52 protein-coding genes (2 of these 52 running past the window's edge) are annotated in these 57,671 nt (G+C 48.8%); 27 read left to right on the forward strand and 25 right to left on the reverse strand.

Features of this window, described 5'->3' with window-relative positions; translation table 11 throughout:
• The 4 genes from gshB to AT705_RS15460 all read right to left on the reverse strand — a co-directional run.
• Positions 1-490: the 5' portion of a glutathione synthase gene (gshB, locus tag AT705_RS15445; RefSeq protein ID WP_049863824.1), read on the reverse strand. Its footprint begins 470 nt before the window's first position; only the first 490 of its 960 coding nucleotides appear in the window; its start codon is at positions 488-490; its stop codon lies off the left edge, out of view.
• Between the two features lie 75 nt (positions 491-565).
• Positions 566-1,300: a 16S rRNA (uracil(1498)-N(3))-methyltransferase gene (gene rsmE, locus AT705_RS15450; RefSeq protein ID WP_058797257.1), complete on the reverse strand. Its 735-nt coding sequence runs from the start codon at positions 1,298-1,300 to the stop codon at positions 566-568.
• A gap of 63 nt (positions 1,301-1,363) precedes the next feature.
• A complete protein-coding gene (locus AT705_RS15455) occupies positions 1,364-1,846 on the reverse strand; it encodes a hypothetical protein (RefSeq protein ID WP_058797258.1) in 483 nt (160 codons plus the stop codon).
• Between the two features lie 12 nt (positions 1,847-1,858).
• The gene (locus AT705_RS15460) at positions 1,859-2,752 is read right to left on the reverse strand and encodes a DUF350 domain-containing protein (protein WP_058797259.1); all 894 of its coding nucleotides are present in this window, start codon (positions 2,750-2,752) and stop codon (positions 1,859-1,861) included.
• Positions 2,753-2,823: 71 nt separating this feature from the next.
• On the opposite strand from AT705_RS15460, the gene glnE reads away from it, so the two are divergent.
• A complete protein-coding gene (gene glnE / locus AT705_RS15465; RefSeq protein WP_058797260.1) occupies positions 2,824-5,619 on the forward strand; it encodes a bifunctional [glutamate--ammonia ligase]-adenylyl-L-tyrosine phosphorylase/[glutamate--ammonia-ligase] adenylyltransferase in 2,796 nt (931 codons plus the stop codon).
• A gap of 39 nt (positions 5,620-5,658) precedes the next feature.
• On the opposite strand, the gene AT705_RS15470 is transcribed toward glnE, so the two are convergent.
• The 3 genes from AT705_RS15470 to tolC all read right to left on the reverse strand — a co-directional run bounded on the left by AT705_RS15470 (position 5,659) and on the right by tolC (position 8,742).
• Entirely contained in the window at positions 5,659-6,267 is a 609-nt protein-coding gene (locus AT705_RS15470; RefSeq protein ID WP_058797261.1) for a TcpQ domain-containing protein, read from the reverse strand.
• Positions 6,268-6,295: 28 nt separating this feature from the next.
• Complete coding sequence (gene lpxL, locus AT705_RS15475) at positions 6,296-7,222, reverse strand: LpxL/LpxP family Kdo(2)-lipid IV(A) lauroyl/palmitoleoyl acyltransferase (RefSeq protein WP_058797262.1); 927 nt, start codon at positions 7,220-7,222, stop codon at positions 6,296-6,298.
• Positions 7,223-7,395: 173 nt separating this feature from the next.
• Entirely contained in the window at positions 7,396-8,742 is a 1,347-nt protein-coding gene (gene tolC, locus AT705_RS15480; protein ID WP_058797263.1) for an outer membrane channel protein TolC, read from the reverse strand.
• Positions 8,743-8,977: 235 nt separating this feature from the next.
• Here tolC and AT705_RS15485 point away from each other — a divergent pair, with 235 nt between their 5' ends.
• The 7 genes from AT705_RS15485 to AT705_RS15515 all read left to right on the forward strand — a co-directional run bounded on the left by AT705_RS15485 (position 8,978) and on the right by AT705_RS15515 (position 16,462).
• On the forward strand, positions 8,978-9,607 hold the full coding sequence (locus tag AT705_RS15485) for an NUDIX domain-containing protein (RefSeq protein ID WP_058797264.1): 630 nt from the start codon (positions 8,978-8,980) through the stop codon (positions 9,605-9,607).
• Between the two features lie 24 nt (positions 9,608-9,631).
• Positions 9,632-10,072 (forward strand): DUF1249 domain-containing protein, encoded by a 441-nt coding sequence (locus tag AT705_RS15490; protein ID WP_010383068.1) that lies wholly within the window; start codon positions 9,632-9,634, stop codon positions 10,070-10,072.
• Positions 10,059-10,832, forward strand: coding sequence for a metallophosphoesterase (locus AT705_RS15495; protein WP_058797265.1), 774 nt, complete (start codon positions 10,059-10,061; stop codon positions 10,830-10,832). Before AT705_RS15490 ends, AT705_RS15495 begins: the two co-directional genes overlap by 14 nt.
• Positions 10,817-11,413, forward strand: a complete 597-nt coding sequence (locus AT705_RS15500; RefSeq protein ID WP_058797266.1) for a YqiA/YcfP family alpha/beta fold hydrolase — start codon at positions 10,817-10,819, stop codon at positions 11,411-11,413. The genes AT705_RS15495 and AT705_RS15500 overlap by 16 nt, the downstream gene beginning before the upstream one ends.
• On the forward strand, positions 11,410-13,299 hold the full coding sequence (gene parE, locus AT705_RS15505) for a DNA topoisomerase IV subunit B (RefSeq protein ID WP_010383065.1): 1,890 nt from the start codon (positions 11,410-11,412) through the stop codon (positions 13,297-13,299). Before AT705_RS15500 ends, parE begins: the two co-directional genes overlap by 4 nt.
• Positions 13,300-13,379: 80 nt before the next feature.
• Complete coding sequence (gene parC / locus AT705_RS15510) at positions 13,380-15,686, forward strand: DNA topoisomerase IV subunit A (RefSeq protein WP_058797267.1); 2,307 nt, start codon at positions 13,380-13,382, stop codon at positions 15,684-15,686.
• 230 nt (positions 15,687-15,916) lie between these two features.
• The gene (locus AT705_RS15515) at positions 15,917-16,462 is read left to right on the forward strand and encodes a hypothetical protein (protein WP_058797268.1); all 546 of its coding nucleotides are present in this window, start codon (positions 15,917-15,919) and stop codon (positions 16,460-16,462) included.
• 84 nt (positions 16,463-16,546) lie between these two features.
• Here the strand turns inward: AT705_RS15515 and AT705_RS15520 are convergent, their stop codons facing one another.
• The 8 genes from AT705_RS15520 to AT705_RS15555 all read right to left on the reverse strand — a co-directional run bounded on the left by AT705_RS15520 (position 16,547) and on the right by AT705_RS15555 (position 25,619).
• On the reverse strand, positions 16,547-17,482 hold the full coding sequence (locus AT705_RS15520) for a hypothetical protein (RefSeq protein ID WP_058797269.1): 936 nt from the start codon (positions 17,480-17,482) through the stop codon (positions 16,547-16,549).
• A 9-nt stretch (positions 17,483-17,491) separates the two neighbouring features.
• Positions 17,492-18,874, reverse strand: a complete 1,383-nt coding sequence (locus tag AT705_RS15525; protein ID WP_058797270.1) for a hypothetical protein — start codon at positions 18,872-18,874, stop codon at positions 17,492-17,494.
• A gap of 198 nt (positions 18,875-19,072) precedes the next feature.
• Entirely contained in the window at positions 19,073-20,311 is a 1,239-nt protein-coding gene (locus tag AT705_RS15530; RefSeq protein WP_058797271.1) for a sensor histidine kinase, read from the reverse strand.
• Positions 20,301-21,008 carry a response regulator transcription factor gene (locus AT705_RS15535; RefSeq protein ID WP_058797272.1) on the reverse strand — a complete coding sequence of 236 codons (708 nt, stop codon included), beginning with the start codon at positions 21,006-21,008 and terminating at the stop codon, positions 20,301-20,303. Before AT705_RS15535 ends, AT705_RS15530 begins: the two co-directional genes overlap by 11 nt.
• 12 nt (positions 21,009-21,020) lie before the next feature.
• Entirely contained in the window at positions 21,021-22,334 is a 1,314-nt protein-coding gene (locus AT705_RS15540) for a serine hydrolase domain-containing protein (RefSeq protein ID WP_058797273.1), read from the reverse strand.
• A 388-nt stretch (positions 22,335-22,722) separates the two neighbouring features.
• Positions 22,723-24,060, reverse strand: coding sequence for a radical SAM/SPASM domain-containing protein (locus AT705_RS15545; protein WP_058797274.1), 1,338 nt, complete (start codon positions 24,058-24,060; stop codon positions 22,723-22,725).
• Between the two features lie 46 nt (positions 24,061-24,106).
• Positions 24,107-24,286: a hypothetical protein gene (locus AT705_RS15550; RefSeq protein ID WP_040645059.1), complete on the reverse strand. Its 180-nt coding sequence runs from the start codon at positions 24,284-24,286 to the stop codon at positions 24,107-24,109.
• A gap of 436 nt (positions 24,287-24,722) precedes the next feature.
• Positions 24,723-25,619 (reverse strand): LysR family transcriptional regulator, encoded by an 897-nt coding sequence (locus tag AT705_RS15555; RefSeq protein ID WP_058797275.1) that lies wholly within the window; start codon positions 25,617-25,619, stop codon positions 24,723-24,725.
• Between the two features lie 100 nt (positions 25,620-25,719).
• Here AT705_RS15555 and AT705_RS15560 point away from each other — a divergent pair, with 100 nt between their 5' ends.
• Complete coding sequence (locus tag AT705_RS15560) at positions 25,720-26,829, forward strand: FAD-dependent monooxygenase (protein WP_058797276.1); 1,110 nt, start codon at positions 25,720-25,722, stop codon at positions 26,827-26,829.
• Positions 26,830-26,884: 55 nt separating this feature from the next.
• Here the strand turns inward: AT705_RS15560 and AT705_RS15565 are convergent, their stop codons facing one another.
• On the reverse strand, positions 26,885-27,142 hold the full coding sequence (locus tag AT705_RS15565) for a hypothetical protein (protein WP_208856785.1): 258 nt from the start codon (positions 27,140-27,142) through the stop codon (positions 26,885-26,887).
• A 314-nt stretch (positions 27,143-27,456) separates the two neighbouring features.
• Here AT705_RS15565 and AT705_RS15570 point away from each other — a divergent pair, with 314 nt between their 5' ends.
• Positions 27,457-28,953 (forward strand): Calx-beta domain-containing protein, encoded by a 1,497-nt coding sequence (locus tag AT705_RS15570; RefSeq protein ID WP_058798023.1) that lies wholly within the window; start codon positions 27,457-27,459, stop codon positions 28,951-28,953.
• A 48-nt stretch (positions 28,954-29,001) separates the two neighbouring features.
• On the opposite strand, the gene AT705_RS15575 is transcribed toward AT705_RS15570, so the two are convergent.
• From AT705_RS15575 to AT705_RS15585, 3 genes are all read right to left on the reverse strand, one after another.
• On the reverse strand, positions 29,002-30,594 hold the full coding sequence (locus tag AT705_RS15575; RefSeq protein WP_058797277.1) for a hypothetical protein: 1,593 nt from the start codon (positions 30,592-30,594) through the stop codon (positions 29,002-29,004).
• A 47-nt stretch (positions 30,595-30,641) separates the two neighbouring features.
• Entirely contained in the window at positions 30,642-31,787 is a 1,146-nt protein-coding gene (locus AT705_RS15580) for a hypothetical protein (RefSeq protein WP_058797278.1), read from the reverse strand.
• Between the two features lie 238 nt (positions 31,788-32,025).
• Positions 32,026-32,586 carry a DinB family protein gene (locus tag AT705_RS15585; protein WP_058797279.1) on the reverse strand — a complete coding sequence of 187 codons (561 nt, stop codon included), beginning with the start codon at positions 32,584-32,586 and terminating at the stop codon, positions 32,026-32,028.
• 226 nt (positions 32,587-32,812) lie between these two features.
• Between AT705_RS15585 and AT705_RS15590 the strand changes: the two genes are divergently transcribed.
• Complete coding sequence (locus AT705_RS15590) at positions 32,813-33,376, forward strand: phosphoribosyltransferase (RefSeq protein ID WP_010383043.1); 564 nt, start codon at positions 32,813-32,815, stop codon at positions 33,374-33,376.
• A 117-nt stretch (positions 33,377-33,493) separates the two neighbouring features.
• Positions 33,494-34,423: a glutaminase B gene (gene glsB, locus AT705_RS15595; RefSeq protein ID WP_049864619.1), complete on the forward strand. Its 930-nt coding sequence runs from the start codon at positions 33,494-33,496 to the stop codon at positions 34,421-34,423.
• Positions 34,424-34,472: 49 nt separating this feature from the next.
• Here the strand turns inward: glsB and AT705_RS15600 are convergent, their stop codons facing one another.
• Entirely contained in the window at positions 34,473-35,777 is a 1,305-nt protein-coding gene (locus tag AT705_RS15600) for an inosine/guanosine kinase (protein WP_010383041.1), read from the reverse strand.
• Between the two features lie 170 nt (positions 35,778-35,947).
• Between AT705_RS15600 and tadA the strand changes: the two genes are divergently transcribed.
• Positions 35,948-36,469, forward strand: coding sequence for a tRNA adenosine(34) deaminase TadA (gene tadA, locus AT705_RS15605; RefSeq protein WP_058797280.1), 522 nt, complete (start codon positions 35,948-35,950; stop codon positions 36,467-36,469).
• Here tadA and AT705_RS25500 read toward each other — a convergent pair.
• Positions 36,460-36,624, reverse strand: coding sequence for a hypothetical protein (locus AT705_RS25500; RefSeq protein WP_010383038.1), 165 nt, complete (start codon positions 36,622-36,624; stop codon positions 36,460-36,462). The genes tadA and AT705_RS25500 overlap by 10 nt on opposite strands.
• Positions 36,625-36,742: 118 nt before the next feature.
• Positions 36,743-38,131 carry a membrane-bound lytic murein transglycosylase MltF gene (gene mltF, locus AT705_RS15610; protein ID WP_058797281.1) on the reverse strand — a complete coding sequence of 463 codons (1,389 nt, stop codon included), beginning with the start codon at positions 38,129-38,131 and terminating at the stop codon, positions 36,743-36,745.
• A gap of 183 nt (positions 38,132-38,314) precedes the next feature.
• Here mltF and purL point away from each other — a divergent pair, with 183 nt between their 5' ends.
• The 5 genes from purL (at position 38,315) to AT705_RS15635 (ending at position 46,290) form a co-directional block, all read left to right on the forward strand.
• Positions 38,315-42,199, forward strand: coding sequence for a phosphoribosylformylglycinamidine synthase (gene purL / locus AT705_RS15615; protein ID WP_058797282.1), 3,885 nt, complete (start codon positions 38,315-38,317; stop codon positions 42,197-42,199).
• Between the two features lie 297 nt (positions 42,200-42,496).
• On the forward strand, positions 42,497-43,039 hold the full coding sequence (locus AT705_RS15620; protein ID WP_058797283.1) for a hypothetical protein: 543 nt from the start codon (positions 42,497-42,499) through the stop codon (positions 43,037-43,039).
• A gap of 135 nt (positions 43,040-43,174) precedes the next feature.
• Entirely contained in the window at positions 43,175-45,766 is a 2,592-nt protein-coding gene (locus AT705_RS15625; RefSeq protein WP_058797284.1) for an intermembrane phospholipid transport protein YdbH family protein, read from the forward strand.
• Positions 45,767-45,778: 12 nt separating this feature from the next.
• Entirely contained in the window at positions 45,779-45,958 is a 180-nt protein-coding gene (locus AT705_RS15630) for a YnbE family lipoprotein (RefSeq protein ID WP_010383032.1), read from the forward strand.
• A gap of 11 nt (positions 45,959-45,969) precedes the next feature.
• The gene (locus tag AT705_RS15635) at positions 45,970-46,290 is read left to right on the forward strand and encodes a YdbL family protein (RefSeq protein WP_010383031.1); all 321 of its coding nucleotides are present in this window, start codon (positions 45,970-45,972) and stop codon (positions 46,288-46,290) included.
• A gap of 30 nt (positions 46,291-46,320) precedes the next feature.
• Here the strand turns inward: AT705_RS15635 and AT705_RS15640 are convergent, their stop codons facing one another.
• A complete protein-coding gene (locus AT705_RS15640) occupies positions 46,321-46,866 on the reverse strand; it encodes a DUF1415 domain-containing protein (RefSeq protein ID WP_058797285.1) in 546 nt (181 codons plus the stop codon).
• Positions 46,867-48,138 (reverse strand): lipid IV(A) 3-deoxy-D-manno-octulosonic acid transferase, encoded by a 1,272-nt coding sequence (waaA, locus tag AT705_RS15645; RefSeq protein WP_058798024.1) that lies wholly within the window; start codon positions 48,136-48,138, stop codon positions 46,867-46,869. It lies immediately after the preceding gene.
• A 147-nt stretch (positions 48,139-48,285) separates the two neighbouring features.
• Here waaA and AT705_RS15650 point away from each other — a divergent pair, with 147 nt between their 5' ends.
• From AT705_RS15650 to hldE, 3 genes are all read left to right on the forward strand, one after another.
• Entirely contained in the window at positions 48,286-49,734 is a 1,449-nt protein-coding gene (locus tag AT705_RS15650) for a capsule assembly Wzi family protein (RefSeq protein WP_058798025.1), read from the forward strand.
• A 91-nt stretch (positions 49,735-49,825) separates the two neighbouring features.
• On the forward strand, positions 49,826-50,419 hold the full coding sequence (locus tag AT705_RS15655; protein WP_058797286.1) for a D-sedoheptulose-7-phosphate isomerase: 594 nt from the start codon (positions 49,826-49,828) through the stop codon (positions 50,417-50,419).
• Positions 50,416-51,858 carry a bifunctional D-glycero-beta-D-manno-heptose-7-phosphate kinase/D-glycero-beta-D-manno-heptose 1-phosphate adenylyltransferase HldE gene (hldE, locus tag AT705_RS15660; protein ID WP_058797287.1) on the forward strand — a complete coding sequence of 481 codons (1,443 nt, stop codon included), beginning with the start codon at positions 50,416-50,418 and terminating at the stop codon, positions 51,856-51,858. Before AT705_RS15655 ends, hldE begins: the two co-directional genes overlap by 4 nt.
• Before the next feature lie 30 nt (positions 51,859-51,888).
• On the opposite strand, the gene AT705_RS15665 is transcribed toward hldE, so the two are convergent.
• On the reverse strand, positions 51,889-52,623 hold the full coding sequence (locus AT705_RS15665) for a 3-deoxy-D-manno-octulosonic acid kinase (protein WP_058797288.1): 735 nt from the start codon (positions 52,621-52,623) through the stop codon (positions 51,889-51,891).
• Positions 52,624-52,758: 135 nt separating this feature from the next.
• On the opposite strand from AT705_RS15665, the gene AT705_RS15670 reads away from it, so the two are divergent.
• The 6 genes from AT705_RS15670 to glpG form a co-directional block, all read left to right on the forward strand.
• Positions 52,759-53,802, forward strand: a complete 1,044-nt coding sequence (locus tag AT705_RS15670; RefSeq protein ID WP_058797289.1) for a glycosyltransferase family 9 protein — start codon at positions 52,759-52,761, stop codon at positions 53,800-53,802.
• On the forward strand, positions 53,799-54,356 hold the full coding sequence (gene gmhB / locus AT705_RS15675; RefSeq protein ID WP_058797290.1) for a D-glycero-beta-D-manno-heptose 1,7-bisphosphate 7-phosphatase: 558 nt from the start codon (positions 53,799-53,801) through the stop codon (positions 54,354-54,356). The genes AT705_RS15670 and gmhB overlap by 4 nt, the downstream gene beginning before the upstream one ends.
• A 172-nt stretch (positions 54,357-54,528) precedes the next feature.
• Positions 54,529-55,725: a glycine C-acetyltransferase gene (locus AT705_RS15680; protein WP_010383020.1), complete on the forward strand. Its 1,197-nt coding sequence runs from the start codon at positions 54,529-54,531 to the stop codon at positions 55,723-55,725.
• A gap of 73 nt (positions 55,726-55,798) precedes the next feature.
• Complete coding sequence (tdh, locus tag AT705_RS15685) at positions 55,799-56,824, forward strand: L-threonine 3-dehydrogenase (protein WP_058797291.1); 1,026 nt, start codon at positions 55,799-55,801, stop codon at positions 56,822-56,824.
• A gap of 87 nt (positions 56,825-56,911) precedes the next feature.
• The gene (gene glpE, locus AT705_RS15690; protein ID WP_058797292.1) at positions 56,912-57,229 is read left to right on the forward strand and encodes a thiosulfate sulfurtransferase GlpE; all 318 of its coding nucleotides are present in this window, start codon (positions 56,912-56,914) and stop codon (positions 57,227-57,229) included.
• Positions 57,226-57,671, forward strand: partial view of a rhomboid family intramembrane serine protease GlpG gene (gene glpG / locus AT705_RS15695; RefSeq protein WP_058797293.1) — the 5' portion only. The gene runs 376 nt beyond the window's last position; the window shows 446 of its 822 coding nt (coding positions 1-446); it begins with the start codon at positions 57,226-57,228; the stop codon falls past the right edge of the window. Before glpE ends, glpG begins: the two co-directional genes overlap by 4 nt.

Genomic DNA, 57,671 nt, shown 5'->3' on the forward strand with positions numbered 1-57,671 from the left:
CCAGCGGCTTAAGAATGATATCTCCGTGTTTAGTCAAAAATTCACGGATCTGAGACGCAGAGCGCGTTACTAAGGTATCTGGAGTATGCTCGCTGAACCAGGCGGTAAATAGCTTTTCATTGGCGTCGCGCAGGCTTTGCGGTTTGTTGATCACCAATGTACCGGCTTGCTCAGCACGCTCCAGTATGTATGTCGCGTAAATATATTCGGTATCGAACGGAGGATCTTTGCGCATTAAAATCACGTCCAGATCGCTCAGTGCGATATCATCTTTGTCTGCCAATTCATACCAGTGTTGTTCATCGTCAAACACGGTGGCCTTAGCTGCGGTTGCCCGGGCTTCACCCTGATACAAATACAGATCCTGCATTTCCATGTAGTAAAGCTCATAACCACGTGCCTGCGCTGCCAGCATCATGGCGAAGCCAGTATCTTTTTTGATATTAAAGCCACTGATTGGATCTGAGATGATCCCGAGTTTCGCTGCCATTGGGGTTACCTTATGTAAAGTTAATCAATTCAACTGCTAAGTGTCTGATTAGGATATAAGGGCGAAACTAATTTTTTAAAGGGCCAGATCGCCGAACTCAAGCTGTAATGCGCTGAGTACGGTCAGCGCTGCGGTTTCTGTCCGCAGAACGCGTGGGCCGAGGCGGATATCGATGAAACCTTGCTGGGCCGTGGCGGTCATTTCTTCGTCGGTAAAGCCGCCTTCGGGGCCAACCAGGAAACGAATGCCATGCTCAGGGGCTGGCAGGGTTTTTATCGAGTGTTCAGCTCTGGGGTGCAGTGTCAGCTTTAAAGCGTCACTTGTCTGTGCCAGCCAGTCATCAATTGAAACTGGCGGGTGTATGGTGGTAATGGTGTTTCGGCCAGACTGTTCTGCGGCAGCAATGGCGATTTTCTGCCATTGCTGGTGTTTTTTGGCCAGTCGCTCACCACTGAGTTTAACACCACAGCGGGTGGTGAATAAGGGGGTGATCTCAGTGATCCCCAGTTCCACTGACTTCTGAATGGTAAAGTCCATTTTGTCACCACGAGAAATGCCCTGACCGAGGTGAATAGACAAGGGTGACTCAACTTGCTTATCAAGGAATTGCTCAGGCATGACCCGAACTTTCTTTTTACTGACTTCGCTGATGGTCGCCAGATACTCACCGCCCTGACCATTGAACAGGCTGAGTTTGTCACCTTCACCCATACGCAGTACACGGGCGACATGCCCGGCGGCATCATCGCCAAGGTCAATCGCTTCGCCAATAACAAGGTCGGAAGGCTGGTAAATATGAGGTATGCGCATGGTAGACTATTCCGCTGTTAAATAGCCGTAATGGTAAGGGGTTATGTACAGTGAGTCCAGCACCTATTCGGCTTTGTCCGTGTGATGTTGGGCGAAGTCGAGGACGGAATCCTGAGTCGTTGCAGAGACTGTTGAGTGGCAGGTCAGGTGGTTGTTGTTAAAGGGGTCGCGAAGTGGGTGATAGACGTATCCCCGGACGCTTTGCTCGACCGTGATGCGCTGGCGGTGGAGTGAGTTAAAGATAAAGCGCTGAGTCTCGTCCGCCAGATGATAGTCGAGTGCGTAAATTAACACGCCTTTCACTTTGTGATGCTCATGCAGATAAGACGCCAGTTCAGACACGCTGATTTCATTCGCAAAGTCACAGTAGCAATAGTCTTTGACTTGCTCCTGAAACATCATTTTCAGCATTTGCTTGGTGTTGTCACCGGCAATCAGCAGCTCACTAGGCGCATCAGGGTGCCGCGCCTTGAGGTGTGCTGCAAACTCTCTGCTGAATTCCCAGTTGCTGTCGACCAGCAAGAAGTTTTCTAGGTTTAAATGCACTAACAAGCCTGGTTACATTGAGAACATGTTAATAAGTAAATAGCCTATTGCGCAGAAAACAGCAAACTCCAGACAAGCAATACCGATATTATCCTGATGGTCGACTTCCAGCCCAATGTCCACTCCGGGCAACGCCAGCTGCAATAATAAATGGCTGATACCGTATAGCAATAGCCACATTACGCCACAGTGCATGACAATCACAAAGAGGTTTTCTACCACTTTGGCACCATGATAAGGGGCACTGTGCAGACCGGCATAAATGGCCAATGCCAGGCCAATGCTCTTACCTGCGTAGCGGATCCCAATCGAGGTGTTAGCCAGGTTGAAATTTTGCTGTAAGGATGCACCCTGATTGTAACGTGCAAAACGCCATTCACGGATTTTACTGTCCAGAGCGCACATTAACTGCACCACCAAGAAGCTGAGGGTGACCACCAGCAAGTTGCCAAAGCCCTGAGGGTGGATCCAATGATATAGCCCGAGCACCAAAATGGTGTTGCCGACCAGCATGCCGGAGTCGACCACCGCAGCACAGACATTCTGTTTTAAGATTGCCTGTTCCTCGTTGAAGCGATGGAGGATCCACTTGCGATGAATATGTTGGCCAAAATAAATAAACACCAGGATCAGCAGCAGAATAATGCCGCTGCGCAGTGATTCGGCTTGTAACACTATCATGCCGGTGTCATTGAAAACATAAGCACAGCAGATCACCAGCACGGCCAGGTGTGTGGCATAGCTGATCCCCAATGCAAAGTTGTCTCGCTTGGCCAGTTCATCTTCCAGCATTTGTCTGGCGCTGAACTGCACGTACAAACGCAGCGCAATGGTGAACAGGCAAATAACGATAAAACTGACTAAGATGGCGAAAAAGTTGATATTGGCTAAAGACAAATAACTCATGCTAAGTGTATGGTGATGGCAATTAAGTTTACTATAACACCGCTTTTTGCAATTGCACTGGAGATTTTTCTATGGATTTCGGTGGCTTACCCCGGGCTCTTGGGGAGCTGGCAGAGGAACGCTGTCAGGCACTGTTTGCTCAACATACAAGCAACCCGGCCGTGCTCAGGCTACTTGGATTGAGTGATTTTGCGTATCGCATATTGCAGCGTCATCCAGATTGGATTGACTGGTTGCTGGATCACGAACAAATGCAACAAAGAGCGTGTCCCGTCCCGCTCACGGAACCTCTCGCGGAACTGGATGAAGCCAGCTGCTTCAGACAACTGCGTGAATACCGTCAGCGCTACTGGCTCAAGTTGATGTGGCTTGATCTGGTGGAGGGGAATTCAATCGCCGACAGTATTGCTTATCAGTCAAGACTCAGTGAAACGCTGATCGACTGGGCAAACCGATGGGCACATGCTTGTGTCGCCAAAAGCAATGGTCAGGTGTGCGATGAGCATCAAACGCCTGTACCAATGCTGGTGCTGGGGATGGGCAAATTGGGCGGTGGTGAACTGAACTTTTCCTCGGATATCGACTTGATATTTACCTATCCGTTTGCCAAACCGACTGAAGGTGGACGCCGTAGTATCGAAGCGCAAGTGTTCTACACCAAAGTGGCGCAAAAGCTCATTGCCGCGCTTGATCACTGTACCGCCGATGGTCAGGTGTTTCGCGTTGATATGCGCTTGCGGCCTTTTGGAGACAGTGGCCCTTTGGTCATGAGTTTTGCAGCTATGGAAGATTATTATCAGGATCAGGGTAGGGAGTGGGAGCGCTATGCGATGCTAAAGGCGCGCCTGCTTGGTGAAGAAAACCGTTACTGGGATGAATTTAAAACCCTGATCCGTCCCTTTGTGTTTCGTCGCTATATTGACTTTTCGGTGATTGAATCTTTGCGCAAAATGAAGCACATGATTGCCCAGGAGGTACGGCGCAAAGGGCTGACGAATAACATTAAGCTCGGCGCTGGCGGGATCCGTGAAGTGGAGTTTATTGTTCAGGCATTGCAAATGATCCGCGGCGGTCGCGAACCGGAATTACAAACCCCGTCATTGCTGTCGGCGTTAGCACAGCTTCAGCACTTGTCCTTGATCCCAGCGGAAGTCGGGAAAGTCTTGTCTCAGCAATATCTGTTACTGCGTCGTACAGAACAATATTTACAGGCGTTCGATGATTGCCAGACACAGACGTTGCCGGACGATGAACTGGGTCAGCAGCGTCTGGCGGTACTGTTAGAGTGCACGTCATATAGCGAAGTACTCTCTATGCTGGAGCAGGCGCAGGTTGCGGTTCGGGCTGAGTTTACTCAGGTTATAGGAGAAGAACCAGAACTTGGCGAGGCGCTGGCGCCGGAATACATCTCTGCCTGGGAGCAGCGCGATATCAGCTATCTGGAATCTCCGTTACCAGAGGCTGTCAGTGCAGCCTGGCAACAGTCCCTGGAGCAATTTCACCTCGGATTGAGTAAAACGCAAATGGGCACGCGCGGTAGGGATGTGCTGGATAAGCTGATGCCGGCTTTGCTCAGTGAAATAAACCGAGCACCGGTGGCTGAAATTCTCGACAGGGTGTTACAGGTGATCCTGAAAATCGCCTCGCGCACAGCTTACCTGGAGTTACTATTTGAAAACCGAGGGGCATTGCAGCAGCTGATTAAGCTGTGTGCGCACAGTGTCTGGATAGCTGAGCAGGTAGCACGCTATCCTATCTTGCTCGATGAGTTGATCGATCCGGCGGTACTTTACCGGCCGCTGCCGCTGAGTGCCTATTACAGCGAAGTTCAGCAGTACTTTTTACGCATCGACAGTGAAGATCTCGAATTACAGATGGAAGCGCTGCGTCAGTTTAAGCAGACTCAGGCATTACGGATTGCCGCAGCAGATGCCACTGGAGTGCTGGATATCATGAAAGTCAGCGATCATCTGACGGCACTGTCCGAAGCCATCATCGCCAAAGCGGTGGACATCGCCTGGCAACAAATGGTGAGCCGTTATGGCACACCTGAAGGAGCAGATGCGGAGCACAAAGGCTTTGCTGTGGTGGCCTATGGCAAAGCGGGTGGGCTGGAGCTGGGATACAACTCAGATCTTGATCTGGTGTTCGTGCATAATCGCGATGGCAACAGTGTTACCACTGGGGACAAATCTATTTCATCACGTCAGTTTTATTTGAAACTGGCGCAGCGCTTAATGCACCTGTTCAATACCCGTACTAATTCCGGCATTTTGTATGAACTGGACACCCGCTTGAGACCGGAGGGGAACTCGGGCCTGCTGGCGATAAACGTCGAGAGTTTTTATCAATATCAGCAGGAGCAGGCCTGGACTTGGGAGCATCAGGCGCTGGTGCGCACGCGTATGGTGCTGGGTGAACCTGAACTGGTCGCGCGCTTTAACGAGATCCGCCATGAGATACTGTGTCAGCACCGCGATAACGGCTCGCTGAGCAAAGACATTGTTGAGATGCGTGAGAAGATGCGCGGTCATCTGGACAAGAGCACTGAGGTGGAGTTTGATTTAAAGCAGGGGGTTGGCGGGATGACGGATATCGAGTTTATTGCACAATACCTAGTGCTCAACTACGCGCATACCCATCCGGAGCTGGCACGATTCCCCGATAATATTCGGATCTTTGAAATGGCCCATCACGCCGGAGTAATTGATAATGCCACTCAGTCGGCCCTGACTGAGGCATATTGTGAGTTTCGGGATCGTTATCACCTGCATAGTCTTAACGCAGGTGGGCGCGGTGTGGCCATGCATGAGGTGGCTGAGTGGGTGGATGCAGTGAAGGTCGCCTGGCAGCGTCTGTTGGGTTAATGGTAGCCGGAGAAGGAGGCCTTTCTCCGGCCTGAAAGCTTATTTAGTTAACCGGCGGCAGTTTTCACGCACAAAGCGAGAGGGCTTTTGGGTGATGATGGCGGCGCGCTGGCGGTGACAAAAGAAAGTGAATACTTCAAACTCAAAGTCATCATTGATGGCGGTGCCGACCTGATACAGGGTCGAAACAAAGTTGGTATCGACGCGAAAGTTATGTTTTACCACATAATCTTTGTCCAGATACCAGAACAGCTCGATGTCTTCTTGTTTGGCATAGTTGGTCAGCACGCCACGCAGGGTGTCGCCACTGTCAAAGCGACGCGGCTGGATCTCTCCGGTCCAACGCTGTGGAGCAGGTTTGACTACCAGGCCACGCTGCGCAATGGCATCATCCAGTGGGTAGGTCGGTTTACCCAAGTCCAGGACGTATTTTTCACGCTCCGTATTGCGCTCATTAAAATTGCGTTTAAACCCTTCGTAAAACTGGGTAAATCCGCGTGCGGCGGCGTTGGTGGTGTCACGAAATTCCATTGACGGGACATTGCCATACAAAAAGTAATAGGCGGCCCACACCAACAACACACCCAACGACAGGTGTTTGGTCCAGAACCACAGGTTTGATAAGCGTTTTGAACGTTTCTTAGCCATACTGTCACGACACACTTTATGCTAATGGTTACTCATAATACGACGGCGCGTTTTCATCCGGACGCGTTTTAAAGCGTCTGTGCAGCCACATGTATTGTTCCGGGGCCTCATTAATGGCCTGCTCCATACGCTGATTAACCCGTGTGACGTCGCTCAGCGGGTCGTCACTTGGGAAGTCAGCCAGCGCAGGTTGGATCTTTATGTGGTATTTACCCTGCTCATCGCGAACGCCATGTAGACTTAATGTCTCACAATTTTTGCTTCCTGCAAAGAGCAGTGTTCCTGTTGTAGAGGCAGCGTCGGACACGGCAAAGAAAGGCGCAAATTCGCAGCGATTGCGTCCATAGTCTTGATCCGGCAGGTAATAGCACATTTTTTTGTTTTTCAGTGCCTGCAATAAACCTTTGACATCGCGCTTGCCAATCAGGAACTCATTAGAACGCAAGCGGCCCTTAGTCATAAAGTACTCCATCAATGGGTTATTGTGTGGGCGGTAAAAACCGATCCCCGGCTGAGCAATACCCAGCACTCTGCCCAGCATTTCCAGATGCAGCATATGTGGGACTAGCAACAGGACACCTTTGCCATTGGCCTGCGCCTGTTCAACGTACTTTATGCCTTTTATGGAGCCGACGACCCGATTGAGCCGCCATTGGGGCCACCACCAGGCCATTGAGGTTTCGAAGGTCGCGATACCTGTGTTTTCCATATTTTTCAGGACCATATCGGCACGTTGTTGCGCGTCCATAGTGGGAAAGCACAAACGCAAATTGACATCCGCAATACGACGACGCTTTTTTAACAGGCGGTGCACCAGGCGACCGAGCATTTTCCCCAGCCACAGTTGAATACCTTGCGGCAGCCAGGTCAGAGCATACATAAAAAACACACTCAGCCAGGTTGGCCAGAATTTTGGGGCTAAAAATGCCAGCTTAAAGGTGGGGTTGTTAACCAAAAGTGCACTCTCTTTCAAACTTCAAAGGGTTAGTTTAGCGATATCGGCTGAGCAGCTCAAGAGAGTGATGATGAGCACCGACCTAGTGCCACTTATCTGACAGAGCAGAGACTGGGTAAATCGCAGGCAGAAAAAACCGGTTTACACCGGTTTTTTGCTCGAGCGAATAAGGATTAACCTGCGACAAGGCCTTTGTTGATGGCCTCTAAGTCGCTGCGGCTCAGTGTACCTGCTGCTTGTTTCAGCTTCAGTGTTGATAACACATACTGATAACGCAGGTTAGCCAGGTTACGCTTAGCGCTGTAAAGGTTTTGGGTGCTTATCAGTACGTCAACAATGGTACGAGTACCCACTTCAAAGCCTGCCTCGGTCGCCTGCAATGCACTTTCTGCTGAGACAACCGCTTGCTCCAGTGCGCGATAGGTTGCAACGTCAGACATCACCTGGTTATACGAGGTGATCACCGAGCGGGTAACGTTGCGCATAGAGGCTTCCAGATCTTCACTGGCTGCAACGTACAGGGCGCGTGCCTGATCGGTTGCGGCGACTGTTTTGCCACCTGAATAGATAGGCACATTGAAAGTCAGGCCGATGCTGGTGCCATCTGTACGAGGTGACAGCTCCGCGCCTTCAGTGTTACCCAAAGAATCAGAATACGACGCTTGTAAACTCAGCGTTGGATAGTGGCCTGCCTGCGCAAGATCGATTTGATCCTGTGCAATGTCCAGTGCCGATTTAGCGACCTGTAGTGACAGGTTTTGTTCTTTCGCTAAGGTAATGAAGTCGTTGGACTGTCTGTTTGGCTTCACGGTAGAGAAGCTGTCCGTATTGAGCTTATCCAGCTTTGCATGGTACTTACCTGTGATGGTACGCAGGGTTTCGCGAGCCGTTTCAACGTTGTTCTGAGCAACGATTTCGTTAGCCACAGACTGGTCGAACTGAGCTTGTGCTTCGTGTACGTCCGTGATGGCAGTCAGACCCACCTCATAGCGTTGCTTGGTTTGCTCCAGCTGACGCTCGATGGCACGTTTTTCAGCCTGTACAAATTCCAGATTGTCCAGTGCGCTCAATACATCAAAGTAGCCTTGTGCAACACGCACAATCAGGTCTTGTTGTTGCTGCTCGTAGCTGGTCAGTGCCTGCATCGCCTGTTTCTCGGCAATGGTCAAATTCTGCCAGGTGGCCATGCTAAAAATAGTCTGGTTCAGTGTGACACTACGCGTGATCGAATCACTCCAAGTATCCACTACGGTGTAGGTTGAAGCATCGTTTTGACCGGGTAATGTAGACTCACCATCATTATCGGTGTAGCTCATTGAAAAACCCAATGAAGGCAGCAGATCGCCTAATGCCGAATCCTGGGCATATTTTTGTGCATCAGCCTGGGCTTTGGCCTTTAATACCGTTGGATCGTTAGCGGTGGCAATTTCGTACACTTGCAACAGGTCTTCTGCCTGTGAAGCTGTGCTGGACAGGGCGCAGGCAACACCGATAAACAGAGATAGAATGCTTTTTTTCATTGTTTGCTCAGTCCTTAGACAATTTTTAGTTGTCGGCATGTTACCTTGTTTTAGTCAATTCCCATATAAGGAAAATAGTAAATCGGTCAGAACAAGTGTAACAGAATATAATACTGTGCCACCTGAGACTTCTGACAGGTAACGAGCAGTAAAATAAGATAAAATTCGAGAACATCTATGATGGGGGTTCAGGGTTAAAAATTAAACCCCGATCAAGAAAAAAATGAGATGAAACATGAAACCAATTGCACAATTTAATCATCAGGACGTCGAATTAGATGAGCCTAAGCGGTGTTATGACAAATTCTTTAAAATTGACTTGTATGCATTTAAGCATGCGTTATTTGCCGGCGGCCAGTCGCAGACCATTTATCGCGAAATTTTAGAACGTGGTCACGCTGTGGCTGTGTTGCCTTACGACCCCGTGACCGATCAGGTCTTACTGATTGAGCAGATCCGCATCGGGGCACTTTCAACCAAAGATTCTCCATGGTTATTGGAGTGTATTGCGGGCATGGCTGAGGGCAGTCTGGATTATGAAGGGGTGGTGCGCAAAGAAGCCATGGAAGAAGCGGGGCTTAAGCTAGATGAGCTGCATTACATGACGTCTTACTTGTCCAGTCCGGGCGGCACGACGGAGCGTTTGTATTTGTATCTGGCTAAGGCTGATCTGAGTCAGGCGGGGGGCATTTATGGTTTACCGGAAGAAGGGGAAGACATCAAAGTGCATGTGATACCCTTTAGCGATGCCATGGCGCGACTGGAAAGTGAGGAAATTGATAACGCTGCCACTGTGATTAGTCTACAATGGTTGGCGTTACATAAACCCAAGATGTTGGCGCAGTGGCAATCTCAGCCGGTATAAAGTGAGGTCGTTTGATCAACGGTTATGCAAAAAGAATACATCCAGTCTTTACCTAAATACATTACCTTGTGTGAACGCAATTATTTGCGGGCACTGAAACTGCTGCCTGAAGAAACCGTCGGAAATAGTCGGGAGTTACATCTTGGGGCAGCAAGTTATCACATCCGCATTGATGGTATTGCCCGTTATACCACGGATATTGCGGTGGTTCAGAAACAACAGATCAGTGCCCACCTGGATGATTTTGTGTTGTCTGTGCGCCTTTACCACGATGCAAAAGTGGCTGAGGTGATCCACCATGATTTTCATCAGCGCATTAAGCCATCGTATCGCTATCCTAATCCGGATATGCATCACAAAGATGAAAAATACCAGCTCAATGCATTTTTGGCAGACTGGCTGATGGCGTGTCTCGAAAGTGGCCGGATACCGCTCAACTGGGATGTTAACAATGGCCTGGTTTGAACAACGTCACCAGTTTTATGGGGCAGAGTTACGTCTGGCACACATCACAGACAGCCACCTGTTTGGCAGCCGAGAGGGATGCTATTTTGAGGTCAATACAGCGGCGCATTTTAGGAAGGTGCTCAATGCCCTGGCAGAGGAGCAACTGGATGGGGTGGTATTTGGGGGTGACTTAACTCAGGACCACAGTGTGGCCTCGTATGCATTGTTTGCTGAGCTGGTGGCGCAATCGGCGCTTGAGTGTCCGTTGTTTTGGGTGCCGGGCAATCATGACGACTTGACTTTGCTGGCACAGATCAGTGAAGGGCAGATCAGTGCTGCCAAGTATTTGCAGTGTGAACAGGGGGATATCGTGTTGCTCAACAGTAAGGGACCGACGCCCGCAGGCTGGTGTGAGGCAGCACACCTGAGGGAGTTGCAGCAGCAATTAAGTGAAGGTGCTCACTCTGTTCTGGCCTTTTGCCATCATCATCCACTGCCGATAGACGGTTATCTTGACAAGCATATGCTGGAAAACGGCCCTCAGCTGCTTAATATGCTGGTCAACAGCCAACGTGTTGAGGCGCTCATTCATGGCCATGTACATAATGCGTATACCCAGTCGTTTCGCGCTTTACCTGTCTATGCCACGCCGGCGACTTCCATCCAGTTCGCCAAGTATACGCGTGACTGGCAGCAGCATAATACAGGCCCAGCCTACCGCCTCATTCACTGGACAGCACAGGGGGTGCATACTGAGGTTAAATGGCTCGCAAATTAATTTATATTCATGGCTTTAATAGCTCAGATCAGTCCTTCAAAGCGCAACAGTTAGGCCAGTGGCTTGCGCAGCAGGCGTTTACGTGTTGCTATCTGACGCCGCGTTTGCACTACGATCCGGCGATTGCCATTGTGCAGCTGGAACAGCTAATAGACCCAGACACTGCGCTGATCGGTAGCTCCCTGGGCGGCTATTATGCAACTTACCTGGCGCAGCAGCATGGTTTGCGCGCTGTGGTCGTGAACCCGGCAGTGAGGCCATTTGAATTGTTGCATGATTATCTCGGTCCTCAGTATAATCCTTACCAGCAACAGCATTACACGCTGACGCACCAGCATGTTGAAACCTTGCGTCAGCTCTACGTTGAGTCACTGCACTCACCAGAAAATATTTTATTGCTACAACAAAGCGGCGATGAAGTGTTACCCTATCAACAGGCAGTGAACTACTTCAGCGCCAGCCCTGGCCACATTGAATTTGGCGGGGACCATAGTTTTATGGGTTTTGAGCGTTACTTTGAGACCCTAGTCAGGTTTCTTAACATCACCAACACAAGCGAAGAAAATCAGATCCAATTATGAGTCAGCAGAATTATAATGCCGAAGCCATTGAGGTGTTGAATGGCCTGGAGCCGGTGAAACGCCGACCTGGCATGTATACCGACACCACACGACCAAACCACCTTGGCCAGGAAGTGATAGATAACAGTGTCGATGAAGCCCTGGCCGGTCATGCCAGCAAGATCGATGTGATCCTGCATGAAGATAACTCGCTGCAGGTGATCGACGATGGACGCGGCATGCCCGTGGATATTCACCCTGAAGAAGGGATCCCGGGTGTCGAACTGATCCTGACCAAACTGCACGCTGGTGGTAAATTCTCCAATAAAAACTATCAATTTTCCGGTGGTCTGCACGGGGTAGGTATCTCGGTAGTGAATGCCTTATCGACCCGGGTTGAGATCACGGTTAAGCGCGATGCTCAGGTGTATCAGATGGCCTTTGAGCACGGCGACAAAGTCGAAGACTTAGAAGTCACAGGCACGGTTGGTAAACGCAATACTGGCACCTCAGTCCAGTTTTGGCCTGATGCCAGCTATTTTGATTCTGCTAACTTCTCACTCAGTAAGCTCAATTACTTGCTTAAAGCCAAAGCGGTATTGTGTCCTGGCCTGCGTATTCGTTTTATCAATAAACAAACCAAAGAAACGCAGGAGTGGTGCTATGAGTCGGGTCTGGAAGATTACTTAAAAGACAGCGCAAAAGGGTATGAGACCTTGCCACAAAGCCCGTTTGTGGGCAGTTTTAGTGGCTCAACCGAAGGGGTCGACTGGGCATTACACTGGTTGCCTGAGGGCGGCGAGTCCATTACCGAAAGCTATGTGAATCTGATCCCAACTGCGCAAGGCGGGACACATGTCAACGGCCTGCGCCAGGGCCTGCTGGAAGCCATGCGTGAGTTTTGCGAATTTCGTAACCTGTTACCGCGCGGTGTGAAACTGACCCCAGACGATGTCTGGGACAAGTGTAGCTATGTGCTGTCGGTGAAAATGCAGGATCCGCAATTTGCCGGTCAAACCAAAGAAAAACTATCATCGCGTTCTTGCGCTACGTTTGTCTCGGGTATTGTAAAAGATGCCTTCAGTCTGTGGCTAAATGAGCACACAGACACCGCTGAAGCCCTGGCTGAGTTGTGTATCAGTAATGCGCAGAAGCGTATGCGAGCGGCCAAGAAAGTGGTGCGCAAAAAGGTCACCAGTGGCCCGGCATTACCCGGTAAACTGACCGACTGTTCTGGTTCAGAAACCGAGCGCTCGGAGCTGTTTCTGGTGGAAGGGGACTCGGCAGGCGGTTCAGCCAAACAGGCGCGCGATCGTGAGTTTCAGGCCATTATGCCGTTGCGGGGTAAAATCCTGAATACCTGGGAAGTCGACTCCGGGCAGATCTTGGCCTCGCAGGAAGTTCACGACATCTCAGTGGCACTGGGTATTGACCCGGACTCTGAAGACCTGTCAGCGCTGCGCTATGGCAAAGTCTGTATTCTGGCCGATGCCGACTCCGACGGACTCCATATTGCCACTTTGCTGTGTGCCTTGTTCGTTAAACACTTTCCGGAGCTGGTACGTCGTGGTCATGTGTATGTGGCCATGCCACCGCTGTTCCGTATCGATGTCGGTAAAGAGGTGTTCTATGCGCTGGACGAAGATGAAAAGCGCGGCATATTAGATCGCATTGAAGCAGAGAAAAAGCGCGGTAAAGTCAATGTACAACGCTTTAAAGGATTGGGTGAAATGAACCCTATGCAGCTGCGCGAAACCACCATGGATCCAAATACCCGCCGTCTGGTGCAACTGACCCTGGATGAGCCCGAAGAGACGCTCGAAGTGATGGACATGCTACTGGCGAAGAAGCGTGCCGGCGACAGAAAGAGCTGGCTGGAACAACATGGTGATAAAGCAGAAGTCTAAGCTTGCTGCCAAGAATTGAATTCGGATGATTACGCCAACGCGATAACTCGTGTGCGGTACAACAAACAATAAGGTGTATCATGACAGATCCGCAAACCCTGTCCTTGCAGGGGATTGAACAACTGGCGATGGGCCGCTTCACAGAAGACGCCTATCTCAATTACTCCATGTATGTGATCATGGACCGGGCCTTGCCGCATATTGGCGACGGTCTGAAGCCAGTACAAAGGCGTATTGTGTATGCCATGAGTGAGCTGGGCCTGTCGGCCGCGGCTAAGTATAAAAAGTCTGCCCGTACTGTGGGTGATGTGTTGGGTAAATACCACCCACACGGTGACAGCGCCTGTTACGAAGCCATGGTGTTGATGGCGCAGCCGTTCTCTTATCGTTACCCGTTGATCGACGGTCAGGGTAACTGGGGTGCCGCTGACGACCCTAAATCGTTTGCGGCAATGCGTTACACTGAAGCACGTTTGTCGAAGTTCTCAGAAGTGCTTTTGAAAGAGCTGGGTCAGGGCACTGTTGACTGGATCCCGAACTTTGACGGCACCATGAACGAGCCTATGGTGCTGCCGGCTCGATTGCCGCACATTTTGCTTAATGGTGTTACCGGGATTGCCGTGGGCATGGCCACAGATATTCCACCACACAATGTGCGCGAGCTGGCCGAAGCCTGCTGTACCTTGCTGGATAAGCCAAAAACCACCCTGGAAGAAGTACTGGAGATGGTTCAGGCACCGGATTATCCGACTGAAGCTGAGATCATCACGCCAAAAGCAGAGATCCAGAAAATTTACACCACCGGACGTGGTTCCATCAAGATGCGTGCGGTGTATGAAGAAGATCAGGGCGAAGTGGTGATCACTGCGCTGCCTCATCAGGTGTCTGGTGGCAAAGTGCTGGAGCAGATTGCTGCACAGATGACTGCCAAGAAGCTGCCCATGGTAGCCGATTTGCGCGATGAATCAGATCATGAAAACCCCACCCGCATTGTGGTGGTACCGCGCTCAAATCGCGTCAAAGTTGAGCCGTTAATGGCACATCTGTTTGCCACCACAGATCTGGAGAAGAACTACCGGGTTAACCTCAATATGATTGGCCTGGATGGTCGCCCGCAGGTTAAAGATTTGCGTACTATCCTGGCTGAGTGGTTGGTGTTCCGTCGTGATACGGTGCGCCGTCGCTTGCAGTATCGCCTCGATAAGGTGCTGGCGCGATTGCATATTCTTGAAGGTTTAATGATTGCCTTTTTGAATATCGACGAAGTGATTGAGATTATTCGTACCGAAGACAAGCCAAAAGAAGAGTTAATGAGTCGCTTTGGGCTGTCAGATAAACAAGCTGAAGCCATTTTAGATTTAAAGCTGCGCCACTTGGCGAAGCTTGAAGAAATGAAGATCCGCGGTGAGCAGGATGAGCTGAGCGCCGAGCGCGACAAGCTGGAGCAGACTCTGGGCTCAGAGCGCAGAATGTCGACGCTGCTGAAAAAAGAAATTCGCGAAGCCGCTGAGCTGTACGGTGATGAGCGTCGTTCACCGGTTGTTGAGCGCCTTGAAGCTAAAGCCCTGAGCGAAAAAGACTTGATCCCGTCAGAATCGGTCACTGTGGTGCTGTCTGAAAAAGGCTGGGCCCGGGTTGCTAAAGGTCATGATATTGATGCCGAAGGGCTCAATTACCGCGCCGGGGACAGCTATAAAGCGTCGGCCAAAGGCCGCAGTAATCAGCCTGCGGTGTTCCTCGACAGCTCCGGCCGGGCATTTGCCACCGATGCGCATAGTCTGCCATCCGCCCGTAGCCAGGGGGAGCCGATGACTGGTCGCTTTAACCTGGCAGCGGGGACTAATTTTGAACATGTGGTGATGGGCGAAGAGCAGTCGCTCTACCTGATGGCCACTGATGGGGGTTATGGCTTTATTGCCGAGTTTAATGACCTGGTCAGTAAAAACAAAAACGGTAAGGCCCTGGTTAGTATCCCGAAAGGGGCTGAGCTGATGGCCCCTATCACCGTTGGCGATGTGGCCACCGATCGTTGTATGGCGATTTCTAACGAAGGCCGGATGTTGATCTTCCCATTGCGTGACTTGCCTAAGCTGGCCAAAGGTAAAGGCAATAAGATCATCTCGATCCCGAGTGCCAAAGTACAGGCCCGTGAGGAGTTTGTTAAAGTGCTTGCAGCAATACCCGATGGCTGTGCCGTGACCTTACATGCTGGTAAGCGTAAACTCACGCTCAAACCTGGCGATTTGGAGCACTACTATGGTGAACGAGGTCGTCGCGGTAACAAGCTGCCCAGAGGCCTGCAACGGGTTGACGGGTTTGAAATTGAATTCAATGGTCAGGATGCCACAGACCTGCAAGATAACGAGCAGTCATCAGACGAGTCCTAATTTATTAACAGGCATAATGCATGTGTAAGGCATTATGTCTGCTTTTTCTTCACTTTGATTTATGATTATGAAACGCTTCACCTGAATGCGGCTTCTCCTTCCCATATATCTGGTCATTACAGTATGCCTGTTATTTTGCTTCTCTGATTGAAGAACCTCTATAAGTGTTTGATTAATTTGCTGGTATAATTTAAAAAATAGGAGCGAGAACTAGGTGAGGGATAACAACAATGTCGATATTACAAGTACCATTAAAATCGCTTTGTCTGGTTGTGATGAGTACCTCTCTGATGGGATGCAGCTACTTTTGGAATCATGATATCGAGCTAAAGGGCTGTTTTCCTGCGCTTGAGTACCATATTTCAGTCGCAGATGAGCCCATTTACCGATCATCATTCATTGATAGTCACAATTCACTGATTGCAGCAGGTTACGATTTTTATGTGGTCAATTATTATATGCCATCATCTTTTGCCGGAGAAAATGGGGAGTCACTGCGGCAAAAGGTGGTTCAGATGTCAGGAAACTACAGCATGAATGGTGACATGGTTATATCTGTACCTAGCTGGGGTGAGCGGTATCTGGGTGGAAGTGCCATTGCCTTGAATTTTCCTATTGCCTATCAAGGGGAAAATGGCGTGTTTAATGCCTACACAATGGGAGACAGTGGTATTGCATTACCGCAAGGGCTCAGTACGCACTGCAAGGAGAGGATTGTCGATGCATGCGAAGGGCGGCACTGCCGATTTTTAAAGTATCTGAGCCTTGAACAATAAGCTCAGGCAGGCCCGCTTTTTAGCCAGCCTGTGGTGAAATATCCAGCTATTTAACAATAACTGGATATTGATGAGGGTAGTAACCTAGATGCTGGGCTCTATTCTTAAAGAAAACAAAACGGTTTCCCCGCTTACCTTATGTATTTCATACTCTAAATACCCCTCTTTACTGACGTAATCCATATCGTGGATCAGAGTAAAAGAGTAATTTTGGCCCTTCTGGATAACCTGATCCTTAATCTCTCTACCACCTTGCCAGACCTTTAATCGTAGCGCTCCATCGCTGCCACCTTTATTGGAAACCGAGAACCGCTTAGGTGCATTGATACCTAGCCCGAACTTACCTGTTTTATTTACGGCAGTGGTACCGTAGCCATCCGTGACATAGCCATGTCTGTCGATGATTGAGAGCGCATGGAAACCAGTGTGATCAGGTTTGAGTGCTTCATTGTTTTTGAGTACACACGTGGTGCTGTCATCTGCGCTTTTGATCACTTTTCTGAATTTATTTACGTTCTTAAGATAGGCTGTGAGACGTTCGCGAGAATCCATATTCATGGCAGCAACACGGTTGATTAGAGTACGGCCTTCAGTATCTAAACAGTTACTGGCTTTTTGGCTCTCAACATACGAGTAAATGACCTGGTGTGGCAACATCAAGCCTTCTCGTATGCTGTCCATTGCCGGTGAGCTTGGCGCTGTGACTATTTTCCGTGTATAGGCAGCCACGTGATATAGATACCCACGTTTTTCCTGGTCTAAGGGATATTGCCTGGCAATATAGTGTTCGATGTCATCGCGGATCCCATCGTCGTCTGAGTCGGTGCTCCCCAGGCTGCCATCATCTTGCGGAGCGGGGGGTAAGTTATGCTCGTATACAAGAACGAGCGGAATAGTGATGCCACCAAGTGAAATCGGTACTAACCCACCCACAGGGCCCTCTTCGATTTTTGAAACGTCAACCGCAAAGCTTGGGCTGGACAGTGCACCAAATAATATAAGTATCAATAAGTTCTTCATAATTATTCCTTAATACAAACACTTAAGTGTTGCACTCCAGTTAACACTATAAGCTGCTTGAGTTGTCGCTGTGTGCCTGATACCAAACGTAAAGCTGCCATTATTATTTCTGTTGTAATAAATTGGATTGCTGGATGAAGTCATGTTATTCATTAATGTTTTGGTGCGAACGCGTGAGTCTTTGCCAAACTTCCAATTAAATTCAACATTGTTCCCTAAAGAAGAAGGGTTGGCGCCCCAGACGGCAAAGCTTAGATTGAACTTGGTACCAACGGGTGGCCAGAAGGTACGTTCAAAGCCAGAAAAGTAGCCATTTTTTGAGTGAGAGGGAGTGTGCTTTTCCACGCTTTGAAATGTGACGGTGTAGTTCTTTCCATTGTGTAAACACGTCAGTTCAGGCTCCGAGCCTCCATCGTCCTCATTGTCTGGCCGCTTTTCCATTTCTTCAAACGCTTTGACCACGTCATTGATGATCTTTTGTTTTGAAGTGTAATGGCCCCGGGTAAAGGCATCGCGTCTGATATAAGTCTCGGCCAGACCATGTCCAGTAACATCTTGATAAATGGGAATGCTGACATTGGCTGCCCTGGGCTCTTTATGGGCCGGTTTTATTGCGCGAATTGCATTCATAACCAGATCCCGCGTGTTGGTTGTGTGAGGTCCACCCCCTTTGGTGGTGACCGCGGGTGTTGCGACCGATACAATTTCCAGATGATTTAGAAAGGTATCCCCATATCGGGCCGCTATCGCGTCATAGACTTCATTGGCGTAAAAGTTGCCCTGAGAGTGAGCCAGCAAAACCACATTATAGTTAGCGTTTATATAGGAAAGGGATTTACTAATCATGGCTTCCAGATCTTTGTCTGTCGGCTGATTGTGGAAATCAATGATGCTGGCAAGCAGCTGAATGTTCTCTACGTTCGAACCACCTAACGATAAGTAGGCGGCCTCACGCCAGTAGTCAGCTGACGAGTTGCGGTTTTCATCCCGCTCTTTCTGTGCCAATACTTCCATGAATTGCTCAAGCTTATCTTCATTCATGTTGTACACATGATCAATGGCATGGACGTGCCGACTAAACGCGCTACGTACCGCTGGTTTGTTTTTACCCAGTGCCTCTTCATCCGTAAACATACCATTGAGGTATATCAAGGCACGTTTGCGTGCCGAGCTGCCATCTTTGCTCGAGCTTGCCCGGCTCAGGCTTGTGCTCGATACACTCTGTGGTACAGCATCGGCAGTCAAAAACTCATTGGATGCGAGTTGTGTGGGGGTCAGAGGAACAAAGTCAGCCTGGTTGAAGTAGTGAGGTACTTCACTGTCGCTGGCTAATGCTGCTGAGGCATACAGCAGAGGTATACCACAGCCAAGGGCCAATAGTTTCTTTTGCATTTATTAAAGCACTCCTTTGAAGCTATAAATGGGTCATTGTTATCGATTTAATGTCGACTATTTTTTTACTGGGTGTAGATTATATATGACAGTATCATGTCAGGGACAGAATTACTAAAGGCAGGTGTTTGATCTAAATTACTTTTTTGGAAATAAGATACCCAAATTATGCAAGGGGACGTTTTACTTGCCTGTGCTCTACGGCAATGGCTTCTTAACGCTCAGTGAAACGCTAAAGACCTGGTTGTTTTGTTGGGCTTCAAAGCCCACATTAAATTTATCCATCAACGCTGCCACTAACTGCAGTCCCAGACCAAAGTTGTCATGAGCCGATGTTTCATTCGGCGCTTGCACAGTAGGGTTGCAGAAGCGGATCTGGGATTGGCTGATGCTAATCTGCCAATATTTATCGGCCTCTGATGTTTGGCAATGATGGATCACATTGGTTAATAGATTCAATATAACCAGTTCTAAAACGACCTCGGGAATGGGCAGTGAGAGTGTCTTGGGCGGATCCGGCTCATTGATCCGCACATCAATTTGGTGAAGGGCTACCAGTGCCTGAGATTCCGATAATACGGTGTCGAGTACATGGCGGACCTGAGTGGTATGTTGCTCTCTGGCATCCGATGTAAGCCACAGTAATGCACTGCTGATCCGGTGCATTCTTGCAATGGCCTTGTCGAGACGGTGATATGACTTTAGTGAGGCTAGCTCGGGTGCCGAGGCGCCGATCAGCTCCATCGAGTGTGACATCACTTGCAAGGGCGTTCTTATCTCATGGGCCATACCCTGGTTAAATGCAATTTGCTGCTGCAACAGCTGTGTTTTTTGTTCCAGTGCATCCACTAATTTTTTTGCAATGACTTGAATATCTTGTTCTTCTATGTCGCTCAGTACGGCTTTGACCTCATTGATGTGCAAGTGCTCTGCAGCAATGGCATGGTGGATTTTGCTAAATGGCCGAAGTGCTTTTTCAGAGAGCTTATTAGAAAACCAGTAGGTCAGCAGTAATGTGGGCAGCAACATCAATAACATTATTACCAAAATATCATCGATGGCGCGGGATATGATCCCCAACTCTGAGCTATTGAGAAGCAGGACGCCAAGATCGGTTTTCATAAAATGAAAATGCTCATCACCCCGGTTAAATTCTCCAAAGTGCGCGTCAAACTCAAAGTATTTAAGCTGCTCGCTGTCAGACAGAGTAAAGGTCTCGGTCTGTGTGACTAAGGTCATGTTAGCGGGTAATGATCCACCTTGCTGGAGCATGTGATAGGTCTGCTTAAGTTGATCTTTAAAAACGGCATCTTCCAGAGCAAAGACAATAAACAGGGTCATACCTGAAAAGAGCAAAAACAGCGTAAATGCAAGCCATAAGCTGTGTTGCCTGACACGTGAGAGTAAAGTGGGCTGACTTGAAGGTTTAAGCAACATGGTTACTGGCCAGGGTAAATTTGTAACCTACTCCTTTGATTGTCTCGATAAAGTCTTGATCAAAGTGAGCTTTGAGTTGTTTTCTCAGTTTGTATATATGTGCCCTGAGCGGGTCGCTGTCTGGTGTTTCATGGGGCCATAACTGGGCATGAAGCGTCGGTGTTTTTACCACATTTGGTGCATGAACAAGGAGTAACTTTAATATCTCATAACCGATATTATGCAGCTGCAGGCTTTTGTTCTGATAGGTGAGCTGTAACGTCTCCGGGTCGAGCGTCACGTCTTCAAAGGTAATGACATCGGTTAGCGTGGTTGGTGGCATTGATTTCATTAACCCAACATCGATCCGGGCAGTCAACTCCGCAAATGAGAAGGGTTTTTTCAGGTAATCCCAGGCACCACTGGCAAAGCCTTGCAGGATGTCTTGCTCGTGACTACGAGAAGACATCATGATCACAGGGATTTTGGCCAAATGCTGACCCAACGCGTTGTCTGACAACTGACGGCAGACATCGTAACCATTCACAAACGGTAAGTTGATATCTAACAAAACGAGTTGATAGCGGTTTTGCTCCAATAGGACGAGGGCTTGTTTGCCGGTGTAGGCAAAGTCGAGTTCATGGCCTTTGGGCTCCAAAAACTCAGCAATGCCTTGTGCAATATCCATATCATCTTCAACTATCAGAATGTGTGCCATGTTTAATTCACTTTATAACTCGGTTTTAGCGTTTTGAGCACGCATTTGAGGTGCGTCAATCAGGGTATAAATGTGGGGGATTAACCACTTTTCGAGTGCCACCCAGCCGTCTTCTACCTGCATCATCGCGACCACTTCAAGCTGAGATTTTGGGTCGCTCCAAAATATGGTACCGCCCATACCGCCCCAAAAGAAGGTCCCTTCCTGGCGAAGGTCACCGGCTGTTTCCTTAATTCCTACACCGTAACCAAAACCTACGCCTTTGTATACCCTTGGCATAAAGTGCGTGTCCAGCCCCTGCGTTTTAGTACTGAGCATAGTGTTAACCAAGTGCTCGGATAACAGGGTCTGGCCATTAAATTTCCCCTGATTCGAAAGCATGGAAACGAAGTTACTGTAATCTTGCGCAGTTGAGATAAGCCCGCCACCACCCGAGAGTAAAACCGGTTTGTTTAAATAGTCACTATCTGCGCCTTCTTCGCGAAAGAGAATTTTGTCTTTGTTGAACACATAGGCTTCTTCAAAGGTGGTCGCGTCATACTCATACATATCAACCAGTCGGTGTTCGCTGCCCTTTGGTACTGCGAAATGGGTGTCTTGCATGTTTAACGGTTCAAAAAGGTGGCGCGTCAGATAGATATCTAAAGGCAGGCCCGATACTTTTTCGATAATGGCACCCTGAATGTCACTGGCAATCGAATACTCAAAGCGTTCCCCCGGCGTAAATTTAAGGTCTATGCCAGACAAGTCGTCAATCATCTCGTCCAGGGTATTGCCACGGCTCAGTGGATTAGCCAGCAAATAGCGAATATCAATCCAGTTTTTTAGCCCGCCGCCATAACCAAATCCGGCGGTATGTGAGAGTAAGTGATGGATGGTGACCGTATGTGGTTGTCCATCGACTTCGAGCACATCCAGATCAGGTAAAAATTTGCGAATATCATCTGTTAAAGCGATTTGGCCGCTGTCGACCAGCTGTAACAAAGCCACTGACGTGATGGGTTTACTCATTGAAAAAATACGGAACAGCGCATCTTTTGTCATTGGCTTGGATTGTTTGACATTTACTTTGCCGTACGCATTGTAATGTACCAGTTTGTTTTGGTGTTTCACCATCAACACCAATCCCGGTAAGTGGTGCTCAGCGAGTAATTGCTCTATGTGTGCATCGAGCGTGTCTGAGGCCGTGTGTGCCGCATTTGGTGCTGTGGTATTGGTGACTGTGGAGTCAGGCGCCGCCATTGTGTGTGATGCCAGGCCAAATAGTGCCGCACAGATCAGTGTTGTCAGTGTACTTTTGTTTGGTTTAGTAGTCGCTGTACGCATGGTGTTTCCTTAAATTAGGTGGTTGTTAGCTGTTGAGTCACAGGTTAAATCAACCCAGGTAAACTCAATGTAAAACGGCTAATGCCACTGCGAGAAAATCGTAGGGCAACTTTGCGGCGTACGTGGTGAATGGAAAATACGTGATTTTTGATACTGACATTTTGATGAGAAATAAAGTGTTTAACTAACCAGGCATACAAGATCCTAGACACTTTCAGGATTAAAGTGATTCTCAGTCATAGCCATAGCAAACATCTTGTTTTCTGACAGGTGGTATTTGCTCCCTGCTTTGGTCTAGGCAAACAGGGAGTTCTGGAGACAATAGAAAACCTAATCTGAGCCAGTGTTAGCCCTGTACTCAGGCGGTAAATCTGGCGGTGTTCTGGGCTTATCCAAGCAATGCGCGGTAGTTATTGATGGCACTGGCCTTTTCTTCACGGATCAGGGTTACCAGGTCCAGCCCCTCGTCCTGCCAGCGCGCAGGGATCGCCATCTTCTCAGTTTGGAATTCGTCAGAGTCAGCGTTCATCACACAGAGCTCGTCGTGTATCGCAAAAACACCATGGTCGAACGACTTGCCCGGCGCTGCTTGCTGAATATAAAACCTTTCTCTTTGATTCTTTGCCGCTTTTTTTAGTGCTCTGTGATGACAATAGGGGTTATTTCCACGCTTGCCAAAAAACACATGTGCAGTCCAGTGACAGCCAGCACGGCAAACTGCTGCAAATTCGCAGCTTGCGCATTCGCCCCACAAATGCCGGGTGGCATCTTCAGGGGTGGTGACGTCGTTGATGCGTAGCTCAGGGCTATTTTGATAGATATCTTGTAATGTACGTTCACGAATGTTGCCACCGGTATAGGCCTCACTCGGTAATGAGGGACAGCCTTTAATACTGCCGTCAGCTTCAATGCCAATGGCATTTTGACCTGCACTGCATCCCCGTGAGAACGCCCATTTGGGGTCGGATGCAATGGGCTCTCTGAGTAACCTTTCGTAAGGTCCAAAGTAGCCAATATTATTCCCCATGTGTACCCGTATCCCTTCACGGTTGCCGCGTTTTGACAGGTATGCCAGCAGCGGGAAGACATCCAGTAATTCATATGGCTGGAGTAAAATATGGGCATTTTCAACTGCGTTACCCATGGGCACTGTCAGGGCCAATTGCCAGGCTGATATTCCGGCTGTAAGCAGCGCTTCGTACAGAGTGGGGAGCTCTGCAATTGACTCGCGATTGACCTGTGAGTTACAGCCTACCGGGATCCCTGCTTCGCGCAGGTGTGCAATGGTTTCAAAACACTTCTGCCAGGCGCCTTGCTTTCCTCTTAGCAGGTCATGGCTGCGCTCCATCCCGTCAATGGATAAAGAGACCGCCGCAATGCCAGCTTCCTTCATCCGTTTAGCTGTGCCGAGAGAAATCCCGTAGCCGCCCGTTGTCATGGTCGCTTTCATGCCTTTTTTGGTGATCTCTGCTGCGATCTCCAACCAATCGGGACGCATAAATGCTTCGCCGCCGATTAGGGTGACTTCTTTAATGCCCAGCTCAGCCATCTGCGCGACTAAATCCAGTGCTTCACTGGTGGATAACTCATCGACTCGGGCATCGCCCGCCCTGGAACCGCAATGATTACAGGCCAGGTTGCATTTCAATGTAATTTCCCAAACCGCATAAGTTTGTCTGTATGCCGCATTGATTCGGATATCAGATCTGTGCGCTAAATCAGTCATATTTGCCCCTAATCAGTTATGGTTGTGCGTGTTATGAAGCTGGCAATTAGTCAGCCAGACTTGAACCGTAGATCTGCACGCCAGGGCCGGTTGAATCTGCACCCATGGCATCTTGCTCAGCGCCTTTGCTTTGATAAGTGTTGCTTAGCTTTGAGCCACCTTCGATTTTTGCCAGTAATTGCTCTGCTTCAATAACCGCTTTTTTGTTTTGCTTTGTTGTTTTCATGGTATTACCTCGAAAAAAGTTAAAATGAATTTAGGTCTGATGACCTGCCGGTTGCAGCACAGTGCCACCGGGCACCGGGCAGGAAAAGCCGGTACAAGTTTAATCCTGCGAGGTCGGTGTCCCGCTGTCAAAATGACGAAATAACTTCAATATCAAATTAAATCAAAAGTTTATCTCGATAAATTATTGAGGGAATTGAACTTGATAAGGTTTGATAAGCGGGCTGGGAAGTTGGGTACTCAGTGAACACTGACGCTCCTGCGTGGAGTATGGTAACCCGTGAAGCGAGCAAGAAACGGCCAAAAACAGCAGTATCGCAAAGCAAAGGCTGCGAGTTTATTTATTGAGTGCGTTTACAAGGGACTGGCTTTTATCGTCGTCTCATTGGCAGGTTTATAGTGAGCATAGTCTGGCTGTTGCATTGATACAGACGTACTTACTTTGTATCCATCAACTCACTTAGTCCTGTTTTAAGGTGTGATAAGAGCGCAGTGACTTTTTTCTGAGGGTATTTGCGACCTGAGTAAAATGCATATAACACCAGATCTTCCGGTTCATGGTCTAACATGAGCTCCATTAAAGAGCCCGCCTCCAGCTCTGCCTGGCACATATGTCGCGGTAAAATGGCAAAGCCCAGTCCCTGGATTGCGGCGGCTTTAGCCATGTGGCCACTATTCACTTTATAACTGGATTGCACATGCAAGGTTCTATTGTGTTTGAATCGCCACGGGGCACCTTGTAGCACGGTCAGGCTGGTAATACAGGGCACTTTACTGAGTGTATCCAGCGAGTGCACATGGGCATGACGGTGCAGCAGTTCAGGAGCGCCTACAACACAGCTGGGCAGATGCAGAAGGGATTGTGAAACCCAGCCAGAGTCTTCCAGTGTGCCGCGGCCAAAGCGCACAACCAGATCTAACCCCTCCAGCATGCCTTCAGTGGGGTTTAATTGTGTGTCACAACTGAGTTGTATATCAGGGTGCTGGTGGCAGAAATCGGCGATAAGCGTTGCCAGTACAGGTAAATCTGGCGCAACCAGGTTGAGGTGGCCAGACAACGCATCATGGTGCTGAGACACCTCTATCAGTGCATCATCCATTGTTTGAATGAGCGGCTTAAGTGTCTGATAAAGTTGTTCGCCTGCCGCTGTCGGGCGCATTTTTCGTGTTGTTCGCTCCAGTAGTCGGGTGTTTAAGTGCTGCTCCAGCTGGGCTACATGGCGGCTGATATTGGATGTGGGCAGCTGGCGATGTTGTGCAGCCTGCTTAAAGCTTAACTTTTCATAGACTGCGGCAAAGCTCAATAGCCATTGAATATCGGTCCTTTCGATCATTCACTATCTCAATAAATGGGATTTACAAAGTCATAATACCATATTTATCCCACTAAGCTGCTTTGTCACACTGCACTCAAGATATTGAATGGAGTGAATAATGCAGAAAAAACGAATTGCGATTATAGGGGCTGGCGTTGCTGGTATGGCACTGGCTCTGCTGGTAAGCAAACAAGGACATGAAGTGAAGGTGTACGAGCGTGCAGCCGCGCACAGGGTGATGGGAGCTGGCGTTACGTTGTGGCCCAACGCGATGTTTGTGTTAGAGCAAATGGGGTTAGCATCGGACATCATTCGAGCCGGTGGGACACCCGAGTTTGTGTGTCAGTATGACCGCAGTGGAAACCGGCAAAGTGCGCTGGATATTGATGAGCTAAATCGACTTAGTGGTCACGCGACTGTGACCATATTGCGCCGTGATTTGATACAGATACTGGGTGACGCCCTAAGCGCGCAGGGGATATCTATTGCATTTGCAACCACAGTGACTGAGCAGGATATAGATAAGCTCAGACAGACATATGATTTAGTCGTTGGTGCTGATGGGAGGATGCACTCGGTGGTGCGTCAGGCGCTATTTACATCGCCAGTGTCACCGTGCTATCAGGGGTTTATCAATGTGATAGGGATCAGTCAGCTTCAGCCTGGCATCTTACCAAACAGTATTGGCGACTTCCGTTATTCTGGTGAACGTTTCGGCATCGTGCCTGTAAAGCCGGATATGTATTACTGGGCAGGGGCGTGGCGCACACCGCTCGATAAAAGTTGCAGTCAGCGCGATTGGCTGTGCGAGTTAAAACAGCGATTTGGCGGATGGGCTGAAGCGGTTCAATCTGTTTTGAGGCACGCTGAACCGGGCTCTGTCAGGGCTATTTTTGTGCATGATTTAGAGCCACTTCCATACTGGCATAAAGACAATGTCGTTGTAATCGGTGATGCCGCGCACGCTGCATTACCGACTTCAGGGCAAGGTGCGTGTCAGGCACTGGAAGATGCCTGGCTGTTGAGCTGCCTGATGTCACAGCAGCACGATTTCAGCGTGGTGCTCGGCAGGTTTTATCAGCTGAGGATAGAAAAAGTGACTATGGCCCAGGTTGCTGGGCGGCAATTGGCGCAGCAGCTGTTTTGCGGGTATCGTGAGGCATCGACCGCGCCGTCAGGTGTATCCCTGGCTCAGCTAAGTCAGCTATGGATGCAGGGGCTGACTTAGCATAAGGGTTGGATAGGTCTGCTGGCGTTGCAACAGAGTGAGACCCTAAAGGCGGTTATTCAGGCGGGTCTGCGGGTACCTCTTTACGCTTGCGCTGCTCTTGCTTCGCCTTTGCCACATTTTTAAATACGGGCGGTGGAATAGGAAACAAAGATAGCAATGGGAAGATTGCCATGACCAGATAAGCTGCTTTTGGCATCCCTTTGGCCCATTTCACTATCCTGATCAGACACCAGAGGCTGAGTACACTCAGTGTGAGAATCAGCCCTGCTGTTAGCATTGTCTGTATCAGAGACAGAGCGTCGTTGTTCATCAGCGTTATTCCTTTTACTTAGTTATACATCTTAATAGGTACGTGCTGGCTAAAAATCAAGCAGCTTGTATTGTGCTGAGATTGTTCAGAAAATCTGATTATGGTGCTTTTTTGATATAAGATTAATCCATTATTCCTATTTTTATGTTGCTTTTTTGTGTTTAAACACGCATCATGACCTCAGATTGCAAAGATAATAATGGAAGCACTCACTCCTAATGGAATAGGAAATCGCATCATACAGCGGAGGTAGATGTGTCATTACTTTGTGTTGTATTAGCCTGAATTTGGATGAACCGAACGAGTTTATTACCATGCTAAAAACATCACTTTCTTTGATTGCCCTGGTGGCGTCTTCTGTTTCTTACGCGAATACTTGTAGTGGCCAGCTATATGGCATTAATGCGGGTCGTGGCGATGTGGGGATTTTATTTGGTCTGAACGAACAAGATAACAGTGCTTACGCACAAACACTGGCGGAATTCAGTGCCTCAGCACTGGCTTATGACCCGGCCAGCAAACGCATGTATTATGTGTCAGCGCCCAGACCGTTTGAATATCAGGTTGACGTGAGTCACCTTAACCTCAGTGCAGAGCAGTTAACGCACCTTCCGATAGAAGGCAAGCGCTTTAAATATCTGCGCCTGGCATACTATGATTTTGCTACCGATACGCACACGCTGGTGGGCAGAACCTCTCAGGTGCTGAGTATGGTGTATGATCCCGAGCGCGATGTACTGCTGGGCACTGATTTTAAAAAGCTCTATGAAATAAATAAAAACACGGGTGAAGCGACAGAGCTGGGTGTACTGGGCTCGCTCAAAGGCAAGTTTCGTGGCGACTTAGTGATCCAAAATGGTAACTGGTATCTGATCACCAGTCGCAGTGTTTATCAGATAGATAAAACCACCTTCGAGGCCACTAAACTGGCGAACCATAGCCTGACCGCTGCCACAGGGGCTGCGTTAAATCAGGCCGGTGAAGTGGTTGTCAGCCGTACCCTGATCAACGACTATGGGCATGTGAATCGCTCCAAGCTATACAAACTCAATCCTCAGTCGGGTAATACCTGTTTACTGGCTACGGTGCCAGTGCGGCTCAACGATTTGGCGGTGAATACCGATCAGGCTGTGGCCTGTTACACCACACCGAGTTGTGAAACAGATCCTGAACCGACCTTCACGGTAGAAGCTGTCACTGATACGGTATCGGAAGGGGGGCAGCTCGAATATCAAGTGACTTTAAGTAATGCCTATTATCAGGATGTGACGTTCGACGTCAGTGTGCTGGATGACACCACCTCTGCCGATGATTACACCTCGCCATCTGCCAGCATCACAATTGCTGCGGGCGAAACCAGTGCGACCATTAGCATTGCTACCCTGGACGATGACAGCCATGAAGAAAGCGAGGCGCTGACCTTAGTGGTTGAGGGCGTAACACACACCAGTGGTTCCGAGACTGTTGCGGGCACCATAGAAGACAACGACCCCGCCTGTATCCCGGATAATTACACCCGCATTCATTACCAGTTTGTCAGCGAAAGCGCAGGCTACAACAATGACTGGGGTGTCCGGGTTAATGGTAGCTATGTGAAACTGCTGGACGAATACGGTGGCTCAGGCAGTTATGATGTCATTGAAGGGGCCAGTTATGACTATGTGCTATCCATTAATGGTAACCCTAACCAGCTGACCACCAATTATCGTGTTTATGGTGACAAACAGTATTGGGAAGACCAAAACGACCGCGATTATAACGACTTTATATTGAAGGTCTGGACATCCAGTATTCAAAAAGGCTGTGACTGATAAGTTCAGGACTGCCTTGGGCAGTCCTGACAATCTTGTGAGTATGGGTTACTCACCTTGTATAAAAGCCCGATATTCAGGGCCCAGATGCCTTAGCAATTGCTCACGTCGCACCTCGGTGTCATTGCCCTTCAAATAGCCTTTGATGGCATATCTTAGCGTCATAGGTTCCTTATCTTGTGGCCCGAGTATGTAGTTTGCTAATGTTTCGTCACTTTGCGTGTAGCCCAGCGCAGCCAGATTTGCAATACCATCCATAGCCGCGGCGCGAATACTCAATTCACGAGATTCGTAGGAAGGACCATGGGTGTGATCAGAAGAGATATTCGGTGCAAACGTATAGTCCGGTTTGGAGATCGCAATCTCATATAGTTTGTTGTTAGCCAGCGGGCTGTTCAGTTCACTTAGTATATGCACAGCAGACCAGCGCCGCATCTGACCTTCAACAGTAAGTGCAGTATCATCATAGATTTTGAACAGTTCAGGCACAACGAGATGGGCATTTTTGCGCAGGGTTTCCAGAGATTTAGCATATTGTTGATTTGCTTCCTCTCCCATACCAAATAAGTTATTGAGGTGGGCCTCAATCATTTGCTCTAGCTGAACGCTGCTGTAATTTATCGCACTGAGTTCAGACTGAGGATTCAAGTCTTCTGCTTCAGCAACAAGTTCGGCAGGGATCAGGCTGAACAGATCGAAAGGGTAATGTTGAATATGTACCCCTGCTTCTACCTGGATGCTTTTGGCTCTGAACTGGCCAACCTGCAACATATTATCAGGCAGGGTTGTCAGAGTGAGATGGGCATCTGGTGAAAACCATACGCCGTTAAAGGGGTGAGAGAGCGTGATGTCAGTTGAACCTAGGTATATTATTGCCAGTGCGCCATGCGTGCGATTATCGATAACTGGCAGAGTCTCTAGGTCGCCATGAACGTAAAGTACGGTGTGGTTTGTGTTTTCAGGGTTGTTTTCTATTATGATTTTAGTGTTTTCACCTGCGTTGAGTGACATCAGGTGAAAAGTTCCGGGCGTTATATGCCAGCTGGAATTCGGCTTAATAGTCACGTTTTGATAGCTGCCGGGTTTGCTGACCTGTTTTGCATTTTGCTTAACGCCCGTTGCTGTCACATGGACATTGCTCTTCGGTGTGTTGATTCGCCAGTTTAACTCTTCAATGCTCATGTCCAGTGCCGCAAGTTGTCGCAGGTTTTCAGGAGAAGTCGGCAACGGATTATTATAGCGCCTGGCATAGAACTGAGTGTTGCTCGGTGGTTTATGTGAAAAGTGCATGTCTTTAAATGCCAGTGCATGTTGCATGGCGTGACCTTCACCCGATATATCGAGAGTTTCAAAGCTAACGACGGATCCCGGGACTTGGCGAATATTGCCTGATACCAGATGTTCAATTGCACTTAATTGCAGGGCGCTGGACAGTTCGATAGATTTTGAGGCTGTCAGCGGGACATGCTTTAACGCCATGGCATTTAATTTGAATAGCGCTATCGAGCAAGCAATATTCGCCTCTGTTACTGCGCACGTTAAAGGTTTAAGTAAATCTTCAGCGGCGGCTTTACTGTTAGCGGTTGCACAAAATGGCAGGCCTAATGCTGTAACCAGAAACAGAAAATAGGAGTACTTCATACAATACCTTATGCAGCCCCTTTGCAGGGGCTGAGTTAAAACGAGCGTTATTTAGGGCCTGTCGCGACACAGATCCACGGAGGAGGCCCCATATTATGTGGGTTATGGCTGCATTCAACTTTGGTTGGTTGTTTACCATATTTATTTACAAAGCCAGATGTTGCTTGTGAGCGCACCGTTGACTCTACCCCGCCTGCTGCGGTGAAGGTTACTGTGTTTGATGGCTCTATAGGGCGACTTAAACCAGATGCCGTTGATTTATTGATGATTTCAGCATCTTTGTCTGCGTGATACGCTGGCGGTGTAACGAAGCGGCGGTTGATTGTGTAGTTTGCGTGTTGCTCAGCACTGGCCCGCATAGCCGGGGTTGCATCGTTAGCATTGACCGCAAACCACCACAACCATAATGCTTGATAAGTATTTGAGCCGTTATAGCTCCAGTTGGGATCACAGCTTGAACCGCTGCACGCACCACCGGCGTTACCATGTGATTTGTCCATATGTCTGGCTTCGTGTACGAGTGTTGCTGCTCGTCCAATCACATCCTGATCATACAGGCCTGCACGGCTGAAGCTCATTTCTGAACGTTTTACCCATTCCCAGCTATAGAACTTTTTCTCCCACTTAAATCTGGCAAATACACCTTCGTCACAAATTGAATGAGTGTTGTGAACGTCTTTTTGTGTTTCGTGATAGGCCCAGCCTAAAATTGAGTTATCACCCGATTTATCAGCGTTGTCCAGTAACCAGATACTGTTGAATAATCGCCCTTTCGGTGACGTGTAATCACATGCATTACCGGCAAAGCTACTTTCATTAACTGCAAAATTTGAACGATAAGTTGAGTACTTGTTGCTGTCACAAGATTTCCGACCAATTGCGGCTTCGAATCGGGCGTTGGTATCGCTTTTACTGTGTGAGCGACCGCACATTTCATAGCTGTCACTGCCAAAGGATAGCGTGGCAACTTGCGCGGTAGCGGTACAATACCAGGGGAGTGGATAATTAGTTGAGCGGCAACTGGTGCGTACGTTGGACAGTGGGTTACCATTTGCCTGCCGTTCAAGTGCAGAAATTGCAGCGATTTTGCCTTGTTCCTGAGTGTGGCCATAGGAGCCGGAAGAAATTGTTTTAGCAGCGTTTGCGGCAAATGGGGCCACCGTAATTGCCGCTACCAGTAGGGTATGTTTCATTCATTTTCCTTATTGATTTTGTAGTGTCACAGAGAACCTGATTAGGGTACATTGTGCGGAAACCAAATACAACGTGTTAATTTAAAAGTTACATTAGTTTTATTCATGTATTTAAATGTAATAATTTGACGGGTGTGTGATAAGGAGGCTGTGACCTTGCTGCTCAGCCTGGATAGCACTGAGCTGGCATGTAGACAGCCGGGATCGTGAATAAAACAGGTAAAGTGGTTTGAAATTGTCAGGACAAGATCTGGTTTACCTGGATATCGACTTCGTCAATGAGCAGCAATAGATCTGTATCACCTATGTCTTCATCCAGCTGAGAAAACAGAGTTGTAACTTGCCCCCTGTGATGAGTCTGGTGGTTAAAAAAGTGCATCAACAGGCTACTCAGAGGCTTGCTGAAGCTGGCACCTTTAGTATTGCGGTAAGTCAGGATGGTATCCAAATCGGACTCCTGCAGTTTATCCATAAAACATAAAATTTGTTTGTCGAGCCATCGACGATGTGTAGTCAGGCGAGAGAGGTCTTGAAAAAGGCACTGGGTCAGGCTGGTAGGGTCGGGCTGTTCCAGTACGGATTGCAGAGCGCTGGAGCCAGCACGGTTTGAAGCAAACCGTTTTAGCCAGATAATGTCTGCCACCACAAGGTGGTTTAATGTGCCAAATATTGAGCCGAAAAAAGCGCCTCGCTCTAGTTTTAATGCCTCTTCGCTCAGGCGGGCTGCTGCCTGATAGACTTTTTGATTCATCCATTGATTATAGTCGGCCAGCAATCTGAACTGGGTTAGTTGGCTCATGTGTGTTTCCTTCAGTTTACCTGAACAGAGTTATAATCCCGATAGGTGCGGAAAACAAGCCTTTCTCAGATTCATCATCCTGTAAAAAAACTGCGCTAGCGCAAGCAATTTTAATTTTACTCAGCTAAAATACCCGGTTATACGCTATTCTCAGCCGTGCTGCCTGTGCAGGTATCTGTAAGCTCGCAGTGGTACGGTGTTCTTTGCTCAATGACACGGGGTTTGTATGTCTGACAAGTGCTATATCACGGCGCAACAATTACTTGAAGATTCATTTCGACTGGCCGCTCAGGTTTATGAAGATGGCTTTCGTCCTGACTTTATTATCGGCATCTGGCGTGGTGGTGCGCCTATCGGGATTGCAGTTCAGGAATACTATGATTACAAAGGCATAGAAACCGACCATATCGCCGTGCGTACCTCGTCTTACTACGGCATTGGCAAGCAGTCGAAAGAGATCAAGGTACACGGTTTACACTATATTGTTGAAAACGCTAACGCGGGCGACTCGTTACTGATTGTGGACGATGTGTTTGATTCGGGCCGCAGTATTTATGCGCTGCGTGAAAAACTCGAAGAGCTGATGCGTCTGAACCTGCCAAAAGACATTCGCGTCGCTTGTCCGTATTACAAGCCGACCAATAAAAAAGTCCCTATGACGCCGGATTACTTTATTCACGAGTCGGATGAATGGCTGGTGTTCCCGCACGAATTATCAGGCTTAACGCCGGATGAGCTGATCGCCGGTAAATCAGATTTGGCCAATATCAAAGAGCTGTTTGCCAAGTAAGCTGGGCCAACAGGTATCAAGAAAAAGCCGCACGGATACTGCTCAGTGCGGCTTTTTTGTGGCCATAGATCTGTTACACTCGCGCTATTGTGCTTTTTGAGATGATGACCGTTTTCTATGACAACAGCCACGCCCGATTACCAGGCTATTTTGCAACACGTTGCACAGCAGGTTCAGCCCTTGTCCCAGCAGGGAAAGGTCGCTGATTATATTCCTGCGCTGGCTGAGCAGCCTCTGGGGCAGTTTGCTATTGCACTGCAAACTGCCGACGGACAGACCTTCAGTGCCGGCCACTGTGACAGCCGTTTTACCATTCAATCTGTCTCTAAGGTCATGACCCTGACGCTGGCGTTACAGCGTTATGGTGATGAGCTGTGGCAACGCGTGGGCAAAGAGCCGTCGGGGACGGCATTTAATTCACTCACGCAGCTTGAGTTTGAAAATGGCATCCCCCGTAATCCCTTTATTAATGCCGGGGCCATTGTTACCTGCGATGCTTTGTTCAGTCGCCTGAGTGCGCCTATTCACACTATGCTGGAAAGCTATCGCTGCCACACAGCGAATCCAAAAGTGGCTATTAACAAGGTGGTGGCGCAATCTGAGTACGATCATCGTTATCGCAATGCCGCTATGGCCTATCTGATGAAGTCATTTGGTAACTTTGATAACCAGGTAGAAGAGGTACTGTGGTCGTATTTTAATTTTTGTGCCATTGAGCTCAATGTATGCGAGTTAGCACGGGCATTTTCTTATCTTTCAACGGGCGGAATATGTCAGCAAAGTGGTCAGCAGGTGTTAAGTACACGTCAAACCCAACAGCTTAACTCTTTGCTGTTCACCAGTGGTTTGTATGATGCTGCCGGAGACTTTGCCTATCGGGTGGGGATGCCGGGTAAGTCCGGGGTGTCAGGCACCATCATTGCCGTTGCACCGGGTCGCTTTACGGTGGCGGTATGGTCGCCAGGGCTGGACAAAGTGGGTAATTCCGTTGCGGGTATTGCGGCGCTTGAGTTATTGGCTGAAAAGCTGGGCACCGCATTATTTTAGGTGATAGTGAGATACAAAAAACGGGAGCCATAGCTCCCGTTATTATTGCTTACTGGTCCCAGTAAGTTTGTTCGAGCGAGTCTTCGCGCTCTGGCAAGCCACGCGACAGCCGTGGTGAGTGCTGTACTAATACCTCATAGCTGGCGCGGTTAGCATATTTGCTGATCTGTGCCAGTGAAGAGTAGGTAATTGCATGCTGCTCATGTTTGGCTGAATTTGGCACGTTGAGCTTGTGATAGACGTTCGCCGACAGGTCGTGTAAGACTGCCGCTAATGCACAATCTCCGGCACCATTGGTATTTTTAATGGTATCCGGGCCACCCATGTAAGGAGCGGTATGGCTGTACGCTTTGATTGGCTGTTTACACGCGCTACGGCGCATTGCCCGGGAGAATTCATACTGGTTGAATTCAGGGATAGCACCTGGCAGCAGTGGGTACTCGGTTTCGCGTTTCTTCTCATCATCTACGTAACCGGCCATAAACAGGCCCTTAGGTCCGGCTGTACAGATCACTAAATCAACCCAATCCAGCGCTTTGTCAGCGGCCAACAACGGATCGTCAAAACCGGTGATCGCTTCGCCTTCTTCTTCATTCATGGCCAGAATGTCGACGTGTTTTTCGACGAACTCTGCCCACCAGGTCGGGTCTTGCTCAATCAGGAACTTAGTCCCCAGTGTTAATACCACAGGCACACCGGCATCGTTGGCATATTTCACCGCCTGCATGGTGGCCTGGGTCATGGTTTCTTCACCTGAAGTACGCATCAGATAAGCGCTGATCACCAATGCTGAGGCGTGTTCAATCAATGACTTGTCAATTGACTCAGGTTTAAGGTGGTTCATCATGCCGGCGCTGATGGCGAAGGTACGTTCGCCACTGTCGTCAATCAGTGTAAAGCAGCGGCCGATGGGACCTGGTACGGGTTGCAGATAATCAAGATCGACCCGGCTGGAGGTATTACACAAAAACTTATACGCATAACTGCCTATCTGAATGTTTTCGCTCATGACGCCCAGTAACACCGAGCGGCTATCAGCCAGCACTGAGTAGTTGTGCATGGTATTGCCAATGGTGCCGCCAGCAAATTCATAGTCAATCATGTCATCACGTTTCAGGCGATCGTAAAGCGCATTGGTGACATCATTGTCTATCACTTGAGACATACCGCGTTGCAACCCAAACTCATCAAGGAAGGCCTGATCGACCTTAGCTTCGATGTCCACTACGATTTGGTCTATACCACAAATGTAGTTGCGTTTAAGTCGATCAACGACATGTAACTGGTTAATTATAGGGTCTTTATCTTCGACTGGAAAATAATGTTTATGTCTTCTGCGGCCCGGAAATTTCATGTTCTACCCGTGTGTGTTGAGCTCGTCAAATAAAAAAAGCGGCGAATTATAGCTTAAATTGATGTCAATGAGCCATGGCAATTTGCTAATTTTAGCAATATAACTGTCACAGTGCGCAGTTCGCGACAATAAGCTAGAATATCCCCCATTTTGTACCCAGGAGCATTTAGGTGGACGAACAACAGCAAGATCTGTATTGGATGCAACGTGCATTGGAGTATGCCGACAAGGCCGAGCAGGAAGATGAGATCCCGGTTGGCGCCGTCGTAGTAAAAGACGGTGAACTGGTTGGTGCTGGCTGGAACCGCTCTATTTGTTGTCACGATCCGTCGGCCCATGCGGAAATGCTGGCGATCCGGGATGCCGGTCAGCGCATCGAAAATTATCGCCTGGTAGATTGCACTTTATATGTCACGCTGGAGCCATGTCCTATGTGTGCTGGCCTGTTGGTACATAGCCGGATCAAACGGGTGGTGTTTGGTGCTTCGGATGCGAAAACCGGAGCTGCGGGGTCAATCATGAATTTGCTGCAGGAGCCCAAGCTGAATCACCAGGTTGAGGTGACTGGCGGGGTCTTAGCCGAGCAATGTGGCGAGAAATTATCGGCATTTTTTCGGCGTCGGCGCAAAGAGATCAAGGCACAGAAAAAAGCCAGGAAAGCGGGGTTAGACGATCAAGCAGCTCAAGATTGAGCCGCTCTTTCGTCTGCCGCTATCTGGATCAGTGCATAGATGCGACGGCGTAATAATATCTTACGGTTGATGTTGCGTAACATAATACGGCGACGATTTGGGTTCGTGTTGCGCGTGTTACGTTTAAACTGATGAGTTCGACGTCTTCTTAGCATCGTAACCTCCATTTTTAGTGAGAGAACAACTACGCGCGACAGCTATAGCGTATTCGTATGTCAACTTGATGACATGATCTGAATACCGTACCGGACACTTAACAGAACGCCTTGTAGATCATTGGGCTGGTTGCTCTGAGTCTGTATTGACTTGAAGGGCCCCATTTTCGTCCAACCAGATCAGGGCGTCGTAGTATCGGCGAATATTATCTACATAGGTCACTGCCACATCGCCGCGCGCATATCCATATTTTGTCTCTCGATAGTAGCGCTTTTTAGTCAGTAGTGGTAGTCGTTTTTTCACCTCTGCCCAGCTGGTTGGCGAGCCCCCCTGACGCATCGTGAGTTTGCGTGCGTCATTCACATGACCCCACCCAACGTTATACGCCGCAAGTGCAAACCAGGTTCTGTCTGGCGCACCGATCTGTTTGGGGATGCGATTAATGAGTTTACGTAAATAGCGGGCGCCACCGCGAATATTCTGTTCCGGTTTAAGCCTGTGTGTTACGCCAACTTGTTTGGCTGTGCGCTGTGTGAGCATCATGATCCCGCGTACCCCGGTGGGCGATTTAGCCCTGGGATTCCACATTGATTCCTGGTAGCTCAGTGCGGCGAGTAAACGCCAGTCCAGCTGGTGTTGCTCAGCATATTGCATAAACCAATCCTGATATTTAGGCAGTGTGGTTTTACTCGCTTCGACAAAAGCCAGGGTGTTGACGTAATTAAAGCGTCTGACATGGCCAAAGTACTTCTCTTCGAGCGCGGCCAGTTGTTTAGATTGTTGCATCTTGGCAAAAAATGGCGGCAGCAGTGCATACAAAGAATCGTCATTTTCGTTGCGCAGCACCCAGGAAACCGGATCGGCCTGGGTGATGGAAAATGCAATGCTGACATTGGGGTGGTAACGCCGGAACAGGGCCAGCGAATGCGAGTCGACGACTGTGTATTGTATGTCGCCGTCGATGATCCCCTGCAATAGCTCTTCCTGATCCCGGTCATCGACGGTTTGCCAGCTGAGTTCAGGGTACTGCTTTTTTGCAAGCTGCAAAGAGATCACATGATGGCTGTCCGCTAAAACGGTCACAGGTCCGGTTAACTTGGCAAAGTTGCGCGGCCGGGTATTGCCTTGTTTAAAGACCAATTTTTGGCTGATCTCGCGATAGCTGGGGCCAAAACGAAAATGGGCAGCACGCTGAGGGTGATAGCTGAGTCCTGCCGCTGCCATGTCCAGATCGCCACTTTGCAGGCGTTCGAACAGCTTTTTTAGGCTGAAAAAAGGCACCATTTGCAACTCAACGCCCAGCTCATTGGCAAACTGCTCTGCCAGTTCATATTCAAACCCCTGTTCGCCACCAATGCCCTGATAAAAGGTCGCGGGTCCAACCAGGGTGCCAATGCGGATCACTTCCAGCGCTTTGATCTGTTGTAATTGAGTGGCGGGCATTTTTTCGCAGCTACTTAATAGCAATAAACAGCACAGTACCAGCACAGAGGAAAGCAAACGCATAAGTGACTTTTGGCTCCTTGACCAAATGAGAGTGACAGACCGCTCCATGCTCGCAATTAACGGTGCTTTTGTGAAGGGGCTTTTTTTCGATAATTGCTAAATTTGAGTTAAATAAGGAGGGCAAATCGACTATAATAGCGGCCCAAAATATCGTTCAATCCTTAACCCCGGATGAAAATACCTATGTTGATCCTACGTGGTGCACCTGCACTTTCTGATTTCAAAGTTCAAAAAATCCTTAAAAGCTGTAACGATGCGCAATTGCCAGTGACGGGTGTGTATGCCGAGTTTATGCATTTTGCTGATCTGACAGCGGAACTTTCTGAGTCTGAACTGGACAAGCTGAGCAAGCTTTTAAAGTACGGCCCGACCATTGCCGAACATGCGCCTGAAGGAACCCTGATTTTAGTCACGCCGCGAATTGGTACGATTTCGCCTTGGGCATCGAAAGCCACTGACATCGCCAACAACTGTGGCTTGGATAAAGTACACCGCGTAGAGCGTGGTATTGCCTACTATGTCGAGGGTGCGCTGAGTGCAGAGCAGATCGATGAGGTAGCCAAGCTTTTACATGATCGCATGACAGAGTCGGTACACAGCTCGCTGGAAGATGCCGGTCAGCTATTCCGCGTTGAAGAGCCACGCCCAATGTCATCTGTAGACATTCTTGGCGGTGGCCGTGAAGCGCTTGCTACTGCAAACGTTGAGCAAGGCTTTGCGCTGGCGGATGATGAAATTGATTACCTGGTAGAGAATTTCCAGAAGCTAGGGCGCAACCCCAACGACATCGAGCTATTCATGTTCGCACAGGCGAACTCTGAGCACTGTCGTCATAAAATTTTCAACGCCGATTGGACAATCGACGGTGAACAGCAGCCTAAGTCGCTGTTCAAAATGATCAAAAATACATATGAAACGCACCCTGAAAATGTACTGTCTGCGTATAAAGATAACGCAGCGGTAATGAAAGGCTCAAAAGCGGGTCGTTTCTTCCCGAATAAAGACGGTGAGTACAGCTACAATCAGGAAAACATTGAAATCCTGATGAAAGTTGAAACCCACAACCACCCAACCGCGATTGCCCCATTCTCAGGTGCATCAACGGGTTCTGGTGGTGAAATTCGTGACGAAGGTGCAACAGGCCGTGGTTCTAAGCCAAAAGCAGGTCTGGTTGGTTTTACGGTATCTAACCTGCGTATCCCTGGATTCGAGCAGCCATGGGAAAGCAACTTCGGTAAACCGGGTCGCATTGTTAATGCACTTGATATCATGATCGACGGCCCTCTGGGTGGCGCGGCGTTCAATAACGAATTTGGTCGTCCTAACCTACTTGGTTACTTCCGTACTTACGAAGAAAAAGTGAACAGCCACAACGGCGAGGAAGTACGCGGTTACCACAAGCCAATCATGCTGGCAGGGGGGCTGGGTAACATTCGTACTGAGCACGTACAAAAAGGTGAAATCCCTGTCGGTGCTAAGCTAGTTGCACTGGGTGGCCCTGCGATGAACATTGGCCTGGGTGGTGGTGCTGCATCATCAATGGCTTCTGGTCAGTCAAACGAAGACTTAGACTTTGCGTCTGTACAGCGTGAAAACCCAGAGATGGAGCGTCGTTGTCAGGAAGTGATCGACAAATGTTGGCAGCTAGGCGACGAAAACCCCATCGCGTTTATCCACGATGTGGGCGCAGGTGGTCTTTCTAACGCATTCCCTGAGCTGGTAGACGACGGTGGTCGTGGTGGTAAATTCCAGCTACGCAATATCCCGAATGATGAGCCGGGCATGGCACCACACGAGATCTGGTGTAACGAATCTCAGGAGCGTTATGTACTGGCCGTAGCTGCTGAAGACTTTGACCGTTTTGAAGCCATCTGTCAGCGTGAACGCGCACAGTACGCAGTTATCGGTGAAGCAACTGAAGAGCGTCACCTAACGGTCGCAGATAGCCACTTTGATAACAACCCAGTTGATCTTCCGCTTGAGGTACTACTAGGCAAAGCACCTAAAATGCACCGCGACGTTGAGTCGAAGAAAGTCGAAGGTGAAGCCCTTAACACTGACAGCATCGATGTAGAAGAAGCGGCTAAGCGTTTACTTCGTCTTCCTACTATCGCTGAGAAAACATTCCTTATCACGATTGGTGACCGTACGGTGACAGGTTTAGTGGCCCGTGACCAAATGGTTGGCCCCTGGCAGGTACCGGTAGCAAACTGTGCTGTGACAGCAGCTGCGTTTGACACTTACCACGGTGAAGCGATGTCAATGGGTGAGCGCACACCTGCGGCACTTCTAAACTACGGTGCCTCTGCACGTTTGGCTGTCGCTGAAGCGTTAACGAACATTGCTGGTGCCAACATTGGTGGTCTTGAGAACATTAAGCTATCTGCAAACTGGATGGCCGCAGCAGGACACCCGGGTGAAGACGCAGGTCTTTACGAAGCGGTTAAAGCCGTAGGTGAAGAGTTATGTCCGGCGTTGGGTCTCACTATTCCGGTTGGTAAAGACTCGATGTCGATGAAAACCACCTGGCAAGAAGATGATGAAGATAAAGCGGTAACTGCACCACTTTCTCTGATCATCACTGCATTCGGCCGTGTTGAAGACATTCGTAAAACGGTAACGCCTCAGCTTCGCACCGATAAAGGTGATTCAAGCCTGATCTTAGTTGATTTAGGTGCGGGTCAAAACCGCATGGGAGCATCAAGCCTGGCACAGGTTTACAAGCAGCTTGGTGACAAGACGCCAGACGTTGATAGCCCAGAGCTACTAAAAGGCTTCTACAACGCGATGCAAGCACTTGTCGCTGACGAAAAACTACTGGCTTACCACGACCGTTCAGACGGTGGTTTATTCACAACCGTTGCTGAAATGGCATTCGCAGGTCGCACCGGTGTCACGGTAAACCTTGATAGCTTAGTTGGTTCTGACATTGAAGTACTTTACACCGAAGAGCTGGGTGCCGTTATTCAGGTTCGTAACGATGACTTGGCTGCAGTTGAAGCGATTCTTGCTGATAACGGCCTGACGGCAATCAGCCATACTATCGGTGCACTCAACACGGAAGATAAAGTTATCTTCAACCGTGGCGGCGAAGCAGTACTGGCAAATACACGCACTGAATTACGTACTATTTGGGCTGAAACCACGTATAAGATGCAGGCACTTCGTGACAACCCAGCGTGTGCAAAACAAGAATTTGATGCCAAGTTTGACGAAAAAGACCCAGGTCTTAACGTAAAACTAAGCTTCGACCTAAACGAAGACGTTGCTGCACCTTACATTGTAACAGGTGCTAAGCCTAAGATGGCTATCTTGCGTGAGCAAGGCGTTAACTCACACGTTGAAATGGCCGCCGCATTTAATCGTGCAGGGTTTGCAGCGGTAGACGTACACATGAGTGACATTCTTGAAGGTCGCTTAACGCTAGATGAGTTCAAAGGTCTTGTAGCCTGTGGTGGTTTCTCTTACGGTGACGTACTAGGTGCGGGTGAAGGTTGGGCCAAGTCAATCCTGTTCAATGACATGGCATGCGACCAGTTCCAAACCTTCTTTGAGCGTCAAGACACGTTCAGCTTAGGTGTGTGTAACGGCTGTCAGATGCTATCAACTCTGAAAGAGCTTATCCCAGGCACTGAGCACTGGCCTCGTTTTGTAACCAATAAGTCAGAGCGTTTTGAAGCACGCTTCAGCTTGGTTGAAGTACAAGAAAGTCCGTCAGTATTCTTCCAGGGTATGGCAGGCTCTCGCATGCCAATCGCAGTCTCACACGGTGAAGGTCATGCTGAGTTTGCCAACGACGCAGCAGTAAAAGCGGCGCTTGAGTCTGGCACAGTGGCGGTTCAGTACGTTGATAACTTTGGTAAGCCGACTACGCAATACCCGAACAACCCGAATGGCTCACCAGAAGGGATCACAGGTATTACATCACTAGATGGTCGTGCCACAGTCATGATGCCTCACCCAGAGCGCGTATTCCGTGCAGTAGCAAACTCTTGGCACCCGGACGAGTGGAAAGAGGACAGCCCTTGGATGCGCATGTTCCGTAACGCACGTAAGAATGTTGGGTAAAACACGACCGAAACAACGTTTCGCAGCGTGTTTTACGCGAGTCATGGATGACGAGCCGGGCCGCAGCTTCAGGACGAATTAATCTGCAGTACTTCAACTAGCTCAAAAGAAAAGGGTCACTTCGGTGGCCTTTTTTATTGCCTGTCACATTACTATGTTCATGGTTTGGTATTATTCATCCTCTATACTTTCTCTCCTCAAGTTTTCTATGTAAATACCGATACAATGGTTGAATTAGAGGTACTTCCGGGCGCAGAGCGACGCCTACAGACCAATAATGACAGTCAAGGAGTGAGTATGGACATACAAGTACACCCAGGTAGCGCTTCAGTTAGCAAGCTGGTATCGCCAGCAAAAGTGCGTAATAGCAGCGATAAAGCGTCTGATGTTAAGGTAAGTGTGGAGATACAAAATCGCGACGAGGTTGATACCGTCTCCCCCTTACTGTCGCAAGAACTGGATGACGAGGCAGGTCAATATAAAGAAGACAATCCGGTATTCAAAGAAGACTATGAGGATCTGGAGAAAGCCATGGCGCTGATCCAGGCGTTTATCCGTAAGTTACAGGCACAACTCAGCAAGTTAATGCAGTCTGTGCAGCAGCGCCATCTTCAGGTGCAGGAAAACGAACAAGCAGAAGCGTCATCGGATTTGGTGCTCGTTGAGCACATTGGCTTAAAGCAATATCGTGACATTACTAAAGTGGATGAAATTGCACTGCTGGAACAACAGCTCTCTGAACACAAGCAACTCGAAGCTGATATTCGCGTCAATATGATTAAAATGATCCTCGCGGAGCGTGAGCGGCTCGAAGAGCTCAAGCGTAAGGGTAAGCTGTAAACCCGTTAGCCGACGAAATGATGGCCTATTTGTAAGAGATTTTTGCCAACTTAACATCTTCTTACTTGGGCAAAGATTACTTCGTTGGCAAGATCCCTTACACTTAAGCGAATTCTCACTGAATACCAGATACCAATGCGGCGCTTTTTTCTTATTCTGCTTTTTGCCCTGTTTACACTAGGGATCACTGTCTATTATTTTCGCGTGCCACTGACGCTTACGATTGGTAAACAGATATTGACCGAGGAGCAGGGCCTGCTTGAGTGTCTGGACTGGTCCGTAGACAGTTGGGATAGGCTTGCCGTAGAGCGCATGTGCTGGCGCAGTGAAGCCGTATCGGTTGAGCTCAGCGATGCCACCTTTGATGGTGACCATTTTCGGGTTGGGAACATGAGGGTGGTGCATCAGCAAACCCCGACAGACAACAACACCCAAGTGAGCTATGCGCCTGCACCTTTGCAGCTCGACTTACCTGAAGGCATGCCTACGGTTGAGGTTGAGGCGCTCACTGTATCCAGTCCATTATTACCTGAGCCATTGAATTTGAGCGTTAAGCAAACCGATGATTTTGCCTTTACCATTGCCGGGGATGTGGAAGCCGATCTTGCCCTGAGTGATACCAAGCTGCGTGCGGCACTGAGGTTATCCAGCCCGGCTGTGCAGATGTTTTTGCGTGAGGCGAAACTGCCTGTGAGCATGTCTGCACTGAGCGGTACTGTCGAAGCTGAATTCAACGGTCAGGCTATCAATACAGCAGTTCAGTTACAGAGTACTTTAAACTACGCTATGCCTCAGTGTCAGTCTGAGATCCAGGTCAACGGAGTGGTTACCGGGCAATGGGACTTTACACACGAACATGCAATGCTGGATTTGAGTCAGCTGCCTGTTGATGTGGCTGTGGTTGAGTGTAGCGCGTTGCTGGCAGGGCTGCCAAAAACCTGGCAAAACAGTATCTGGTCCGGGCACTTGCAGGCGCGTATATCGGAGCCTGTTACATTTGAAGAGCAGGCACTTACACTGCGTGGTTTGAGCGTGCATGACGTTGCACACGTTAGCGAAGCCACCCTGAGTGAGTTTGTCTATCAGCTGCCCAAACAGCAGATGCAGGGCAAACTGATGGTGTCGCATCGTAGTGAGGCATTTCAGTTGCTGGATGCGCAAGTCGATTTTCTGCTGACAGGGACACAGCTGGAAAGTCAGGGGGAGGTGACTTTAGAGGTTACGCAGGCGCCAGAGGAGCTTCCCATCGACTGGCAGGCACTGAATATGCGCAGTGACTTTTCATTGCAGGGCAAAGTGACTGAACAGCTGATACTCAATGTCACAGCAAAACCACAGGCTCAGTCTGTAGCGACCGAAGCAATGATGCTAGACAATGTCACTACTTCTGTGTCAGCCCAGACCCTAATCGCGATGGGCGAACACCTTGATACAGCACAACAAGTGCCGTTTGAGCAGTTGCAATGGCAGCTCGATGCTGAGGTAGAGCGATATCAGGTAAGTGGGGTGCAGGGGCGCAATCTGACAATGGCTAGCCATGGTGAAACTGATGACTCGCTGGCGGCTAATGTAAACGCTGATATTTGGATTGGCTCGTTCAAACGCGAGGACGTGCGAGGTAAAGAGCTACATCAGCAGCTGAGTTTTAGCGGTGCATTAAGGCCAGAGGGACCTGTTGGCAAACTCAATGGCAACTCGACTATTGAGCTGGTGGCACATCCACAATTGGTGCTCAGAGATTTGGTTACACACAGCGAAGGTGACATCAAAGGCAGGGAGCAGTTGGCACTTACCCATAGGCTGGTGCATGATAACCTTGAACTACAACTGACACACCGTCTTGAAGCTGGGTTAATGCCATTTACCCTGACACTGGGTGAACATGGCCTGGGGGCGATTCAGTCTGTGGCCAGCCAGTTTGTGCCTAAACTTAAAATAGAAGAGGGCCTGGTTAGTGCCAGTGTTTCAGGTGAATTGTCGCGTCAGGCTTTTGACTTTGAAATAAACCTTGGTGATGCCTCGTTTTTGTATGATCACCACTACGTATCTGGATTTGATTTGCCTCTTAAGGGGAAGTGGCATGCAGGGGCCCTCATGTTAGCGCCTGCTCCATTGAGCATTACCGAGGTACGGTCAGGACCTGTGTTGACAGATGTGCGTGGTCAGATAACCTCAGATAACAATTTGCCTGTATTACGTCAGTTTAGCGCCAATATTTTTAGCGGCCAGCTCGCGGCTGAGCAAGTGTTACTCGACAAGCGGGATCAGGAGATTTTAGTGACGGCCAGCGATCTGGATTTAATGCTGATCTCCGAAGCTGGCCGTGAGGCCGGGGTTGAGCTATCCGGCCAGGTCTCAGGCAGACTTCCCGTGTTTATACACAATGGGCAAGCCGAAATCCGCGATGGGTATTTGAGTAACATAGTAGATAGCATGTTGAAAGTAGAGGACAATGCATCATTTAATGCGTTAAAGTCCCAGCGTCCGGAATTGCAGCCTGTGTTCGAGATGTTGGATGAGTTGAGTATTGAAACTTTAAGTGCCGATGTGAACATGTCACAAGATGGGCAGCTGGAACTGGCTGTAAAAATTGCCGGCGAAAACAAACAGAAACAACAACCTGTGAATTTCAATTATACGCACAGTGAGAATATTTATACCCTGTTCAGGGCGTTGCGTCTGAGTGATGAAATTACTCAGGCAGTGGAAAAAGCGTTAAACCAATAGGAGCTACTCAGCATGAAATGGATGCTAACTTTGGTGTTTGCTTGTTTGGTGTCTGCTTGTACACATAAAGTGCAGGTAGAAACCAAAGAGCCTATCACCATTAACTTAAACGTCAAAGTTGACCACGAGATCCGAGTTAAGGTCGACAAAGAGCTGGATGATTTGTTCAGCGATGACAGTGAATTATTCTAAGGAGCCAGACTATGAACGCATCTAAGTTACTGACCACGATTGCCGCCGCTTGTATGAGCTTTTCGGTATTTGCTATTACGCTGGATGATGCTAAGTCACAGGGCTTAGTGGGTGAAACCGCAGCGGGCTATCTGGGCGTGATCAAAGGCAGCAGTGAAGTGAAAAAGCTGGTGAAAGAAGTAAACAGCAAACGCAAGGCGAAGTACCAGCAACTTGCTAAGAAAAACGGCATCAGTCTGAGTCAGGTTGAAGCTATGGCTGCCAAGAAAACATTTGCAAAAACGGCGCCAGGCCACTTCGTTAAAGTCGATGGAAAGTGGGTTAAAAAATAGCGCTCAGGGCGGAGCGCTCCGCCCTGACTGTTAATCTGTTTGCTGGCACTGACGTAACAGTTGTTGCCAGAAAGCCGCGCCTTTTCGGCGTGCGAGCTTGATGTTGTTATCCGGAATTGATTCTGGATCATCATAACTTTCCAGGGCCTCAGCCATGCTGGCTTCGCGAATGACATGTAAAGCCGGGTAAGGGGCTCGGTTTGTGTAGTTGGCTGGATCATCTTGCTCTGAATCTGCAAAAACGTAATCCGGGTGGAAGTTGGCAAGCTGAAAGGTGCCTTCATAGCCTTGGGCAACTAACAGTGCGTTTGCCAGGTCAACCAAATCTAAAAATGCATCAAAATCTGTGAAACCTTGAGTAAAGATGAGCAAGCTGGTTTCCCGCTTTGGTGTCTCCGTCAGAGCCTGACACTCATTCAACATATCCATCACGGCATCTTCCGCTTTTTGTGATTCGCAGATTCGGTAGTGGATCGCGTTTTGTTCCACTTCTTTGCGGGCAAATGGGCAGAAGTTGTATTTGACAATCACTGAGCTGACCCAGTTTTGCATCGCTTGGACGGCAATATGGTGCATTTATTTTCCCAAAAGAGACTTAATCATAGTAATACTGCGTGCAATGGCACCCTGATTGCGTGCCAGGCACGCTCTTGCATGTGTGCCCAATTCCATTGCTCTTTGCTGTGAGCTAAGGTAAACCAGTAAAGTATCGGCCAGGGCTTGCTGATCCACCACTTCAATGGCACCGTGCAGCGCAAACAGTTCAGGATATATATGGGCAAAATTATAGGTGTGTGGTCCGGTCAGTACTCCGACCGAACAGGCTGCCGCTTCAAGCGGGTTGTGGCCGCCCCGTTCAATCAGGCTGCCGCCAATATAGGCAATTTGTCCACATCCGTATAACAACTTAAGTTCGCCTAATGTGTCTGCCAGCAAGACCTGTGATGACGGCGTGTAATCCTGGCTACGGCGGCTGTAGCTGAGTGCCCGCGCTTCAATTAAAGCGGCAACTTTATCGAATTGTTCTGGGTGCCTGGGCGCAATGATCAACAGTGCATCGCTCTGGTGGGCCAGTAGTTGCTGATGGGCCGATAATACTTGTTCATGCTCTGTGGGATGGGTAGAGCCAGCAACCCATATAGGCCGGTTACCGAGTTGTGCTTTTATTGTCTCTATTTTGCTTTGTTGGGCGTTATCCAGGGCGATATCAAATTTGATAGAGCCAGTTACGGTGACTTTGTCTGGCGTTAGTCCCAGCTTAATAAAACGCTCGGCATCTTCTTGATTATGGCTGGCCAGCATAGTGATCTGCTGCATTAAAAAACGGCTCAGAGAAGCGACTTTTTGATATCCCGTGAGTGACTTTGCGGACAGGCGGGCATTGATGACCGCGACCGGGCAGTGCGCCTTATTGGCGTAATAAAATAGGTTAGGCCACAGCTCAGTTTCCAGTACTAATAATATTTTCGGTCTGAGTTGCTTAATGAAGCGCCGTGCTGCAAAAGCAAAATCAACGGGTAAATAGCAAATCGTGATAGCTCGCTCGCTGTTGCCAAAGAGCTGATTCAGCTGCTCGCGACCTGTTGGGGTGTTACAGGTAAGCACAAAAGGTGCATCAGGGTGCTCTTTTAGGAGCGCTTTTATGAGGGGGGCTGCAGCCAGTACTTCTCCCACAGAAGCGCAGTGGATGATGACGGCCTGCTTTGCAGTCACTTTAGGAACAAAGCCAAACCGCTCGCTAAAATGAGCCTTATACAGCGGGTTCTTTTTTCCTCTGATAACGTACAGGTAGAGCACGATGAATGGACATAAAATCAGCAGCAGCAGGGAATATAAACGTCTAATCATGACAGCCATCAGTATAAAAAACGCTTATTTTAACTTGTCCGCCTGAAAAAGCGATAACACACGTACAAATTATCACAGTTGTTGAGGTGCTCAGCGGACGGGAATTTGCTAGGATCGGGCAAAATCTCCAATTTTAAAGGTTTTAAGTTGTCTTTTCGTACTATCACGCTTTCTACTTTGTGTCTGCTGGGCGCAGCGCAGGCTTTTGCCATGCCAACCGCTTTTTTACCTTTGGGTAAAGACAATCTTCTGGAATATCATATAGATCAGATGTTTGCAATGACAGGCACTACGCCAATGGCAAAGCCGTATCGCATTACCGAAATTAATAAAACCTTGTCTCAGCTTGCGAAGGTTGACCCTGCATTGCATCAAAGCATTAAGTCTCGACTTGCCCCTTATCTGGAAAGGGATGCAATTACACGTCGAGGTATTAAGCTGCGAGTTGATTCCGGCGATGTACAAAAACTTGCCAATGATCGGGGTAATTACAGCAGTGAATATGCTGAATTATCGTTCGATGGCATTTGGCGCGGCAGTGATACGAGTCTGGTTCAGATCGGCGCAGAGTACCGTATCGATTCGGGTAAGGTCGTGCCTTACAATACCTTCTATGCGATAGGGGGAGACAATTTACAACTGACTCTGGGCTACAAGGAGCACTGGTTTTCTCCATTTAAGCATGGTGCTCAGGTGTACTCAAACAATGCTAAAGCGCCGTTATCGGCCTCTTTGGGTCTGAGTTTGCCATTGGATAATTGGTGGAACTTTGATTTTGAGCTGTTTTACGCCGAGCTTGAGCACGTTGAAGAGGGCATTTTGTATCAAGGCAAACGCCATGATGGTACGCCGAAATTGGCGGGCACACATATTAGCTTTGAACCACTGGAAAACTGGAAAATAGGCATCAACCGAATGATGCAGTTTGGAGGGGGACCAAGGGAAGTTGGCTTCAAAGATGTTTTAAAAGCCTACTTTGATCCCGCGGGCAACGACAATGTTGATCAGGTGGGGAGTTCAGATGAGGAACTTGGCGATCAGTGGGCGAGTATTACCTCTGTATTTAAAACCAGCTGGGTGATGCCGGTAGAATGGTATTTTGAGTATGGCGGCGAAGACACGAAAGACCACAAGAACTACCAGTTTGGCAATATAGCTTCTAACTTAGGTTTTTATATGCCGGCCCTGACGCAGGACCTGACATTCCGGTATGAATATACCAATATGCACAGCTTGTGGTACCGGAACTATATTTACCCTAAGAGCGGCAACACAATAGATGGATTTGTCGTCGGTCATGCGGTTGCAAACCAGCGTACTCTTCACGATGGTGCGCCAGTTAAAGGTCATTTAGTCGAGCTGACTTATCGAGAAAACCTGGATTCACTATGGCGTTTGGAACTATCCACGGTCAAAAATAGCAATCACTTTGAGGTTTTGGGGGTGGAATATACCCGAAACTATGAGCAAGCCCGACAACTTCAGCTTGCTAATACCCGGCGTATATATGACAAGCAAGTTGAGACATCACTGACTTATGGCAAAGATGTCTTTGGCGAAAGCTACACTTGGTTGTCTGTCAATGTATACTGGTAGTTCGACGCACAGCGTCACCACTTAATTTAACACGGGTTAGTTTTTGACTTTGTCACGACGACAGAGTCGCATTATTTATTTAAGGATCACTATGTCAATCAATGATCACATCAAACAAAGCTATCAGGCCAGCTTAGAGCGACATATGGCGTTGTTCGCTAAAATGGCTGATTATCACACCCAGTCTGTGGAATTACTGGCTGCCTGCAAAGCAACCTTAGAGGCAGGAGGTAAGGTGATTTGGTTTGGTAATGGTGGCAGTGCGGCCGATGCCCAGCATCTGGCTGCCGAGTTTGTGGTTCGCTATAAGCTCGAACGTGGTCCTTTGGCGTCAATTGCTTTGACGACCGATACCTCTATTTTAACGGCACACAGCAACGACTATCATTTTAATACGGTATTCGAACGCCAGGTGCAAGCGCTATGTAAACCGGAAGACTTAGTGATTGGCCTGACCACGTCAGGAACCAGTGAGAATATTAACCTGGCATTGCAGGCGGCTAATGAAATTGGTGCATTCACCGTGGCCTTGACCGGGCGTACAGGCGGGACAGTGAAAGACATTGCTAAGCTGCCAATTATCATCGACTTTGATGAAACCGCGCGGATCCAGGAAGCGCATATGTTTATCGGACACTGGTTATGTGAGGCGGTAGATATGGTTGTTGTGGAGCAATCGGCATGAATCTGAGCGCGCTGAGAAACTTAAACCAGGCGAAGGTTCTGGTGGTTGGTGATGTTATGCTGGATCGTTACTGGCATGGTGATACAGGCCGTATTTCACCAGAAGCACCTGTTCCCGTGGTTAAGGTAAGCAGCCTTGAAGACAAAGCGGGTGGGGCGGCGAATGTGGCGAAGAACATTGCTCATCTGGATGGCCAGGTTGGCCTGCTGGGTCTGATTGGTGAAGATGACAATGGTCGCCAGCTTGAGTCTATCCTGGCAAAAGAACAAATTGCTTCACAACTTGTGACGGTTGCTGAGTTGCCGACTATCGCGAAAATGCGTGTCATCAGTCGCCATCAGCAGGTCGTGCGACTAGACCTGGAAGAACCCTTTGTGCAGTCTCACAGTCAACTGTTACTGACTCGTCTGGAACAAGTCGTCAATGATTATGATTTTGTTCTGTTTTCAGATTACAACAAAGGTGCTTTAAGTTGTATCGAAGAGATGATTAGTGTGGCCAAGAACGCGGGTAAAACGGTGCTGATTGACCCTAAATCGTCGGATCTGACCCGTTATCGGGGCGCGGACTATATTACGCCAAATCTCAATGAATTCCGCCTGGCCGGTGGTGATTCCAGCAGTGAAGATGCATTGACGGAGAGTGCCCGTAGTTTGATAAAACAGGCAGGCATTGGCGCTATGCTACTGACTCGCTCTGAGCAGGGCATGTCCCTGATCACCCAAGATGAGAAGTATGATTATGCAGCGCAGGTTCGGGAAGTCAGTGACGTTACCGGTGCAGGTGATACCGTTATTGCGACCTTAACGACTATGTTGGGCGCAGGATTATCGCCCAGCGAAGCGGTGGAGCTGGCGAACTTAGCTGCGGGGATTGCGGTTGCTAAACTGGGTGCGGCTACCGTGACACCAGAAGAGCTGAGTCGCAAACTGGGGCAATATTTGCGCCAGACTGGTGAACACTATCAAACTCCATATGAAGAAGTACTGAAACACATTGAGTTTGCCAAACAAAATGGCGAAAAAATAGTGTTCACCAATGGTTGCTTCGACATTCTGCATGCAGGTCATGTGCGTTATCTGGCACAAGCGAAAGCCAGGGGAGACCGGTTAGTGGTCGGGCTGAATAACGATGACTCAATTTCTCGTTTGAAAGGTCCTGAACGTCCAATTAACCCACTAAACGAGCGGGCCATGGTCCTGTCTGCTCTGGCTTCTGTCGACTGGGTGATCCCGTTTGGTAAAGAGAGTGAGGGTGACACTCCAGCAAAACTGATTGAACAGGTCAGCCCGCATATCCTGGTCAAAGGTGGCGACTACCAGGTATCTGAAATAGCGGGAGCAGATCATGTTCTTGCTACGGGAGGTCAGGTAGAAGTGTTAGCATTTCTGGATGGTTGCTCAACCTCTAATATCATTGCGAAAGCAAGAGAGACATAATAGCGACGTCTGACGATACAAGAAGCCGGTTTAAACCGGCTTTTTTTTCATCTTACTTCGATAGGCATCGATAAAACTTTGCCAGTCTTGTGGCGGACAAAAGAACTGCGCAGAGCGGCTGGCTTCTTTTTTAAGCGAGCGTGCGAGCCGGTCAATATTGGCCATTTGCCATTCTTTAGCAGGCGTTTTGAGCGCGCCTTTATCGAAATCAATGAGATACACCTCACCGCTTTCATCGAACAAAATATTGTTGCAGTTTAAATCATCATGATAGGCACCAGCGTGATGAAAGCGTGCCAGCGTGGCGGCAACCTGCTGCCAGTCTTGTACACTGAGTGGTGCCGACTGTAGCCGCTCACACAGGCTTTGTGCGCCCGAGATGGCATGCGTCAGGATATCAGCGCGATAAACCCCCGCTGATACGGTTACTTTGGCACCCAAAGGAATGGGGACTGGCAAGCCCAAGTCGGCGAGTTGGTTCAGCAGGTGTAGCTCAAGGTATACCCGGGTGCGCTTGAGACCTGTAAACACGTATTGATCTTTGAGTAACTTACCAATTAACCCGCCACGCCAGTAATGCTTTAGAACGGCAATCCCCTGGCCGGAATAGCGTACGAACCAGGCAGCTGCACGACCTTGTTTTGAGGTCACAACGGCATTTTTTTGTTGCCAGAATGCCATATCGAACCAGTCCAGAGATAAAGTATCTGGGGTATGGTTGGTTCGCAACAAGTAATGATTGTGATGTTGTTCAATTTTTAGCATGGCCGATTAATAGCAGGGTCTGAATTGATAAACGTTCAGTGTAACGGCTTTTGTTGTCGGGGAGAATCTCATAGGTTGCAAAATAGTGGGTTTTATTTAAGATCGGGTGCTTATTTTCAGTTACAGGCGAAATGTGTGTCTCAGGCAATTTCTTCCATTTGTATTCTCCGGCTTTCGGCCATCGGTGATGTGTGTCATGCCGTCACGGCTGTACAAGCTATTCAGCGCGCGCACCCACAGGCGAAAATCACCTGGGTCATAGGCAAGGTTGAAGCTATGCTGTTAGCCGATTTGCCTGGGGTGGAGTTTGTTGTCTTTGACAAGAAGCAAGGTAAAGCGGCGTTCAAGCAGCTCAAAGCCCGGTTTAAAGGGCATAAGTTTGATGTGCTTTTGCATATGCAAGTGGCGTTTCGCGCTAACCTGGCGGCACGCTGTATTCCGGCTAAAGTCAAAATTGGTTTTGACAAAGGTCGCTCCAAGGAGTTTCACTCTCTGGTGATTAATCAGCGCATTGCTCCACAGCAGCAACCGCATGTGATAGAAGGGTTTCAAAACTTTGCCCGGGCAATAGGCGCTGAATGTGGCGCGCCAAGTTGGGAGATGCCCGTTAGCGATGAAGATAAACATGAAGCACAAGCTTTGCTTGCAGGGCTGGGACGTATCTTTGTGATTTCTCCTGCTGCCAGTAAGGCGGAGCGGAACTGGCTACCTGAGCGCTATGCTGCGTTGGCAGAACATGCTGCGGCGCAAGGCTTTAGTGTGGTCCTGACTGGGGGGCCAACCGACTTGGAGCGTAACCTGAGTGACGCTATCATTGCGCATGCACAGTGCGATATCACCAACCTGGTTGGCAAAACCAAACTAAAAACCTTGCTGTGTGTGTTAGCGCAGGCACAGTTGGTTCTGGCACCGGATACCGGGCCTGCCCACATGGCGGTGACCGTTGGCACGCCGGTCATTGGTTTGTATGCGCATTCTAACCCCAAGCGCACTGGGCCGTATTTGTATCAGGACTATGTAGTCGAGGTCTATCATGACAACCTGATGGCACAAAAGGGCAAAACTGCACAGCAACTTAAATGGGGCACACGTATGAAAGGCAGCGACCTGATGAGTCAAATTTCGATTGAGCGGGTGACACAGATGTTCGATAAGGTAGTAAAGCAGGAACAGTTATGACACATAAAGCCGTATTTCTGGACAGAGACGGGGTGATCAATCAGGATCATGCCTACGTGCATAAAATTGAAGACTTTGAGTTTATCGATGGTGTGTTTGAGGCCTGCTATCAGTTCCAGGCATTGGGCTATAAACTGATCGTGGTGACTAATCAGTCTGGTATTGGCCGGGGTTACTATAACGAAGCCCAGTTTGCGCAACTGACAGAGTGGATGTGCCAGCAGTTTCAGGCTCACGGTATCACCATTGACGGGGTCTATTTTTGTCCCCACCACCCACATAAAGCACAACCGCCTTATCAGCGTGAGTGTACGTGCCGTAAACCGAACCCTGGTATGCTTCTAGAAGCCATTGAAGCACATAACATTGATCCGAAACAAAGTGTTATGGTGGGTGACAAAGGGTCAGATATTCAGGCTGCATTGGCGGCGGGAGTTAGTACTAAAATACTGGTTGAGTCAGGGCAAACTTTCAGTGAACAAGTGCGCGACTCAGCAGACTATGTGTGTGGATCATTATATAAGGCACTTGATCTGCCTCCGTTTATCTCATAAGCGTTTACAAAGCGTCTGCGAACAAGATAATCACAATCCGTGCAATTAAGGTGCGAACCTTTTAAAATATAAGCAACGAATTTTATGACACAGCCGATATTGGGCATAAAGGATATCGGCATTTTAGTGTGTGCCAGGGGCACACACCCCGTGCAACTAATGGAGACTCCCGATGAGAGCAGCGGCATTTTTCAGCCAGCTTCAGCAACAGATTGAAGAAGTAAAAGCTGAGGGTTTATACAAGAAAGAGCGTGTGATCACTTCTCAGCAGCAAGCAGAAATTGCAGTATCAACTGGCGAAAGTGTTATTAACTTCTGTGCCAATAACTATCTTGGTCTGGCTAATCACCCGGATTTGATTGCGGCTGCTCAGGGTGGCCTGGATGAGCACGGTTTTGGTGTCGCGTCCGTGCGCTTTATCTGTGGTACTCAGGATATCCATAAAACACTGGAAGCCAAAGTCAGTGAGTTCCTGCAAACTGAAGATACCATCTTGTACTCTTCTTGTTTTGATGCCAATGCAGGCTTGTTCGAAACCATTTTAGGCCCTGAAGATGCCATTATCTCGGATTCACTGAATCACGCATCTATCATTGATGGTGTGCGTCTGTGTAAAGCGAAACGTTTCCGTTATGCCAATAATGATATGGCAGATCTTGAGAAGCAGCTGATTGCTGCTGATGAAGCCGGCGTGAAAACTAAACTGATTGCGACCGACGGTGTGTTCTCAATGGACGGGGTGATTTGTAACCTGTCTGAGCTGTGCGATCTGGCAGACAAATACGATGCGTTGGTTATGGTTGATGATTCGCACGCAGTCGGTTTTGTGGGCGAAAATGGCCGTGGTACGCCAGAGTACTGTGGCGTGATGGATCGCGTTGACATCATTACGGGTACTTTGGGTAAAGCGTTGGGCGGTGCATCAGGCGGTTATACCTCAGGTAAAAAAGAAATTGTTGAGTGGCTGCGTCAGCGTTCGCGTCCTTATTTGTTCTCAAATTCACTTGCCCCGTCTATCGTGACTGCGTCAATCAAAGTACTGGATATGATGAAAGAAGGTGAGGCACTGCGTAATAAGCTATGGGAAAATGCTGCACACTTCCGCAGTAAAATGGAAGCGGCAGGTTTTACCTGCGCCGGTAAAGACCATGCGATCATTCCTGTCATGCTAGGCGATGCGAAAGTGGCCTCTGATATGGCGGACCGCTTATTAGCTGAAGGTATTTATGTGATCGGCTTCTCATACCCGGTTGTGCCTAAAGGTCAGGCCCGTATCCGTACTCAGATCTCTGCGGCGCATACCACAGAGCAGCTGGACAAGGCAATTGATGCCTTTATTCGAATTGGTAAAGAACTGGGCGTGATTTAATCACTGCCCCACAGGCTGTGAGCGATTTTTAACGCAAGCTGATGGCTTGCGTGTTTCTAATGAGTGAAAACACATGAAAGCACTATCCAAGTTAAAAGCAGAAGAAGGGATTTGGATGACGGATGCGCCCAAACCGGAAGTTGGGCATAACGATCTGCTGATCAAAATCCGTAAAACCGCTATTTGCGGTACTGATGTACACATTTATAAATGGGATGAATGGGCGCAAAACACCATTCCAACACCTATGGTCGTTGGACACGAATATGTCGGTGAAGTTGTCGATATGGGCCAGGAAGTACGTGGCTTTGATATTGGCGATCGCGTGTCTGGTGAAGGTCACATTACCTGTGGCCATTGTCGTAACTGTCGTGCTGGTCGTGTACATTTGTGTCGCAACACCATTGGTGTGGGTGTCAATCGTGAAGGGTCGTTTGCAGAATACCTTGTGATCCCTGCATACAACGCGTTTAAGATCCCGGATAACATCTCTGATGACCTAGCATCTATTTTTGACCCGTTTGGTAATGCTGTACATACTGCTTTGTCTTTTGACCTGGTGGGTGAAGATGTTCTGATCACAGGTGCAGGCCCAATCGGCATTATGGCCGCCGCTGTTGCCAAGCATGTGGGCGCACGTCATGTTGTGATCACCGACGTGAATGAATACCGCCTGGAGCTGGCTCGTAAAATGGGTGCAACGCGCGCTGTAAACGTGGCCGAAGAGCAACTTGAAGACGTGATGACTGAGTTAGGCATGACAGAAGGGTTTGATATCGGCCTGGAAATGTCGGGTGTGCCTGTGGCGTTCAATAGTATGCTAAACAACATGAACCATGGCGGTAAAATTGCCATGCTGGGTATTCCACCAAGCGACATGGCTGTTGACTGGAATCAGGTGATCTTCAAAGGGTTAGTGATCAAAGGTATTTATGGTCGCGAGATGTTTGAAACCTGGTACAAAATGGCGAGTCTGATCCAGTCGGGTCTGAATTTAGACCCGATCATTACGCACCAGTTCCATATTGATGAGTTCCAACAGGGCTTTGATACGATGATCTCTGGTCAATCGGGTAAAGTGATCTTAAACTGGGATTAAGGTCTACATGATCCTGTTTTAAAACACCTCGGGTCCGTGACCATTAACGAGGTGTTTTTTGTGTCTGCTTATTAATTAGAGAGTATTATGAGTTTTAAACATATTTCAGTCGCCCAAACCAAAGAAATGCTGGCGCATTCTGAGCTGGTCATTGCAGATATCCGTGATGCTAACTCGTTTGCGCAAGGGCACATTCCGGGGGCGGAGCATTTGTCGAATGATAACCTGGGACACTTTTTACAGGAAAAAGAGTTTGAACATCCAATTATTGTGGTGTGCTATCACGGGATCAGCTCTCAAGGTGCTGCGAATTACCTGGTTGAGCAAGGGTTTGAAGAAGTATACAGCATGGATGGTGGTTTCACTCAGTGGGCGCAAGAACTCCCGGATAGTGTGGCAAAATGAAACTGCTAGGCTCCCACGATAACCCGCGTGCGGTTCAGGGAGTCGCTGACTATCTGAAAACCCATCATATCGAGTGTCGGGTGACCAGTGAAGATGGGCAGCAGGTTTCTGTGTGGGTTGCTGAGCAACATTGGCTTCAGGCCAATGAGATCTGGCAGGAATTTGTCACAGATCCTTATCAGGATAAGTATCTGGCAGCATCCTGGCAACTTTCACCAAAAGAGTCTCCGCTTGTCTATCAGGGTGTCAAACTGAACCTATGGCAGCGTTTTACCCAGCTTAGCTGGATGCTCAAAGCCGTTTTTATTCTCTCTTTGGGGATATTCGTGAGCTTCTTTGTGTATGGCGTTGAGCCGGTCTTTAACACTTTGCAATTTGACCCTCATACCCCCTGGCGTTGGATCACCCCCGCTTTTTTGCATTTTGGCCTGTTACATTTGGT

It is taken from the genome of Pseudoalteromonas rubra (assembly GCF_001482385.1).
In the GTDB taxonomy this organism is placed as follows: domain Bacteria; phylum Pseudomonadota; class Gammaproteobacteria; order Enterobacterales; family Alteromonadaceae; genus Pseudoalteromonas; species Pseudoalteromonas ardens.

What these genes read in the sequence shown, in the direction of transcription:
- rsmE (WP_058797257.1), bottom strand. Translation starts at nt 1,300, where the DNA reads ATGCGCATACCTCATATTTACCAGCCTTCCGACCTTGTTATTGGCGAA.
- gmhB (WP_058797290.1), top strand. Translation starts at nt 53,799, where the DNA reads ATGACACATAAAGCCGTATTTCTGGACAGAGACGGGGTGATCAATCAG.
- AT705_RS15535 (WP_058797272.1), bottom strand. Translation starts at nt 21,008, where the DNA reads ATGGCACACATTCTGATAGTTGAAGATGATATGGATATTGCACAAGGC.
- AT705_RS15590 (WP_010383043.1), top strand. Translation starts at nt 32,813, where the DNA reads ATGTCTGACAAGTGCTATATCACGGCGCAACAATTACTTGAAGATTCA.
- AT705_RS15495 (WP_058797265.1), top strand. Translation starts at nt 10,059, where the DNA reads ATGGCCTGGTTTGAACAACGTCACCAGTTTTATGGGGCAGAGTTACGT.
- AT705_RS15520 (WP_058797269.1), bottom strand. Translation starts at nt 17,482, where the DNA reads ATGAAGAACTTATTGATACTTATATTATTTGGTGCACTGTCCAGCCCA.
- AT705_RS15570 (WP_058798023.1), top strand. Translation starts at nt 27,457, where the DNA reads ATGCTAAAAACATCACTTTCTTTGATTGCCCTGGTGGCGTCTTCTGTT.
- AT705_RS15600 (WP_010383041.1), bottom strand. Translation starts at nt 35,777, where the DNA reads ATGAAATTTCCGGGCCGCAGAAGACATAAACATTATTTTCCAGTCGAA.
- AT705_RS15630 (WP_010383032.1), top strand. Translation starts at nt 45,779, where the DNA reads ATGAAATGGATGCTAACTTTGGTGTTTGCTTGTTTGGTGTCTGCTTGT.
- AT705_RS15620 (WP_058797283.1), top strand. Translation starts at nt 42,497, where the DNA reads ATGGACATACAAGTACACCCAGGTAGCGCTTCAGTTAGCAAGCTGGTA.
- AT705_RS15545 (WP_058797274.1), bottom strand. Translation starts at nt 24,060, where the DNA reads ATGACTGATTTAGCGCACAGATCTGATATCCGAATCAATGCGGCATAC.
- AT705_RS15655 (WP_058797286.1), top strand. Translation starts at nt 49,826, where the DNA reads ATGTCAATCAATGATCACATCAAACAAAGCTATCAGGCCAGCTTAGAG.
- AT705_RS25500 (WP_010383038.1), bottom strand. Translation starts at nt 36,624, where the DNA reads ATGCTAAGAAGACGTCGAACTCATCAGTTTAAACGTAACACGCGCAAC.
- AT705_RS15530 (WP_058797271.1), bottom strand. Translation starts at nt 20,311, where the DNA reads ATGTTGCTTAAACCTTCAAGTCAGCCCACTTTACTCTCACGTGTCAGG.
- AT705_RS15575 (WP_058797277.1), bottom strand. Translation starts at nt 30,594, where the DNA reads ATGAAGTACTCCTATTTTCTGTTTCTGGTTACAGCATTAGGCCTGCCA.
- AT705_RS15500 (WP_058797266.1), top strand. Translation starts at nt 10,817, where the DNA reads ATGGCTCGCAAATTAATTTATATTCATGGCTTTAATAGCTCAGATCAG.
- waaA (WP_058798024.1), bottom strand. Translation starts at nt 48,138, where the DNA reads ATGATTAGACGTTTATATTCCCTGCTGCTGCTGATTTTATGTCCATTC.
- AT705_RS15585 (WP_058797279.1), bottom strand. Translation starts at nt 32,586, where the DNA reads ATGAGCCAACTAACCCAGTTCAGATTGCTGGCCGACTATAATCAATGG.
- AT705_RS15525 (WP_058797270.1), bottom strand. Translation starts at nt 18,874, where the DNA reads ATGCAAAAGAAACTATTGGCCCTTGGCTGTGGTATACCTCTGCTGTAT.
- AT705_RS15550 (WP_040645059.1), bottom strand. Translation starts at nt 24,286, where the DNA reads ATGAAAACAACAAAGCAAAACAAAAAAGCGGTTATTGAAGCAGAGCAA.
- AT705_RS15635 (WP_010383031.1), top strand. Translation starts at nt 45,970, where the DNA reads ATGAACGCATCTAAGTTACTGACCACGATTGCCGCCGCTTGTATGAGC.
- AT705_RS15560 (WP_058797276.1), top strand. Translation starts at nt 25,720, where the DNA reads ATGCAGAAAAAACGAATTGCGATTATAGGGGCTGGCGTTGCTGGTATG.
- AT705_RS15640 (WP_058797285.1), bottom strand. Translation starts at nt 46,866, where the DNA reads ATGCACCATATTGCCGTCCAAGCGATGCAAAACTGGGTCAGCTCAGTG.
- AT705_RS15515 (WP_058797268.1), top strand. Translation starts at nt 15,917, where the DNA reads ATGTCGATATTACAAGTACCATTAAAATCGCTTTGTCTGGTTGTGATG.
- AT705_RS15485 (WP_058797264.1), top strand. Translation starts at nt 8,978, where the DNA reads ATGAAACCAATTGCACAATTTAATCATCAGGACGTCGAATTAGATGAG.
- parC (WP_058797267.1), top strand. Translation starts at nt 13,380, where the DNA reads ATGACAGATCCGCAAACCCTGTCCTTGCAGGGGATTGAACAACTGGCG.
- AT705_RS15555 (WP_058797275.1), bottom strand. Translation starts at nt 25,619, where the DNA reads ATGATCGAAAGGACCGATATTCAATGGCTATTGAGCTTTGCCGCAGTC.
- tdh (WP_058797291.1), top strand. Translation starts at nt 55,799, where the DNA reads ATGAAAGCACTATCCAAGTTAAAAGCAGAAGAAGGGATTTGGATGACG.
- AT705_RS15565 (WP_208856785.1), bottom strand. Translation starts at nt 27,142, where the DNA reads ATGAACAACGACGCTCTGTCTCTGATACAGACAATGCTAACAGCAGGG.
- purL (WP_058797282.1), top strand. Translation starts at nt 38,315, where the DNA reads ATGTTGATCCTACGTGGTGCACCTGCACTTTCTGATTTCAAAGTTCAA.
- AT705_RS15470 (WP_058797261.1), bottom strand. Translation starts at nt 6,267, where the DNA reads ATGGCTAAGAAACGTTCAAAACGCTTATCAAACCTGTGGTTCTGGACC.
- AT705_RS15665 (WP_058797288.1), bottom strand. Translation starts at nt 52,623, where the DNA reads ATGCTAAAAATTGAACAACATCACAATCATTACTTGTTGCGAACCAAC.
- mltF (WP_058797281.1), bottom strand. Translation starts at nt 38,131, where the DNA reads ATGCGTTTGCTTTCCTCTGTGCTGGTACTGTGCTGTTTATTGCTATTA.
- AT705_RS15460 (WP_058797259.1), bottom strand. Translation starts at nt 2,752, where the DNA reads ATGAGTTATTTGTCTTTAGCCAATATCAACTTTTTCGCCATCTTAGTC.
- glsB (WP_049864619.1), top strand. Translation starts at nt 33,494, where the DNA reads ATGACAACAGCCACGCCCGATTACCAGGCTATTTTGCAACACGTTGCA.
- AT705_RS15625 (WP_058797284.1), top strand. Translation starts at nt 43,175, where the DNA reads ATGCGGCGCTTTTTTCTTATTCTGCTTTTTGCCCTGTTTACACTAGGG.
- AT705_RS15540 (WP_058797273.1), bottom strand. Translation starts at nt 22,334, where the DNA reads ATGCGTACAGCGACTACTAAACCAAACAAAAGTACACTGACAACACTG.
- AT705_RS15580 (WP_058797278.1), bottom strand. Translation starts at nt 31,787, where the DNA reads ATGAAACATACCCTACTGGTAGCGGCAATTACGGTGGCCCCATTTGCC.
- parE (WP_010383065.1), top strand. Translation starts at nt 11,410, where the DNA reads ATGAGTCAGCAGAATTATAATGCCGAAGCCATTGAGGTGTTGAATGGC.
- AT705_RS15680 (WP_010383020.1), top strand. Translation starts at nt 54,529, where the DNA reads ATGAGAGCAGCGGCATTTTTCAGCCAGCTTCAGCAACAGATTGAAGAA.
- tolC (WP_058797263.1), bottom strand. Translation starts at nt 8,742, where the DNA reads ATGAAAAAAAGCATTCTATCTCTGTTTATCGGTGTTGCCTGCGCCCTG.
- glpE (WP_058797292.1), top strand. Translation starts at nt 56,912, where the DNA reads ATGAGTTTTAAACATATTTCAGTCGCCCAAACCAAAGAAATGCTGGCG.
- hldE (WP_058797287.1), top strand. Translation starts at nt 50,416, where the DNA reads ATGAATCTGAGCGCGCTGAGAAACTTAAACCAGGCGAAGGTTCTGGTG.
- AT705_RS15490 (WP_010383068.1), top strand. Translation starts at nt 9,632, where the DNA reads ATGCAAAAAGAATACATCCAGTCTTTACCTAAATACATTACCTTGTGT.
- glnE (WP_058797260.1), top strand. Translation starts at nt 2,824, where the DNA reads ATGGATTTCGGTGGCTTACCCCGGGCTCTTGGGGAGCTGGCAGAGGAA.